This is a genomic window from Empedobacter sp. UBA5924, assembly GCF_002431085.1.
GTDB classification, from domain to species: Bacteria; Bacteroidota; Bacteroidia; order Flavobacteriales; family Weeksellaceae; genus Empedobacter; species Empedobacter falsenii_B.
Genome location: NZ_DJDM01000011.1, coordinates 1 through 51768, shown reverse-complemented (window position 1 = coordinate 51768; position 51768 = coordinate 1). Strand labels below are relative to the sequence as shown.

Below are 51768 nucleotides of genomic sequence, written 5' to 3'. Positions count from 1 at the left end.
GGCGAGTGTCAAAAAGTTGAGTGGCATGGTTAAAATGTTTTACTGTTTGCGTAGCAAATGATTTAAAACATTGAATGGCTGAAACTTATTTTGACCGTCGAAAATCAAAGACAAGTCTTTTTTCGTTAGTTTTTTTGACGAAAAAAAGTGACAAAAGATTTCTCGATACCTCGAAATGACATATTGAATGTGATTCTGAGACAAGCTCAGAATGACAAAATTCGTAAAACGTTAAGCGTAGAACGCAAAACTTAATAAAACCTATGTTTCTATTGTGGTTAGAGAAATAATGTGTTAAAAAGTGTTAAATTCCTGTATCGTTGTATATCGAAAATGACACTTTTCTGTATCGGTTGTGTATCCGCGCTGTATCCATTCTGTATCCATTGTATATCCGTTCCGTATGGTTTGTTCGGTGTTCGTGTATCGGTGTTGAGTTGTAAAATGTAGTATGTATTAAGTAAAAAGTATTAAGTAAAAAGTATTAAGTATTAAGTATTAAGTATTAAGTATTAAGTATTATGGGAGGAGAAATTCTTCACCCTAGCTAAGAACAATACTTTGATTTTGTTTAGGTAAAAGCAAAAGAGAAATAAAAATTTATTTCTCTTTTTTTGTTATTTCACTAAATGGGTAAGAATACCTCTGATAATATCGTGTTGTAAATATAGGTTTCGCTTGCCTATTTGATATACGTTAAAATACTTTTTTAAGCGATACCTTCGTAAGGTGGATTTTGAAATTTGTAATAGGGTTGTTACTTGATGTTCTTCCATTAAAATGGAATCGTTGAATTGGATAATATTATTTTTCCAATCTTGTTCCAATTTATCTATTTTTTTGATAATAGAATTGAACCATTGAACCGAAAATATAGTTTTATCGTTCATAATTTTTTGTTTTTAAATTGATTCTTGAAAATCGAGAGGATTAATGTTATACACGTCGCAAAACTCTCTTAGACTTAACATGTCGTCTTTTGATTTACCAACTTTATGTTTGGCTTTTTGTAATAAGCGAAGACTTTGCCTGTAACTTCTTCCGGTGGCATTTTGAATGTCTTTCGCATAAATGATCATTCTTTTGTTTTTTTTCATATTTCTTTTTTTTTTTGATTGTGGAATTAAATTAAATAGAACTATATAGCTTGTTGTTGTTGCTGGTATTATTTGTTTAGTTTTTTTAGAAAATGATCTATTTTTCTAAAAATTATTGTTGTTGTATGACAAAAAGGGATAAAAATGTATTTTATTGATTATAAGTGACATTTGGTTTATGGTGACTTGTTTTATAGGGAAATAGATTAGAATTTTATGAAAAGTTTATGCAGAGTTGACTTATAGTATGAGGATTATGAGATGAGTAATGTGGAGATAGGCGACAGATAAAATGACTAACAACTATAAAAAAATAAAAGATGGATTTAGTTTTAAAAAGAAAATATTTACCTGATGGAACCAATGGACAGCTTTGGTTACAGCAACAACTGATTTGCATGACAATTGAGTTACCATGGAAGAACAATTTGAAACGCAAATCATGTATTCCTGAAGGTAAATATCCACTAAAGAAGCGATTTAGTAAACGTTTTGGGTGGCATGTATGGATTGATTTGGTTCCGAATCGATCGTTGATTTTATTTCATCCAGCGAATGATGCACTAAAGGAGCTGAATGGATGTATAGCTCCAGTTACTTCTCTGCAAGGAGAAGGAAAAGGTATTGACTCTCGTAAAGCATTTGAACGACTGAAAACAATCGTTTATGAGTATTTACAGAGAGGTGAACAGGTTTTTTTACATATTAAAAAATAAACGTTATGAATATAGTAGAACGTTTGCAATTGCCAACCCCTAAGTTATTTCAACGTATTCGTACAATAGGATTAGTCGCTGCTAGTATTGGTGGTGTATTGATTGCCGCTCCTGTTGTATTGCCAGCACTATTGGTGCAATTAGGTGGATATTTGGTTGTGACGGGAGGTGTTTTAACAGCTGTAAGTCAATTAACTGTTGACCATGATGTTGTTGATGAATCCGATGCCGCCTCACGATCACACGAAGTTTAGTGTGATTTGTGGAGCTATGTGCGGTATGTATGCGAGTATACAATGGCAGGATATTATTTCGACAATTTTACTTTCGCTCGTAGGGGCATTAAGTAGTTTCTGTCTTTCGCTGTTGTTGCAAAAATTGAAGAATGAAAATTTAATGTAATTGTTAAAGGCTACCCAGTAGATGGGTAGTTTTTTTGTTGTGTAAAAGTAGATGTGGGAATTGAGATATTCGATATTAGATATTCGATATTAGATGTGAGAATTGAGACTTGTAAAATGTAAAAAGTAGAGGTTAAGTTTGAGATTTTAGATATGAGTATTGAGGGGTTGTAGAATGTAGTAGTTGTGATGTATTAAGTATTAAGTATTATGTAAAAAGTACAATGTATTATGTATTTAAATATTGAAAAAGGATTATAAAAATGTCATATGATTTGGAGGCGAGTGTCAAAAAGTTGAGATGCATGATTAAGATTATTCATTTTTTTATTCATGAGTTATAATTGTTTTTAAATGAATTCATATGCCCTTTGGGGAACTTTGATGAAAAAACATTTGAGATTAAACATTTGAGATTAAAAATTTGAAATTAAAAGGAGAAGCTTTATAAGCTTCGGTATATTACTTTTTGCTTGATCAAAAAGTAATCAAAAAATCAAGACCGCGATTTTCGACGTTCAATTCTCATCTCACGCACTAAAAAGATTAAATGATTCGCATACGCTCACTAATCTTTTTTACGCTTGTTTCAATGGATTGAAGCTCGTCTGCAAATCGTATGTCAACTCTAAAATTCGTTGATAAAAGTGATAACGAATCTGAATTAGAAAAAAGGATTAGAAAAATGTCATATGATTTGGAGGCGAGTGTCAAAAAGTTGAAGAGAATGGTTAAAATATTTTACTGTTTGCGTAGCAAATGATTTAAAATATTGAATGGCTGAAACTTATTTTGACCGTCGAAAATCAAAGACAAGAGTTTTTTGATTACTTTTTTGCTCTCAAAAAAGTGATAGAAAGTACTTTATGTTCATTTTTTATTCATGAGTTATAATTGTTTTTAAATGAATTCATATGCCCTTTGGGGAACTTTGATGAAAAAACATTTGAAATTAAAAATTTGAAATTAAAAATTTGAAATTAAAAGGAGAAGCTCCAGTGGAGCTTAGGTAAAATTTTTATAAGTTGATTAATAATTATATGTTCATTTTTTTTCTTGATAAAAAAAAGAACCAAAAAGTTATTCATATGGTTTATTATTATTTTATGGTATTCATGAATGCAAAGCATTACAAGTCTATGCTTACAAGTCGGTCAATAACGGCTATTCGCTAAATGCTTTAGAACATTCGCATATGAAATGCGAACATAAATCATTTTTAACGCTCACTACGCCGAATTGACGCTCGACTTTTCAGCAATGACGGTTTATAAATTCATTGTTATAAACGAATTTGAATATTGAGAAAGGAATTAAAAAAATCCGACGATTTAGGATCGAAATGCAATTCAACTCTAAATTATTGGAATAAAAAAAGTTGGAGTGTCTGAGTGGAGCGAGTTGCCAACTTTATGGAAATAATTTATTTAAAATACCTGAGCCATACCATGGCTCCTCCTTTTAATTTCAAATGTTTTTTGGATGAGCAAAAAATGAAAGTAATAGATTTCTCGATACTTCAAATTAACAACGAGTTGAGATTCTGAACATAATTACGTGAATAAGAGGATAATTAGTAGTTCTTTATTTATTACTTTTTATTCATGGGTTATTATTGTTTTCAAATGAATTCATATACCCTTTGGGGAAGTCTTGATCAAAAAGTAATCAAAAGTTATTCATATGGTTTATTATTATTTTATGGTATTCATGAATGCAAAGCATTACAAGTCTATGCTTACAAGTCGGTCAATAATGGCTATTCGCTAAATGCTTTAGAACATTCGGATTTCATATGCGAACATAAATCATTTTTAACGCTCACTACGCCGAATTGACGCTCGACTTTTCAGCAATGACGGGTTTGAATTCATTGTTTAAAAAGGATTTTAATATTAAAAAAGGATGAGAAACCGGCATTAAAACTCTCACATTAAGAAAATGGTTGAGAGAGTATTGATAAGATTTTTTATTTTATGAAGTTTTATGATAAACTAATGAAGCAAAAATCATAGTTTTATCATAAATTTGCTCAACAAAAACAACTATAAAATGGCTGAAAAGATATGGTTATCATCTCCTCATATGGGAGGTAACGAACTAAAATACATTCACGAAGCATTCGATGCAAACTGGGTTGCACCATTAGGACCTAACGTAAATGGTTTTGAAGCAGATTTAGAAAATTTCTTAAATGCAGATGTAAAAGTTGCAGCATTATCTGCAGGAACAGCGGCAATTCATTTAGCATTAATAGAATGTGGGGTTTCACATGGTGATGAGGTAATCTGTCAATCGATGACATTCTCAGCAACAGCAAATCCAATTGCGTACCAAGGTGCAACGCCTGTTTTTGTAGATTCGGAAAAAGATACATGGAACCTTTGCCCAATTGCATTAGAAGAAGCAATTAAAGATAGAATTTCAAAAGGAAAAACACCAAAAGCAATTTTAGCAGTGCATTTGTACGGAATGCCATATAAAGTAGACGAAGTACATGCTGTTGCTGATAAATATAACATTCCTGTGATAGAAGATGCTGCAGAAGCATTAGGTTCTACTTTCAAAGGTAAAGCTTGTGGAACGTTCGGTCGTTTTGGAGCCTTATCATTCAATGGGAATAAAATTATTACAACTTCAGGAGGTGGAGCGTTAGTTTCCCACACACAAGAAGATAAAGATAAAGCGGTATTTTTAGCAACACAAGCACGCGATAATGCACCTCATTATCAACATTCACATATTGGGTATAATTACCGTATGAGTAATATTACTGCGGGTATCGGTCGTGGACAAATGGAAGTTCTACCAAGTAGAGTGGAAGCTCGTCGTGCAATGAATAAATTCTACCAAGAGTTATTTGCGGATATTGATGGCGTAACGGTATTTACAGAACCAAGTTCTGACTATTTCTCTAACCATTGGTTGTCAGCAATTTTAATTGATCCAAAAGTAGCAGGGAAAACGCGTGAAGATTTACGTTTAGCTTTCTTAGAAGATGATATCGAATCTCGTCCGTTATGGAAACCAATGCACATGCAACCTGTTTTCGCAGATGCACCTTATTATGGAGGAAAAGTAGCTGAAGAATTATTCGAAAACGGATTGTGTTTACCTTCTGGTTCTAATTTAACAGATGCAGAACGAGAAAGAATTGCAGCAAAAGTAAAAGAAGTATTTGGGAAATAATTTTCAACAATATAATACAAATCAAATCCTCCTAAGAAAACTTAGGAGGATTTTTATTTATAAGAATTAGACGTTTTTAATAAAAGTCCTCGAATAATTTGTTATAAGTTGATTATCGGTTAAATTTGTAATCAAATTGATCAGAAATTATGATTGACCAAATCAAACAATATATTGAAGAAGTAAAAAACTTCCATTCAACAAATGCTGCTGAAATTGAAGAATTCAGAATTAAATTTTTAGGAAAAAAAGGAATTTTAACGGACTTGTTTACACAGTTCAAATCTGTTCCGAATGAACAAAAAAAGGAATTTGGTCAAGTTGTGAATGAATTAAAAACATTGGCAACAGAAAAATCAACTGTTCTTAAAAATGAAATCTCAAACGAAGGAAAAACTGATTCTTCTTTAGATTTGACGCGTCCTGGAGAGCCTTTTACATTGGGTTCTCGTCATCCAATTAACATTACAAAAAATCGCATAATCGAGATTTTTAATCGCATTGGATTCAGTGTTTCTGAAGGTCCAGAAATCGAAGATGATTGGCACAATTTTACAGCGTTAAATTTGCCTGCGCATCACCCTGCGAGAGATATGCAAGATACATTTTTCATCGAAACTAATCCAGATATTGTGTTGCGTACGCATACGTCGTCTACGCAGATTCGTCATATGGAGAAAAATCAACCGCCCATGCGTTTCTTAGCGCCAGGTCGTGTTTACCGTAACGAAGCGATTTCGTCTCGTTCGCATATGATGTTCCACCAAATTGAAGGTTTGTATATCGACGAAGGTGTTTCGTTTGCAGATTTGAAACAAACTTTAAGTTATTTTACAACTGAGTTATTTGGTAAATCTGAAATTCGTTTACGTCCTTCATATTTCCCATTTACAGAGCCTTCTGCGGAGGTTGACGTATATTGGGGATTAGAAACTGAAACCGATTATCGTATGACAAAGGGTACAGGTTGGTTAGAAATTATGGGATGTGGAATGGTAGATCCTAACGTTTTGCGCAATGTAGATATCGATCCTGAAAAATATTCGGGTTATGCATTCGGTATGGGAATAGAGCGTATTGCGTTGTTGTTGTATCAAATTGGGGATATCCGTTTGTACACAGAAAATGATAAACGTTTCTTAGAGCAATTCCGATCAGAATTATTTTAAGATGAATAGAATATAAATAAAAAAAGGAACTCAATTTGAGTTCCTTTTTTTATTTACTACCTTTATGTAAACAAATGTTATTCATGAAAATACTCAATTCAAAACAGATAAAAGAATGGGACCAATTAACGATCAAACATCAAAATATATCCTCTTGGGATTTGATGGAGCGAGCTGTATTGAAATTGACTGAAAATATAGTGAATGATATTCCATCTAAAGAATTACCAATTATTATTTTTTGCGGAAAAGGAAATAATGGAGGAGATGGATTAGGAGTTGCAAGAGAATTGAAAAAATTAGGCTATAAAACATTGATTTATATATTGAAATCAGAGAATTATAGCGAAGATAATTTAAAGAATCAACAACTTTTGAGTTCTAATGATTTACATTTTTTTAATTTGAATGAAGAGTTACAACTTCCTGAAAATTCAGTTATTATCGATGCTATTTTCGGAATTGGAATTAATCAACCTTTGCATGATGATTGGAATTCAGTCTTCAATCAAATAGCAGAGTCAAATCCGACACAAATTATCTCGATAGATTTGCCTTCTGGTTTTATTGCTGATTCTCCTATGCAAAAATATTTTCCGTGTTGTAAATCAAATAAAACATATACTTTTCAGGTTCCTAAATTAGGTTTATTATTTCCTGAAAATCAGATTTACACCGATGAATTTATTTTGTTAGATATTGGATTAGAACAAAATGTGAATAATGAATTTGAGACAAATTATTATTTTATACAGAAAAATGATGTTCAGAAATTTCTAAAGAAACCAAGTCAATTTTCGCACAAAGGTACATTTGGTCATACGTTGATAATTGGTGGAAGTTTAGGAAAAATAGGTTCAATTATTTTAAGTGCAAAAGCAGCCTTGAAGACGGGTAGTGGTTTGGTAACGACTTATACTCCTCAATGTGGATTAAATATTTTGCAAACAAATTTGATAGAATCAATGAGTTTGACTGATGATTCAGAAAAACAAATTGAACATTTTCCTGAGATAAAAGTTTATCAAGGAGTTGCTGTTGGAATGGGAATGGGACAACATCCAACTACAGAAGCAAATTTTATCAATTGGATTAAGAATCAACAACAACCTTTGGTGATTGATGCTGATGCATTAAATTGTTTAGCTAATCAGAAAGATTGTTTTACGTTGATTCCACAAGATTCAGTTTTAACACCGCATCCAAAAGAGTTGCAACGTTTAATTGGAGAATGGGAAAATGATTTTAAGAAATTAGAAAAAGTTAAAAAACTTGCTGTTTTTCATCAATTGACATTTATTATAAAAGGTTTTTATACTGCAGTTATTACATCCGATGGTAAAACTTATTTCAATTCCACGGGAAATTGGGGAATGGCAACTGCTGGATCTGGAGATACGTTGAGTGGAATTATTGCGTCGCTAATTGGACAAGGTTATCATTCATCAGAAGCTTCAATTTTAGGTGTTTATTTACATGGATTGGCGGGAGATTTGGCTGTAAATAAAATTCATCCACATAGTTTAATTGCGTCAAATATTAGTGATTTTATCAGTGAAGCTTATTTTTATTTGGATTCGAATTTTTGAAAAAATAACAAAAAAACGGAACTCAATTTGAATTCCGTTTTTTGTTGAATATCTTTTCTAACTTGGTTTTGTCAATCTGTTGATTGTTGACTTCTACAAAATAATCTTGTTGCCAATTTTGAGTTTTCTCCGCTTGTTTATTTTCAGGTTTTACCCAATTCGGATAAACTCTAAAACCTCGTTTTCCTTCTTTTTTAATTGAGCTCAAAATATTCTTTTCAATTAAAATTGATTTCGGAAAAATATAAAAACCTAGTTTAGAATCATCTTCTGCCGCAATAATGTAATAATCAAAACCATCATTTTCGTCGAAAGGTTCGGTTTGTTTAGCTGTATTTCGTTTCCATAATGTTACAAATTGACCAACTTTTTTAGGCGTAATTTTCGCTTTTCTAAATTTTATAGAAAACTCATTAACATTGAAATTATAACCTATATATTCGTCACATTCTGCATCTTTTTCAAGAGTTGAAATGGATAAATTCGAAGATTTTAGAACAAAATCTTCGAATTTTTGAATAATTTCAGTCATTTATTTCAATTGTTGATAAAAGTACAACTCATACGTTGGGAATAAATTTGGATAGAAAATTTTTCCTAAATCATTCAAAATAATATCTGGACGTATAATTCCTTGTTCAAAATAATCATTCGAACCTTTTGCATTCATTCGTTTGTTGTAAGCGTACACATTTCCTTTCTTAAACGCATCAAACCACTTATAATTTGGATAAGAAGCTTTCATTTCTGCCAACGAATTTACGTTTGTTACATTGATCCAATAATTTGCAGATTTTCCAGCTGTATAAACTTCTTCAAATGTTAAGCTCAAACTATTTTCACCTGTTTTATTCTTGAAAATATAATTTCCTTTCGCGTCGTCAATCAATTTTGCTTGCAACAAATCATTTGTCGGAACGTACCAAATATCGCCATACATTGTATTCACAATTGTAGAAACATTACCTTGTGCTTTGGTTTGAATGATATTTTTGATCGAGTCGTAATTATTTTTAACCGTTTCTACACGTTTTTCAGCTTCTGTATCTTTTCCGAATAATTTTCCGAAAACCTTCAAATATTCAACTTGTCCTAACGGGTTTTGCTCTTTGTATTCATCTAAATACAACACTTTTATCCCATTTTGTTCCAATTGTTGATGAAATTTTGCTAAAACAGGATTAGAACTTGCGATAATCAATTGTGGTTTATTTTTTAAGATAATTTCTGTGAATAGTTCGTTTGAATTTCCAACTTTTAAGATTGATTTATTTGCAATTCCTTCGGCTATTTTAGGATTGTAAATAAAATCTGCATCGCAAACTCCTTTGATTAAGTCAAGACTTCCTAATTGATCTAAAAACGTCACGGCAGATGAAGTTTCAACCATCACAGTTTTGATAGGCAAGTCTTTTTTATCAAATGAAATTGTATTTCCAGAAGATTTTATCGTGATTGTTTCGTTGTTTTCTTCGATAGAAATATTTTTTGCAAACTGAAAAGTTGTATTTTCTTGTTCAGTTTTAACAGCTTCTTTCGACTGTTTACAACTACTAATGGCAAGAAGAACGAATGAGGTTAGAATAAATTTTTTTATCATTTGGATTGAATTTAGAGCAGGCAAGTTAAGAAATAGGATGAAATCATAAAAAAATATTTTTGTAAGCAATTGATTCGTTGTAAATTAAATTAATGTTTAGAATTTTTCTTAAAAAGATTAGGTTTTTACGATGAAAGTGCTGTATATTTGCATTCGAAAATAAAGGAAAATACTTTCAATTATTTCAAACGGCCGAGTGGCGCAACTGAATAGCGCACTTGATTACGGCTCAAGAGGTTACAGGTTTGAATCCTGTCTCGGTCACAAAAATGCTCAGCGTCAATCGTTGAGCTTTTTTTATGAATGTTAAATTCTATTGTTATCAATAAAAAAGTCCATCTACAAATTGTAAATGGACTTTTTGGATTTTTATTATTTCTTTCTGAAGTAAACTTCAACTGGAACTCCTTCAAAATTAAATTCCTTTCTCAATTGATTTTCGATAAATCGTTTGTAAGGATCTCTAATATATTGCGGCAAGTTACAGAAAAATGCGAATTGAGGCGTTTTTGTAGGTAACTGCGTTACATATTTGATTTTGATGTATTTTCCTTTTACTGCAGGTGGAGGTGTAATCTCGATAATCGGTAACAAAGTTTCGTTTAATTTACTTGTTTTGATACGACGACTACGGTTCTCGTAAACTTCGATAAATGTATCAACAGCTTTCAAGACACGTTGTTTTGTAAGAGCCGAGATAAACAACACAGGAACGTCTGTAAAAGGCGCAATACGTTTTAGAATAGCATCTTTGTATTCTTTCATTGTATTGGTTTCTTTCTCCAATAAATCCCATTTGTTGATTAAGATGACAACACCTTTTCGGTTACGTTCTGCTAAATAAAGAATATTCAAATCCTGTGCTTCAATTCCACGTTCTGCATCAATTACTAAGACACAAACGTCACATTCTTCGATTGCACGAACCGAACGCATCACAGAATAAAATTCTAAATCTTCGCTAACTTTTCCTTTTTTACGCATTCCGGCAGTGTCTACCAAAACAAATTCGTGTCCAAATTTATTGTACAACGTTTCGATAGAATCACGTGTTGTTCCTGCGATATCCGTTACAATATTACGTTCTTCACCTAATAATGCATTGATTAATGTAGATTTTCCAGCATTTGGACGACCTACGATCGTAATTTTAGGTAAACCTTCGAATGGATCAATGTGTTCTTCTTCTGTAAAACAATCTACCACATCATCCAATAATTCACCTGTACCACTTCCGCTCATTGCAGCGATTGTGTACATTTTTTCGAATCCTAAGTTATAAAACTCATAAGAATCTTCTAAATTTTTGTTGGTATCGACCTTATTCACAACTAAGAATGTAGGCTTCTTAGTGCGTCTTAAAAGGTTGCCAACTTCCTTATCCATATCCGTTAAACCAACTTGATTGTCTACCATGAACAAAATTACATTTGCTTCATCAATAGCCAATTCAACTTGCTTGCGGATCTCTTCTTCAAAGGTATCATCTGAACCAACGACATACCCTCCGGTATCGATTACGGTAAACTCTTTTCCATTCCAATCAGATTTTCCATAGTGACGGTCACGTGTAACACCAGAAGTGTCATCAACGATAGCTTGTCTTTTTTGGATCATTCTGTTGAAGAACGTAGATTTACCAACGTTTGGTCTTCCTACAATTGCAACTATATTTGACATTTTGCAAAGGTATAATTTTTAGAATTATTTTTTACATTAATTTTTTGATTGAGAAAGTATTGTAAATAAAAAAGGTTAGATAAACTCTAACCTTACTCCATTTTTATTTTACAACTTTAAGAAGTTCTTTTTCAGCAACCACTTTTCTAAGTCCGGAACTTGAGAAACGGTGGTCTCTTGAATTGTAATACAATTCGATTCCTTTTTCTTCACAATATTTACGTCCTGTAAAGTTTTTGTCTTGGTATTCAATCCCTAAAATACGCACATCGATTTTGAAAGATCTCAAAACATCTTCTAAATCCTGTTCTGTTGCATAAGGCACAATTTCGTCAACAAATTTGCAACCTTTTAACTGAATGTAGCGTTCTACAACAGTTTGTGTTGGTTTGTTTTTTTCTGGTCGATCTAATGTTGGATCTGTTTGTAAACCTACAATCAAATAATCGCAATGTTGTTTTGCGTCTTCTAGCATTTTGATATGTCCCGCATGAAGCAAATCAAAAGCACTAAATGTAATTCCGATTTTCATAGTGAATTAGTTTAGTCTTTTATAGTTAGTTTTTATTAATCTTCAGATGATCGGTTGTAATCATCTTCAATTCGAATGATGTCTTCCTCACCAAAATACGTACCATGTTGAACTTCGATAAAAATTAGAGTCTCATTACCTATGTTCTGAATACGATGTTTTGCTTTTAATGGAATAATAACGACTTCACCTGCTTTGTATTCATATTCTTTATCATCAAGTGTTACCATTGCAGTACCCTGAACAATTGTCCAAACTTCTGCACGATGATTGTGGTATTGGTAAGACAAACGCCCGCCAACATTCACTTCTATTCTTTTTAATTTATATATATCGGTGTCCTCTAATACGTAGTACGAACCCCAAGGTCTATTTCCTATTTCCATGTTTTATGCAATTTACGGAATATTTAGATACAACTCTAAAATACTCGATGAATAAATTGTTATGTTCATTCAAAAAAAAAACCTCAAACACATGCTTGAGGTTTTATAAATGTGGTGGTGCCTCCAGGAATCGAACCAGGGACACAAGGATTTTCAGTCCTTTGCTCTACCAACTGAGCTAAGGCACCGTCATTTTGGATTGCAAATATAAGAAGGTTTGTTTTATATTTCCAAAATTATTTTTAAATATTTTCTATTAATTTTTTAAGGAATTGATTTTTATTCATTTATTTTTATAAAAATTACGAATTGGTAACAAATGGAATGGTCAATTACACTTTTGCACATCTGGAGTTTTATCAAAGAATGGTATTGGGTTCCGCTTACCGTCCTTTATATAATGGTGATTGTTACTATTTTGATCGAAAATCGAAACCCAACCAAAACAATAGCATGGATACTGGTGATTGTTTTTCTACCGTTTATTGGAATAATCTTATATTTTTTCTTTGGACAGAAATTTAAAAAAGATGAATTTTTTAAACGAATAGATAAGAATCATCAAAAAATCATCAATGAAAAATGGGCTGAAATGGATCAATTTGTTCACGATGATTTAGATAAAGTAAATGCAAGAATTGGTTCTTTGTCACAGGTTTATCGTTATTTAAATAATGCAAGAGTTGCTTATCCTGCAACAAATAATAAAGTAAAGTTGCTGACAAATGGAGAAGAAAAATTTCCTCTTTTTTTGGAAGCTTTACGTAAAGCTAAAAATCATATTCATCTCGAATATTACATTTTTGATGAAGATCATATTGGAAATGAAATCATTGATATTCTGATTGAAAAAGCTAAAAATGGTGTAGAAGTTCGTGTAACTACGGATGATTTTGGATCATCAAAACTGAATAAACATCAGTCAAGATTTGATGGAACAGGTGTGGAATTTCAAACATTTTTACCTGTTCGATTTTCTTCTTTAGCGAATTCTAATTACCGTAATCACCGTAAAATTTTGATTGTTGATGGTAAAAAAGCATTTTTAGGAGGAATTAACATTAGTGATAAATATATCAATCAAAATGGTGTAATAAGTCCAAATAATAAGATTTATTGGCGTGATACTTCTGTGATGATTGAAGGAGATTCTATCAATAGTTTGCAATTGCATTTTTACTTAAATTGGATGATGACGGAAGGCAAAAAGTATAATATTTCTGATTCAAATTATTTTTACAATTCTCAAAGTAAGATTTTTGAAGATGCTGCAACTGTTAGTTTCGGACTTTCTTCGCCTGGTAGTGATGTACATTCGGCAATGGAAGCGATGATTTTGGCAATTACTTTAGCGAAAAAGAAAGTGCAATTGTGTACACCATATTTTATACCAAGTGACGAATTTAAGACAGCGATGATGATTGCTGTTTCGAGCGGAGTAGAAGTGGAGTTGATTATCCCTAAAAAAGGCGATTCTATTGTAGTGCAACAAGCGTCATTATCATTCCTAAAACCTTTGATGAAGCGGGGTGTAAAAGTTTATTTATACGAAAAAGGATTTCTTCATGCCAAAACAATTACGGTCGATGATAAATTGGCTTTTATTGGAACAGTAAATTTAGATTATCGTAGTTTTATAATTAATTTCGAGATTACTTCGGTGATTGAAAATGCAACGTTATTGCAACAAATGAGTGCTCAATTTGATATAGATAAAGAGGATTCAGAATTATTAACTATTGAAAAGTGGGAAAATAGACCTTGGTATAACCGTGCGTTTGCATCGATTTGTAGATTATTAGCACCGATATTGTAAATATTTATTACATTCGATTTTAGATCAAGGTAATATGAAAAAGCTATCTTTATTAACAATTGGAAAAATTGCTATAGGTGCAGTTCTAGCTTATGGTTTTCTAAATTTTATAGATCAACCAGATGTTATGATTGAATCTTTTAAAACTGGATTTTTAGAAGGAATCTTAGGAAAATAAAACAAAAACCTCCACTTCAATTAAAGTAGAGGTTTTTGTTTTTTATTGATTTTTAAAATCTTCGATTTCTTTTCTAATTTCTTCGTATCGACTTCTCAAATCGTCCGAAATATTATTCGGGATATCTTTAATTTTCTTCAATTGTAATGAAATAAAAATCGCAAATAATCCGGTAGAAATAACTGCTAATCCTAGCCATGCAACAGCTGTTAAACCTGCTAATTGTGGAGATGATAATAAAATAAGCGAAATGATTAATCCAATAATAGCTAAGAACAGAGAAATTCCCCAATCTTTTACGCCATAATTTTTTAGGTCGAAAGCATAACTAATTCCAGAAATTGAGCGGAATAAAATTAAAAATCCAACATAATAAGCAAAAACTTCTAAACTTAGAATTGGATTTACAACTAACATAAATCCAACAATAGTTGTAATAATTCCATATGTCAATGTCCAGCCCCAACTATCAATTTCATCTTTGTTTGAGATCGAAAAAACAATTTCCGAAATTCCAGAGAATAAAAAAGATACAGCAAAAAATACTGAAAGTGCAACATACGATGCTGTTGGAAATGCGAATGTATAAATTCCAAGTCCAACGAATAATAATCCAATGATTAATAAAATCCACCAATATTTGACAGAATTTTTGATTGATTTGTAAAAAGTACGAGCCATTTTGAAAAAAAATATTTAAAATTATAGACTTAAAATTAAGAAATATTCTAATTAAACCTCTATTTTTTTGTTTTTTTATAATGATTATTGATTTCTTAAAATTCAGGATTTATTTCATGCTTACTAAAAATTAAATACTCTTAACTTTGAAGTTCGCTTAAAAATCAACGAAAATGAAGTATGGAATAGAGGCGGCTTCTATCTACGTTCCGCATATATATTTACCAATAAAAGATTTAGCAATTCAACGCAATATTGATCCTGATAAACTTGAAATTGGTTTGGGTTTAAAGAAAATGTCTGTTTTAGATGTTCATGAAGATACAGCAACTATCGCTGCGAATGCTTTGTTGAAATTAATCACAGATTTTGATATAAATCCAACTGAAATCGGACGAATTTATTTAGGAACAGAAAGCGCTTTAGATGGAGCAAAACCAACCGCAACTTATGCAGTACAATTGGTAGAATCTGTTTTGGCTAAACAATTTGGTGAACGACCTTTTAGACATACAGATGTTGTGGATATGACGTTTGCGTGCGTGGGTGGAGTAGATGCGATGCACAATTCTATCGATTATGTTCGTGTAAATCCAGCTAAAAAAGCAATTGTAATTGCAGCCGATTATGCAAAATATGGCTTAGAATCGACGGGAGAATATACGCAAGGTGCTGGTGCAGTAGCGATGTTAATCTCGAATCAACCAGATTTGATTGCGTTTGATAACAATTGGGGAATTGGAATGGAATCTGTTTTTGATTTCTTTAAACCACATCAATCAACTTCTGACACAGCAGTTTTAAATGCTTTAGGAACAACAAAATCTGAAATCGAAATCTTTTCAGATGAACCAGTTTTTGAAGGTCAATATTCTAACGAATGTTATAAAAATAGAGTTAGAGAAGCTTATTTCAACTTTAAAGATGAGGCTAAAGTAGAAGGTAAATTGTACGAAAATTGGCGATATATTGCTTTTCATCTGCCTTATGCATTTCAAGGAAAAAGAATGTTTTCGGATGTTTTTGCATTAGAAAATGGTCAAAATAATTCGAATGATAACTTGAAAATTGTTTCAAAATCGGATGAATATAAAGCCTTAATCAAAGAAAAAGTAGAACCAACTCAACGTGCTTCTTCGGAGATCGGAAATATGTACACAGCTTCTGTTTTCACAGCATTTTTATCGGCTCTACAAGTAAGTGCAGATAGCAATGAAGAGTTGAATGGAAAAACAGTTGGATTTATTGCGTATGGTTCTGGATCTAAATCAAAAGTTTTTCAAGGACAAATTGGTGAAGGTTGGAAAAATGTGATGAATAAAATGGATTTGTTCAATTATTTGAATCAAAGAGAAGCGATTTCTTTTGAACAATACCAAAATCTACACAATAAAAATCTGAAAACATCTATTAATGATTCGAAAGGTTTTGCCTTAGATCGCATTGAAACTGAAATTCCAGATTTGAAAGGTGCAAGATATTATACTTACAAAGGATAAAAACATAAAAAAATCGCTCATTTGAGCGATTTTTTTTATACTATTTTCTGCTTCCATTTCCCTCGTTTAAAGAGAATAAATGCTAAAATTGCAATAAACGTTTCCGAAACAGGAATTGCTATAAAAACGCCTTCTTCCTTCAAATTGAAATGATACGTTAACATATACGCTAATGGAATTTGGAATAACCAAAATCCAACAAAATTGATAATCGTTGGCGTCATTGTATCGCCCGCGCCGTTAAAAGCATTCATCATTACCATTCCAATTCCGTATAATAAAAAACCAGTTGCCAAAATGTACATTCCTTCTTTTGCAACAATTTTGATATGTTCTTCTGTTGTAAAAATTGAAACTAAATAATTACTTAATCCATAGAATATAACACTTACAATCAACATGTAGATGATATTAAATTTCATGGTCATAAGGACTGATTTTTCTGCTTTTTCGGGATCTTTATTTCCTAAGTTTTGACCAACTAAAGTTGCCGCAGCATTACTCAATCCCCAAGCAGGTAACATAAAAAACATCATCAGTCGTAAAGCTGTTTGATAACCAGAAGACGCAATTTCTCCACCAGATTGAGCAACAATTCGCGCAAGAATAATCCAACTACAACTTGCAATAATATATTGTACAATAGCAGGAACTGCAATTTTTACAATATTGATAATTAGTTTAGATTTTGGAACGAAATAACTCCATTTAATTTGAATTAATGAATCTTTTTTCGTTAAACAATACAATTGATAAATCACACCGCCACTTCTTCCGATAGCAGTAGCTAAAGCAGCTCCTTCTAATCCCATTTCAGGAAAAAAGAACCATCCACGAACAAGAATTGGACACAGAATAATATTGATTCCATTAGCTAGCCACAAACTTTTCATCGCAATTGCTGCATTCCCAGCTCCACGAAAAATTCCGTTAATTAAAAATAATAACACAATTGATAAACAACTTACCATCATTATTTTAGTGAAATTCTTACCGTATTCAGCAGCTTGCTCAGTTGATCCCATCCAAATCAATAAATCTTTGGAGAATATAAATCCGAAAATACTCAATAGAATTGTAATGATAATCGATAATAAAATTGCTTGCGAAGCGCTTTCCGAAGCTTTTTCGGGTTTCTTTTCACCAATTCTTCGTGCAATAATGGCAGTTGCAGCCATACTTATTCCGATTGAAATCGAATAAACAATTGTTAATAAGGATTCTGTAAGACCAACGGTTTGTATGGCGAATGCGCTTTCTTTTAAATGTCCTACAAAATATAAATCGACTAATGCAAAGACAGATTCCATCACCATTTCGAACATCATGGGAATCGCTAATAGAAATACTGATTTTTTGATTGGTAATGCGGTTAAATCTAAGTTTTCGCTTGAAAAAGATTGTTTAATCAACGAAAAAATAGACCCAATTTTGGCTGTTAAAGACTTTTCTACAGTCATTTTTTTTGGTTTTTCAAATTAAAAATACTTGATAAATTTTTAAATCAAAATGAATTTAACGTTAAGTTGCCGCGAAGTTTTAAATATTCATTTCAATTAAAATCTGAGAGGATTTTGCCCAAAAATAAATCATTTTTTTCAATACCAATTTATCTTTTTGATTTTATTATCTTTACCAAAACAGCTATACTAAGAAGAAATGAAAAAAACTGCTTTTATTTTATTTAATGTTGCCCTTATGGTAGGAGTGAATGCACAGAGTTACAAGAAAAAGTATCCAGATACAAAAAAAATTGATCATGTTGATACGTATTTTGGAGAGAATGTACAAGATCCATATCGTTGGTTGGAAGACGATTTGTCTGAGGATACGAAGAAATGGGTGATCGAACAAAATAAAGCAACTTATGCTTATTTGAATGAAATTCCATTACGTACACAATTGAAAAAATCGTTGACGGATATCTGGAATTATGAGAAAATTTCGACTCCTTTTAAAGAAGGAGATTATACGTATTACTACAAAAATGATGGTTTACAACAACACTCTGTTTTGTACCGTAAATTAGGTGAAAACGGAACAGAAGAAGTTTTTTTAGACCCGAATAAATTCTCCAAAGATGGTTCTGTTTCGTTGGCTGATGTTAGCTTTTCTAAAGATGGAAGCTTAGTTGCATATTCTATTTCAGAAGGTGGATCAGATTGGAGAAAAGTAATTGTTCTTAACGCAAAAGATAAAACACAAGTTGGAGAAACATTGATTGATGTTAAATTCTCTGGAACAGCTTGGAAAGGAAATGACGGTTTCTATTATTCTTCTTATGATAAACCAAAAGGATCTGAATTATCAGAAAAAACAGATCAACACAAATTATATTACCACAAATTAGGAACGGCTCAGAAAAAAGATCAATTGATTTTTGGAGGAGCAGAAACACCTCGTCGCTATGTTGGTGCTTATTTGACGGATGATGAGCGTTTCTTAATTATTACAGCTGCGAATACAACAACAGGAAATGAGTTGTATTATCAAGATTTGTCTCAAGCAAATAGTCCAATCAAAACGATTGTGAATAATTTTGACACAAATACTTCTGTGATTGATAATGATGGGGAAACTTTCTACATTTTTACAAATAACAAAGCTCCAAACAATAAAGTAGTTAAAGCCGCTATTTCTGATTTGAGCGAAGCTGCTTGGAAAACAGTTATTCCAGAAACTGAAAATGTATTATCTGTTTCTACAGGAGGAGGTTATTTATTTGCTAAATACTTAAAAGATGCAATTTCGGTTGTAGAGCAATACAAATATGATGGATCAAAAGTTCGTCAAATTACATTGCCTGGAGTTGGTTCTGCATCAGGATTTGGAGGGAAAAAATCAGAGAAAGAAATCTATTTCGGATTTTCAAATTATATCACACCATCTACAAGCTACAAATACAATGTAGAAACGGGATCTTCGGATGTTTACATTAAACCAAATGTAAAATTTAATTCAGATGATTACATTTCTGAACAAGTTTTTTATACGTCAAAAGATGGAACAAAAGTTCCGATGATTATTACGTATAAAAAAGGATTGAAGAAAAATGGTAAAAATCCTACAATCGTTTATGGATACGGCGGATTCAATATTAGTTTAACGCCAGGATTTAGTCCGGCAACTGCTGCTTGGATTGAAAATGGTGGAGTTTACGCTGTTCCAAACCTACGTGGAGGAGGAGAATACGGTAAAAAATGGCACGATGGAGGGCGTCAATTCAATAAATTAAATGTTTTTAATGATTTCATTGCTGCTGCAGAATACTTACAGAAAAACAATTACACTTCACCAGATTTTACTGCATTATCAGGAGGATCTAACGGAGGTTTATTAGTTGGAGCAACAGAAACAATTAATCCAAAAATAGCAAAAGTAGCATTGCCTGCGGTTGGGGTTTTAGATATGTTACGTTATCATACGTTTACTGCTGGTGCAGGTTGGGGTTATGACTACGGAACTGCTGATGATAGTAAAGAGATGTTCGAGTATTTGAAAGGTTATTCACCAGTTCACAATGTAAAAGAAGGAACATGTTATCCTGCTACATTAGTCACAACAGGAGATCATGATGATCGTGTAGTTCCTGCGCATTCGTACAAGTTTGCGGCTAATTTACAAGCGAAACAAGCGTGTGATAATCCAGTTTTAATCAGAATTGAAACGAAAGCTGGTCACGGAGCAGGTCGTTCGACAGAAGTTGTGATTAATGAAACAGCTGATAAATATGCCTTCACTTTGTGGAACATGGGAATCAAAAAATTGAAATAATTATAATTTAATTCATTCAAAACCATCTGATTATTCAGGTAGATTTTTTAATTTTATAGGGTTAAAAATTTTAAAAATAATGAACACAAAAACATACGCAGCGTTTAATGAAACTGATCCATTAGCGCCACACACAATAGAACGTCGACATTTACATGCGAAAGATATTTTTATCGATATCGAGTATTGTGGAGTTTGTCACAGCGATATTCATACAGCGAAAGGCGATTGGGGAAAACCAAATTATCCAGTTGTTCCAGGGCACGAAATTATTGGTCGAGTAAAAGAAATTGGTTCTGAAGTAACAAAGTTTAAAGTTGGAGATTTGGTTGGAGTAGGTTGTATGGTAGAATCTTGTCAACATTGTCATTCTTGCGACGAAGGTTTGGAGCAATATTGTGAAAATGGTTTTACAGGAACGTACAATTCTAAAAACTCGAAACATGGTGGAATCACTTACGGTGGTTATTCAGAAAACATCGTGGTAGAAGAAGATTTTGTGCTTCACGTACCCGAAAATATCGATGTAAAAGCTGCTGCGCCATTGTTGTGTGCGGGAATTACAACGTGGTCGCCTTTGCGTCACTGGAATGTAAAATCGGGCGATAAAGTTGGTATAATTGGTCTTGGAGGTTTGGGACATATGGGTGTTAAATTTGCAAAAGCAATGGGTGCACATGTTGTAATGATTACAACATCTGAGTCTAAAGGTGAAGATGCAAAGAAACTTGGAGCTGATGAGGTTTTGATTTCGAAAGATGCAACACAAATGAAAGCGCATGCAAATTCATTTGATTTTTTATTGAATACAATTCCTGTAAAACACGATGTTAATCCATATTTACAATTATTAAAATTAGATAAAACAATGTGTATGGTTGGAGCTATCGAGCCTTTAGATGCTGTTCACGGAGGTTTATTGATTATGAAACGTCGTAATTTAGCAGGATCTTTAATTGGAGGAATCAAGGAAACACAAGAAATGTTAGATTTTTGTGGAGAACATAATATTGTGTCTGATGTCGAAATGATCGATATTCAAAACATTAATGAAGCTTACGAGCGAATGATGAAATCTGATGTGAAGTACCGTTTTGTGATTGATATTAAATCATTGAAAGAATCTTAATCTTAGATATAGAAACAAAAAAATCCGCTTAACGAGCGGATTTTTTTATTGAGTTTTCAAGTTCTATTTCGCAACAGAATCTTTTGTTGTTCCTGCTGGATTTACAGTTTTCGAAGAATCTACCGTAACTCCTTCTACAGAATCTGCCGAAGGAATTTCTGCTTTTTCAACATTTACAGAATCTTCAATAACTGTTGTTGGTTCTCCTACACTTGTTGGTTCTTGTTTACAAGAAATTGCTGTGAAAGAAATCGCTGCGAAAGCGAATAACGCTAATTTTTTCATTTGATTTTTTTGTTTAATCTATTCTACAAATTATTTTTTCTCTGTTGTTGTAGTCGTAGTTGTTTCAACTTTTACAGGAGTTTCTTTTACAACTGCCGAATCTTTGATAACAACAGAATCTTTTCCTACAGAGTCAATTTTTACAGAATCTTCGATTGTTGTAATCGTGTCATTTTTTACTTCTGTTTCAGTTTTTGTTTCTTTCGATCCAAATAAATTACAAGATGTTAAACCAAATGCAGTTCCGATTACTCCTAATACGATTACGTTTAATGCTAATTTTTTCATAACTTTAATTTTTTAAATGTTTAATTTATTTTTTGTTTTTGTTGATTTTTTCAATCATTTTGTTGAACCAAAGTTAAGCTGATATCAAAGTTTTTCGAAGCAAAATAGTTGTAAGATGATTGTAATCCAATCATTGAATATTCAACAAATGTTTTACAACAAAAGAAATCATTTAACAACGCATTAATAAAGAAATACAACTCAACATATCAAAAAAATTATTTTATTTGTAGTTGTATTAAAGGACAATTTGTAAAATTAAAATTATTTTACAAAATACTGAAAACCAATTTTATAAATTTTATTTTTTGAGCAAATTTACAGATATAGAAATTTTCGAAATTCTGAAAAAAACGATTTCAAATCGATTTTTGGAAGAAAATTCTGCTCAATCCGAAAATATCTCCGATTGGAAGGGGCAAGAAATTACATCTTTCCAAGACGATTTATTCAATAAAACCAGATCTACCGTTAGCGAAAAGTGGTTTTATACGTATTTTAAGTCAGATTTTCAGAAGCTTCCGCGTATTGATATGCTCAATCTTTTGGCGCAATATTGTGGATATAAAAATTGGGCACACTTTCTTAATGTTCAGAAAATAGAACATTTTGGTCCAAATAAAGCTGAAGAATCGACGATTGAAGCAAAAGAAAACGAAAATTTTTCATCAGAACATATAACTCCAGAAGAATCTGAAATAGAGATTCAAGCAGAAGTTAAACCATCAACAGAAAAAGAAATAATTCCTGCAAAAGAGGAAGCTGTTAAAATAAAACCCAAGCTAAAATTGATTTCGATAATAGCAGCTGCTGTTGTTTTGTTGAGCGGAATTGGAGCAACTATTTATTATTCAATTTTTGGTCAGCGCGAGTACGAATTTTGTTTTGTAGACTCGGATAGACAAGCTGCAATTACCAATTCTGTTGAGGTTACAATTATTAGAGATGGTTTTACACCACTTTATTTATCGACCAAAACAGGTTGTATCAAATTTGAATCGCAAAAAGATACAATCAAGATGTTTGTGAGTTCACCTTACTATAAACAAGATACGTTTAGGGTTAATTTGCATCAATATAATCAGCCAGAAATGCTTTTGTTAGAGCCAGATGATTATAAGATTATGCTGTATTATTATTCGAATTCAGCAAAAGATTTGAAACAACGAATTTCTAAGCTAAATCAAATGATTGCGGATGATGCGTTGATTTATCAAGTCTATGACAATGATTTTTTTGGTGTAGAGATTCTTTCGAAACAACAATATATCAATTTAGTTACTATGCCTACGACGTCGTTAAAGAATTTTTCTTTGATCGAATCGGAAAGGAAAAATGGAAAAATTGTGAAATTAAAATTTAAAATCCAGCAAGATGAGAACGATAAGTAAAATAGTTCAGTTTAGCATGATATTGCTGATGAGTTTTTGGATGATATTTTCGTGCAAAGACGATAAATATAAAGGAGATTACAACCCAGAAGCGATAAAAGGTTACAAAAACGAGGCATCGACAGTAAGTAGTAAAATGGATTCGGTAGAAGCTGTAAATTTTATTGCAAAGCAGAAATTGCGCGAGTTTTTTGAGCTTTCGGCGTTGGCATCTAACACCAATGATACGGTTGTTGATAGCTTGTTGAGAGATCAATTGTTGTCTTATTTTCCTAAAAAAGATACGACCGAAATATTTTCGTTATTGAGAGAACTTCGTTCGAAAAAAGTTACATTTACTTCCGTTTCTAAATTTGCAATTTTACCAAAAGATTCGATTACACCAGACTCTATCAAGCGAATTGCATATACAATTAATTATTTCAATTCGGATAAAAAGTTAATCGAAACCAATAATCATGTTGGTGTATTTGTGCTAAAACAAGAGCCGATCAAATTTCAACGAGAGTTTAAATTCTATTTCAGAACGTTAAATGAAAAACAAGACTCAATTCAGAAGGATTCAATTTCGTCTGGAGTAATACAAAAATCAAGAGGAAAATCGCCGAAATAAGCGTCTTCAATATATTCAATAGGTCTAAAATAAGTTAGACCTATTTTTTTTGAATTAGGTTTACATCTTGCCAAAAACTTATCATAATATCCGCCACCGTATCCGACGCGATTTCCTTTTTTATCGGCAACGAACATTGGAATAAAAATAACATCAATCGCTTTTGAATCAATTTCCGAATACTGAGTGGGTTCTGGAATTTGAAGTGAATTTAAAATCGTTTCGAAACCTTTTTCTACTTTACAATTAATCATATCATCGCCAACAACCAATGGTAAAACCACCTCTTTTTGCTGTTGAAATAGCCAATTTATGATCGGATAAGTATTGATTTCGTTGTTTTTTTCGATAGGTAAGAAAATATGAAAAGTCTGATCTGTAGAAAAATCCAATTGTTTGATGTGTTCAAAAATTTGCTCACTGAAACTATTCACTTCTTCTTTGGTGAATGATTTTCTTAACGTTCGGTAATATTTTCTAGCTTCAGACTTTGTCATTTCTTCGTAGTTTGATACGAAGTTAAGAAATTATTAAAGTAAAAAAGTAGAGAGTAAGAAATTCAATTAATTCAGAAAAACTAATACAAAAATAAAACAAGCGATTGCCATAAATAACAATAAGTTAACAGGTTTTACTTTCATTTTACTAAACAAAGACTTTTTGTAAGTTTTGTGAATTCTCTTCGGTTTTGACATTTTTAATTTCGTTATCAATTCTATTATCTAGATGCAAATATGGTAAAAAGGTTGCTTATAAAAAATGCGGGAAACCGTAATTGTCTTTTATGTGGTTGTGTATTAATCCAATAAATTTTAAAAATAAAAAAATCCATCAAAATTTTGATGGACTTTTTATATAGCTAATGTTTTAATCTATATTTCTTTTACTGTAATTATATTTACAGGGCAAGCTTTGGCAGCACGTTCGCAATTATCTACGATAGAATGATCAGGATCTTTCAACGTGTGGAAACCTTTTTTATCAATTGCTTTTAATAAAACAGATTTACCGTCTTTTTTTGACATTCTGAATCGTTCTGGTGCTAACTCATAACAATAGTTGCATCCGATGCATTTATCGCGCTGTAACGTAATAATGACCATTGATAACTATTTTTTAATGAGAATAAGCGCCTTCTTCAACACTATTTTGTTGCGTTCCTGGCTCTTCTACTTTTACTAATTTGTATAATTTATCAGAAGGACGAATTCTAAATTCCATCGGAATTGTAATCGAATCACCTTTTTTAGCTGTATCAGATTTTACATCTTCCACCATCATTTCTGTTACCACCATTTCTTTGGCTCCAGTTGTTGGTCCTGTTACTAAAATTAAATCTCCAACTTTCAAATCATAGGCATCAATTACAAATTGGCCAATGTTTGGTTTTGGGAAGAAATGAACACCTTTTCCGATATAAACTTTTTTCTGAGTTGCCATAGAACCTGGAACAGCAGACCATTCTCCTAATTTTTGACCTAAATAATATCCAGACCAAAAACCACGGTTATATACAGTTTGCAATAATCCCATCCAGTAATCCACTTTTTCTTTCGAATATGTTTTATCCGCAATAGAATCAATCGCTTCTCTATACGCACGAATTACAGTTGCAACGTATTCTGGAGCACGTCCACGACCTTCAATTTTCAATACTTTTACGCCAGCATCAACCACTTCATCCAAAAATTCCATTGTACAAAGGTCTTTTGGCGACATCATGTATTCGTTATCTAATTCGATTTCGAAACCAGATTCTTGGTCGATTACGGTATATTTTTTACGACAGTTTTGTTTACAAGCTCCACGATTTGCAGAAGAATTGTGCGAATGTAAGCTCAAGTAACATTTACCTGAAACAGCCATACACAGTGCTCCATGACCGAAAATTTCGATTTCAACTAAATTTCCACTTGGCCCACGAACATCATCTTTAATAATTTGTTCACAAATCTTTTTCACTTGTTTCAAACTCAATTCACGCGACAATACCATTGTATCAGCAAACATTGCATAGAATTTTACTGTTTCGATATTCGTAACGTTAATTTGTGTCGAAATATGAATCTCAATCCCAATTTGTCTTGCATAGGCAATAACCGATTGATCCATCGCAATAACAGCGGTAATTTTCGCTTCTTTTGCTTTGTCCAACAAGTTTTTGATTAAAGATAAATCGTGATCGTATATAATTGTATTTAAAGTAAGGTAAGAACGCACACCTTTTTCCTCACAACGTTTTACGATTTCTGGTAAATCGTCCATTGTAAAGTTTATTGATGCTCTCGCACGCATATTCAACTGCTCAACTCCGAAATATACAGAATCAGCTCCGTTATCTAAAGCCGCTTGTAATGATTCGAAATTCCCAGCAGGAGCCATCAACTCCATTTTTCCATCTTTGGTCATACGAAAATTCTGATTTTAAGGTGCAAAGGTACAACAAAAAATACAAGTGATTAAGTTATTTATAATCAAGTTAAATTTTTGAGAATGAATTTACTTTGAAGTTTGAGCTAGTTTTTAGCATAATATTTGTTGTCAAACAATAAAATGATATACTATGAAAAAATTATTTTATCAAGTATTTTAAGTGTCGATTTATTTGCCTCTTGTGCTTCAACTAAAGAATTGAAACAAGGAGAAGAAGTGTTAACAGTTGCTCCAGAAACAAGAGAATGTACCGCAGGAGTTGTATGATGGTAAAAGAAGCAAATGCAGCTGAGTGGCAATATTTTTATAATCAGATTGAAGGATTTAAGCATGAACCAGATTATGAATATCAAATTATTGTTTCAAAATCTAAAATTGAAAACCCACCAACAAATGCATCTTCATTAAAATATAAGTTGGTAAAAGTTGTAAGTAAAAAATTAGCAACAATGAAATAAATTGAATCTATTTCAAAGAATTTCGAGTAATTTTGTAGAATGTTAATAGAAAGTCTTCAAAATCCAAGGATTAAAAACTTGCTGAAATTGCAAGAAAAATCGAGAGAACGTAAAAATCAAGGTTTATTTATTGTGGAAGGAACACAAGAAAATGAATTGGCTGTAAAAGGTGGTTACGAAGCGGTTGAAATTTATATTTGCGAAGATATTTATAACAAATCAATAGATTTTGGACAAGCAAAATTATTTACAATTACCAAACAAGTTTTTGAGAAGCTTGCGTATAGAAAATCGACAGGCGGAATTATTGGTGTCTATAAAACGAAATCTTCGACATTGACTGATTTACAATTGCCAGAAAATGCATTGGTTGTTGTTTTGGAAGCGGTAGAAAAGCCTGGAAATCTTGGTGCAGTTTTACGAACAGGAGATGGAGCAAAAGTAGATGCTGTAATTGTTTGTGATGAAACAGTCGATTTTTTCAATCCGAATGTGATTCGTTCTTCGGTTGGAACATTGTTTACTAATCAAATTGCATCAGCAAGTAAAGAGGCTGTTTTGGATTTCTTAAAGTCGAAAAATATTCAAGTTGTTTCCACATTTTTGAGAGAGGAAACGAAGAATTTATACGAGACTGATTTCACAAAATCTTCAGCGATTATTTTAGGAACAGAAGCGACAGGGCTTTCAGATTTTTGGGCTGATAATTCAGCTGTTTTAATCAAAATCCCAATGTTAGGGTTTGTAGATTCGTTAAATGTGAGTAACGCAGCAGCGATTTGTGTTTACGAAGCTGTGAGGCAAAGACAATAAGATATTATAAAAATAAAAGCCACTTCGAAAAGAAGTGGCTTTTTGTTTTATATCCGTAAATAATTAACTAATTTTTTTCATTCTCTTTGCAGCTTCGTCCAACCAAGGTTGATAATTGCAATGTTTTTGTATTGCTTGATAAATTCCGTTGCTATTCGGATCTTTTGGATCAAGTTCGTAAATTAATGAATTAATAAATCCATTTTTTATCGATTGACTTTTGATGTTTTCCAATAAAGCATCCGCAGAAAGACCTTGATATAATTTTTCTTGTAAGTTTGTTAAGACAATATTGCGGTAACTCTGATACGTTCTATAATCCTCGTCATTATCTAAATCGATTTCATCTAATTCTGTCAAAAAATTAACAGGTAATTGCTGAGAAGCAGGATTGTAATATGTGTACGAATCCTTGTACATGTATAACAAATTGATAAAATCGTAATTCAAATTCGTTTTTTCTGTTTTGATGAACGAAGAATTAACTTCTAATTTCTCTAAATCTTCGAAAACTTTTTGATGAAAATTTTTGATTTGATTTTTGAAATCTGGCGGAGCAAGTTTAAACAATTCGGTATGATCAGTTAAGAATTTATCCGTTTGAAAACTTTTGTCAACCAAATAATTGTTTCGATTTTTGCCTATTCCAGAGAATTTGAAATTATTCTCCAAATGTTTTAAATCTGTATTTAGAATCAAACTATCACCTGGAATCAAATAAATTGTAAACTCTTCGCGCTCGATGGAAAGTGTCTTATAACCTTCGTCAACTAACTGAACTGTATCCGAAAAGTTTCCATCAAAATCTAAAGCAAAAGCTTTTTCACGATTATTCAATAATAAGTAAATGCTATCTGTTTGCGCATTTGCGATTCGTCCACTAAAGTAGACAAGTTCACCTTTTTCTTTTTTAGGTGAACAACTGTAAATTGTAATTAAAATTAGTGGGAGAAATCTCCACAACGTCTTCATTTTCATTTTTCTCTCTGCCTCACAAAAGTAGAAAATTATTCTTCGTTTTGATGAATTTCGAAGTAAGAATCTATCTTAAAATTTTCTGGTTTATTTGCTGCTGCAACCGCCAATTTATCAGCTTCTTCGTTCCAATGATGTCCAGCATGACCTTTTATCCATTGAAATTTTACGCGATGAATTTTATAAACTTCTAAAAATCTTTTCCACAAATCAGCATTCTTCTTTCCTTTGAAATTCTTTTGCACCCAACCAAAAACCCAACGTTTTTCCACAGCATCTACCACATATTTAGAATCCGTCACAATAGTTATCTCCGTGTTGGTAAACTTTAGTGTTTCCAAAGCCGTAATAACCGCCAACAATTCCATTCGATTATTGGTTGTTAGTCGAAAACCTTGAGAAATTTCTTTTTTGACTTTTTTCTCGGTTTCCAACAAAATACAACCAAATCCTCCTGGGCCAGGATTTCCCAACGACGAACCGTCTGTATATGCTACAATTGCCATGTTTTATGGTTTGTAATTTAACATTGTGTCAATTGTTTGACGTGCTACAAAGTGATAATTTGGACGAGCATCTTTGTAAATATTCTTCGCTAAATCTAATTGATTAGATTCTTTTAAAGCTAAATACAAAGGCTCTAAAAATTTACGACGACCAACATTTACCAAGAATTCTTTCGCGTTTGTGTTGACTTTATCGTAATGCATTAAAAATGCTTTTTCGAACCAAGCACATTCAATTTCTGGATTTTTTGAATTTGTAAAATCATAAATCGCATCCAAATAAGCTAAATCTTCTTTCGTGTTTTTACTCGTATCAATTTGACGAATAAAATGAACCCATTCGTTTGTAGATTTCGTAGAAATCGCCACTTTTTTAGGTGCAACTTTATTTCTTCCGTTTGTAATATCTTGTTGTAACTGTGCTTCTGCTAAATCAAATAATTTTGAAGTCGGTTTTTTCAAATCTTTTGGCCAACCTGTGTTATAAATCCATTCTTGAACAAAAGAATCGTCTCCATTTGTTAAATTAGCTTTCAAATAATCAACAAATTTTTCTGTTGTCATTGTTTGGAATGCATGCGAAGAAAAATATTGATTCAAGAATTTATCAAACTTTTCACGACCATATTTATCTTCTAACATTTTCAAAAATAAATAACCTTTATCGTATGGAACATCAGAAAAAGCATCATCAGGATTTGCTCCTTTCATGTTCACTTTTAATGAAGTATATTTTTCTGGAATATTTTTCATCGACGTTTCCAAATCTTGAAAACCGATTACCGAAATCATATCCGCATAATCTTTTCCTTCTAATTCTTCCATGATTCGACGCTCAAAATAAACTGTAAATCCTTCGTTCACCCAGAAATCATCCCACGTAGAATTCGTTACTAAATTTCCAGACCAAGAATGAGCCAATTCGTGTGCAATCAAATTTGTCATCGAACGATCACCTACAATTGCAGTTGGCGTAGCAAACGTTAAACGCGGATTTTCCATTCCACCAAAAGGAAACGAAGGCGGTAAAACCAATACATCAAATTGTTCCCAAGGATATTTTCCATATAATTTTTCGGCAGCCGTTACCATTTTTCCCATGTCAGCAAATTCCCAAGCAGCAGCTTTCAATAAGCCAGGTTCTGCATAAACTCCCGTTCTGTTATCGATTGGTTGATATTGTACATCACCAACAGCTAAAGCAATCAAATAAGGTGCAATTGGTTGAGGCATTTTGAAGGTATAAACACCTTCGGCATTTTTTTCTTTCGGATTGATCGCACTCATCAAAGGCAACAAATCTTTTGGTGTTTTTACTTTTGCATCATACGTAAGGCGAACACTTGGTGTATCCTGAATCGGAATCCAAGAACGCGTTAAAATTGCTTGACCTTGTGACAATAAAAACGGATGTTTTTTATCGTGCGTTTGTTGCGGATTTAACCATTGTAAAGCATTTGCATCAGGCGAAGTTTTGTAGAAAACTTTTACAATTGTATCATTTGGCATAACATCAATGATTAAGGCTTGACCTTTAATAGAATCTTTTTCCCCTAGTTTGTATGTTGTTTTTTGTCCATTCGCTAATAAAACTGAATCAATTGTTAGTTTTTCGGTATCTAAAATCAATTGTTTTGCTTGATTATTTTCGAATGTATAAGCCGCCGAACCTTTGATTTGATGCGTATCGAAATCAGTTTCGATATCTAAACTCAAATGTTTGATGCGAGCTTTATCTAAATCAGAAAAAGTTTGATTATCCTTTGCTTCAATTTCTGTGTTAGAAGTGATTTGTTTATTGCAACTAACCGCCGTTAAAGCCGTTCCTAATGCGATATAAACTAAATTTTTCATTGTTCTAAATCTTTTAAAATCATGTTGTAAGCAGCTTCTTTCAAAGCAGCTTTATCGTTTTTTACATTCAAATCTTTCGTTTCGAAAGTCGTCAATAATCGAACTTTGATTTTCCCTGGATATCCTCGAAACCAATTGAATGGAAACATTTTATTAACACCGTGAATCGCCAAAACAGCCAAAGGTGTTTGTGTTTCAATCGCAATGTTAAACGCTCCATCTTTGAAAGGATCCAAATAAATTTTGAATTCTTTGTCGTTTGTAACGCCGCCTTCAGGAAAAATAAAAATACTCATATTTTTGTCTAACTTTTTCTTTGCTTCGGGATAAACAAGTGCTTTACTACGTGCACTTTTTCGGTCGACAGGGATACAAATTCGTTCGAATATTCGTCCAAAGATAGGGATTTTGAGTAACTCTGCCTTGCCTACAAATACGATTGGATGATGTTTTAGAATAGTCAACATCAACATAATATCCATAATCGAAGTATGATTGGCTATAAAAACATAATTTTCTTTCGGATCGAGAGGAACAAGTTTTTTGTAATCAATTCTGAATCCAGTTCCATACAAAACAAATTTACCCCAATAACGAATAAAAGGGTAGATATAAGGAAACGTTTTAGCGAAATTTGCCAAAGGTAGCACGATAAAAACGCCTATTGTTAGGACATAAATTGCAGCTAATAAAATCATCCAAATGCGCCAAATAAGGACGAAGAAACCTGTGATGTATTTCATTGATTTGGTTTAGTGGAGTAAAGATATGGAGAAAATGAAAACTAAACCTATGTTCCTATTTTTTCAAAAACTTCAAAATGGCTTCATTTAATATTTTTGGTTGTTCGAAAGGAACATAATGCGTCGAATTTGGAATAACCAATAACTCCGCTTTTGAGATATTTTGTTGAATTTCTTTTGTATGATTTTCGATTACTTCATCTTTTTCTCCAGCAATAACCAATACAGGATTTTGAATTTTATTTAATTCTAGTTTAGTAATATTTGGTTCATTTAACATCAATTTGATTAAGCGTAAATTCGTATTTTCTGAAGATCTATTTACTAAACTTTTCAAATTCTCAATCAGTTCTTCGCTTACTCCATTTGGATTAAGAACTGCTCCAATTGTTATAATTTTATTAACTAATTCAGGATGTTGAGTATTGAAAATTAAAGCTGTGTTTCCACCATCACTCCAACCAACAAGATTTACTTTCTTTAGATTAAGTTTTTGTATCACTTGAAGTAAATCGTTAGAAAATTCTTCATAAGTGTAAGGTGTATTTGTCAAATCTGTACTTCTCCCTTGTCCGCGCGTATCAAGAATAATTACTCGATAATGCTTGGCAAAAAATGGAATTTGTTAATAAAAATCTTCTATACTTCCGTTATTTCCATGTAAAAAAATCAAAGGCTCACCTTGTCCATATTCTTCATAATAAATCTTTGCATCGTTTATGTCAATATATTTTCCTGACTTATTTTTTCCATAAATCAACTTTTTAGCATTCTCTTTATGTTGATAATATGAAATTAATTCTTTTGTTTTTGTATCAATTTCTTCAGGTTTTTCTTCATTTATAGTCAATTTATCTTTCGAGTATAAAATATCTAAGTTGGCGATAAAAACGCCTGCAGAAGCTTCCCAATTTCCCTGACTTTGATATCTAAACAACAAATCTTTTGCTAAAGATTTTTTAGCAGAAATACCAAATACAAAATCTTCTTGAGCAAGTTTTTTATAATCAACTAATTGTAGTGTTACAGCAATTTGATTAACATTTTTGAAACGAAATTTATAAGGAGTTAAATCAATTTTTTGCCATGCAGTTGTAGAAGTTTTATAAATAATATTCTCATCTAAAAGCGATTCTGTTGGTAAACCATTTTTAAATGCGTAAATATTAACTTTCAAAGTGATTTCTTCGTATTTAGAACTTGGAATAATATGAAAATTAAATGCGTTTAGTTTTGTATTTGGGTAAATTTCAAAAATATTTCCTTGTTCAATTGTTGGTACATTTTCATCAAACATTTTAGAAAAAGTAAGCATTGGACGAGTTTTTTGACCAATTATTTTTTCTTTCATTTTTTCTGTTTTCAGTGTCACCTCTGACAATGAAATTGATTTTTCAGTTAATATAACAACAGAACTTTGTTGAATATCATGAACCGATTTTGAAGTTAAATTATAACCTGACGCATCAAAAACTAAATGAGTTTTAGTTAAATTTTCGGGAATTTCGATAGAAAATTGACCATTTTCATCTGTAATTGCTCCAACTTCTGAATTTTCTATTCCAATAGAACAGTATGAAATTGGCAAATTATTACTGTCTTTTACAGTTCCTTTCACTTGAATTTGGGCTTGAACGATTGTACAAATACTTAAAATTAATCCAAAAAAATAGTTGCTCATGACTTTGTTGTTTGCTATATGACGCATTGTTTTTAAAAAGGTTACATTAATCGTTTATTAATTATTTCATAAAATTTTCATCTAAAACGTTATCGTAATAATATTGGTTTTGAGATGAGCATGAAATGATTAAATTTGTTAAGGAAAGAATACTAAAAATATTATGGCTTTAAATACAATCAATCCAACAACTACGAATGCTTGGAATGCGTTAGAGAAACATTTTCAAACGATTCAACATACGTCAATCAAAGAATTATTTGCTCAAAATGCAAATCGTTTTGAAGAATTTTCGATTCAATATCCTTCATTATTAGTGGATTATTCGAAAAATAGAATTAATGCAGAAACGATTCAACTTTTGGTTGATTTAGCGAAAGAAATGGATGTTGATACAGCAATTCAGCAAATGTTTGAAGGAGATGTCATTAACGTTACTGAAAAACGTGCTGTTCTACATACAGCTTTACGCAATCGCTCTAATGAAGAAGTTTTGGTTGACGGAAAAGATGTGATGCCTCAAATTAATGAGGTGTTAGATCAGATGAAATCTTTTTCGGAGAAAGTAATTTCGGGTGAATGGAAAGGTTTTTCAGGAAAAGAAATTACAGACGTTGTCAACATTGGAATTGGAGGTTCTGACCTTGGACCTGTGATGGTGACGGAAGCATTGAAACATTATAAAACTCGTTTGAATATTCATTTTGTTTCGAATATTGATGGAACGCATTTAGCTGAAACTTTTAAAGAAATAAATCCTGAAACAACCTTATTTATTGTTGCTTCAAAAACATTTACAACGCAAGAAACGATGACAAATGCATTTTCTGCGAAAGAATGGTTTTTGAATTCTGATGCGCAAGAAGCTGATGTAGCGAAACATTTTGTGGCATTATCAACAAATGCAGAAGGTGTTGATAATTTCGGAATTGATACGGCAAATATGTTCCAGTTTTGGGATTGGGTTGGCGGTCGTTATTCATTGTGGAGTGCGATTGGTTTGAGCATTGCTTTGGCAGTAGGTTTCGATAATTTCGAAGAATTGTTAGAGGGAGCGCATGAAATGGACGTGCATTTCAAAACAGAAACTTTAGATCAAAATATACCAGTTGTTTTGGCTCTTTTAGGAATTTGGTACAATAACTTCTTTGGTGCAGATTCGGTTGCTTTGTTACCTTATGAGCAGTATTTATCGCGCTTTGCAGCATATTTTCAGCAAGGAGATATGGAGTCGAATGGTAAATATGTTAGTCGTGATGGAAAGAAAGTTGATTATGAAACTGGACCAATTATTTGGGGAGAACCAGGAACGAATGGTCAACATGCTTTTTATCAATTAATCCATCAAGGAACAAAATTAATTCCAGCCGATTTTATTGCAGGAGCTAATTCGTTGAATGTTTTAGGCGACCATCATGCAAAATTATTATCAAACTTTTTTGCTCAAACAGAAGCTTTAGCTTTTGGAAAAGATGAAGAAACGGTTGTTGCTGAATTAGAAAAAGCAGGGAAATCGAAAGAAGAAATTGATTTCTTAACTGCTTTCAAAATTTTTGAAGGAAATCGTCCTACAAACTCAATTTTATATCAAGTATTGACTCCAAAAGTTTTAGGAAATTTAATTGCGATGTACGAACACAAAATTTTTGTGCAAGGTGTTATTTGGAATATTTTCTCTTTTGATCAATGGGGAGTAGAGTTAGGAAAACAATTAGCAAATGTGATTTTACCAGAGTTAGAAAATGATGAACAAGTTACTTCTCATGATGCTTCTACAAATGGATTAATCAATGCTTATAAATATTGGAGAAAATAATTTATCAATACAATTACTAAAAAATCCGCTCAATGAGCGGATTTTTTTATGAATTTTTGTGACCAGTTTCTTTTAAAAATAAGGTTAGAATAATGGCAATAAATATTCCAATGATCCAAAACCAAATTGCTTGATGATAATGTACAGTTTTATCTGTAACATTTACAATTTCGTTTCCATATAATTTAGCAAAAACAGGATTAACTAGAGAAGTTACACCAAATGTCAAAAAGTTTTGAACTCCAGTTGCAGAGCCTTTTACATAATCTGGATTAGCTTCTTTGATAACCGAATATGGGATCATTGCGACTCCAGAGAAAAGCCCAAAAATGAAAAATGTAACTTTTATTGGAATTAAATCTGAAAGATAAATGAGTTGTAAAAACATCAGGATCATTCCGATACAACCAAAAAGAATAACAGATTTTCTTTTTCCTATTTTATCCGTTATATAACCCATTAATGGACATCCAACTACCCAGCCTAGTGACGCCATAGCAGCAGTCATAGCAGCATTGTGAGCATCAAAACCTAAGTCTAATTTGAAAAAAGGAACAGCCCAAGTCATGGCAAAAATTGTTGTCGGTATAAATAATAATCCAGAAATAATACCAGTTAACCAAGAATTTGGATTGCTGAAAATAATTTTGAAAGGTTCAATAAAAGAGGTTTGTTTACTTTTTTCGATCTCTTCTTCAGACGATTTTGGAGTTATGAACAGCATTGCTACAGCTGGAATTATACATAAAACTCCAGCAATTATCCAAAATGTTTTATATCCAAAACCATTTTCTAATAATGGCGCAACCACAAATTGTCCTGCCGCTCCTCCAAGCATTCCTATACATTGAGAGAAGCCTATTGCTGTTGCTAAAGATTTTGATGAGAATCCTTTGGTTGCTAAATAGACACAACCAGGAAAAGCAAATGCGCTACCTGCTCCTTGTAATAATCTGCCTGTTGTTCCAGCAAATTGGGAGGAAACAATAAATAAAATACATCCTATTCCGAGTATAAAACACCCTGCAAACATCGAATATCTTGCACCAAATTTGTCTAAACATATTCCAGCAATTAAAGCGAATATCGAATAAGAGTAATAATATGTTCCAATGAGAGAAACTAAATTTTCTTTAGAAATGTTGTAATTCTGAGCCAAATCTGTGATCATTAATGAAGGCGCAGAACGAGTTGCGTAATCAATGAAATAAAAGATTAAGCCTAAAACCCATGCAATGATGAAAAGTTTTTTACTTGATTGTGTGATAGATGATGGTTGATTCATTATAAATCTTTTAAATGTTTATAATTGGATTTAATCGTTTCCATTACCTCATTCATTTTTCCACCTAACATTAGTTTCGCCATAGATTTTGTCATTCCAATCATTTGATCAAGATCTACTTTTGGAGGCATTGCTAAAGCGTTTGGATTTGTAAATACATTTAATAAATACGGTCCATTATGCGCAAAAGCTCTTCCGATTGCATCAGGTAAATCATCAGGATTTTTAACCGATTCGCTTTCTATTCCCATTGCTTTTCCAATCAAAGTAAAGTCAGGATTTTCCATATCTGTTTCATTGTCAGGTAAACCAGCAACTTCCATTTCCAATTTGACCATTCCTAATGTTCTATTATTAAAAATAATTAGTTTAACAGGTAGATTATATTGTTTGATGGTTGCTAAATCTCCTAATAACATTGAGATTCCACCATCTCCACACATCGCAATAATTTGTCTATCAGGATATGCCATTTGTGCACCAATCGCTTGAGGCATTGCATTTGCCATAGAACCATGATTAAAAGATCCTAACATTTTCCTTTCCCCCGTACCCGTTATATAACGTGCTCCCCAAACACAACACATTCCTGTATCAACTGTAAAAATAGCATCTTTTGTAGCTAACTCATCTAATAAATAAGCTGCATATTCGGGTTGAATGGCATTTTCTTTTCCTTTTTCATGAACAAATGTCATTTTGCTTTCAAGAACTTTCTTGTACATTTCTAATTGACTATCCAAAAAATCTTTGTCTTGCTTAGGTTCTAATAACTCAATTAATTCGTTAATTGTTTCTTTTGCATTTCCGACTAATCCTAAATCAATTTTAGCTCTTCGTCCAAGTTTAGAGCCATCTGAATCAATTTGAATGATTTTTTTATCTGTTGGAATAAAATCTTTATAAGGAAAATCGGTACCAATCAAAATAATTAAATCAGCTTTGTGCATAGCATGATAAGCAGATGGTTGACCAAGTAATCCTGTCATTCCTATTTCATTTGGATTATTGGGTTGAATACTCATTTTTCCTTTGAACGAATATCCAACTGGAGCATGCAAATGACGAGAAAGTTTTATAACTTCTTCATTTGCTTGAGATGTGCCAATTCCACAGAATAAGGTAATATTATTAGCATCATTTATAATAGAAGCAGCTTCTCTTAATTCAGTTTTATTTGGAGTAATAATAGGTTGATTGAAATAGAAATTCGAGGTATAATTACTTTCAACGGCTTCCATTTCTGCAATATCTCCTGGAAGTCCAATAATTGCAACATCTTTTTTTGAAATAGCATGTTGTATTGCTGTTTGTACCATTCTAGGAACTTGTTCTGCTCGAGTTATAATTTGATTATAACAACTACAATCATCAAAAAGTTTAATAGTATTCGTTTCCTGAAAATAATCTGTACCAAATTCTATTGTAGGCAGAGTAGAGGCAATTACAACTAAAGGAGTTCTTGATTTATGCGCTTCATAAACTCCGTTAATCAAATGTACATGACCAGGACCAGAACTTCCAGCGCAACATCCAATCCCATTCAATTCTGATTCGGCAGTAGCAGCTATTGCTCCAGCTTCTTCATGTCTTACATGAACCCAATCAATTTTGTCACTTTGTTTAACTGCAATATTAAAAAAATTGAGACTATCACCAGTTACTGCATAAACACGTTTTATATTCGCTTTTTCTAGTAATTCTACAATTTGATGTGCTACATTCTTTCCCATAATAAAGTATTTTTTTGATTGTGACTAACAAGTTATGAAATTATAGGATAAAAATGTTTAAAATAAGTGTTAAATATTTGAATATTAAATTGTTGAAAAACAAAAAAGCCTGTTGAAAAACAGGCTTAAAATTAACACATGAGGACAAAATTTACTCTACTAAATCTTATACGTACATGAATATTTCAATATTTGTGCCAAAACTATATTTGACATAAAAAATAATTGCACAATCTATTTAACTGCTTTAATTTTTCCATTCATTGTTGCAAAATGTCCTGGGAAAGAGCATAAAAAATCATAAGTACCTTCTTCTAAGGTAAATTTGATTTGATCATTTTCTTTACCACCTAACAATTTTGTGTGCGCAATAATTTCTGATTGTAATTCTGTCGGAATATAATCTGTCGCCTTAGCAGAAGCCGCTGTATTTGCAAAAGCAGAAGCATCAGAACCTGGTTTTAACAAAATAAAATTATGTCCCATTGCTTCTTTTGACATTTCACCAGCATTCATTAAGATTAAAGTTACTTCTTCACCAGCTTTTACTGTAAATTCAGTTTTATCGTAGCGCATATCATCACTCGCTTTCAAAACAATATGATTGTTTGTAGCAGGCGTAGCTGTAGAAGTTTCAGCATCTTCTGATGGAGCTGTACTATAATCTATTTCTGGTTGAGTTGATTCATCTTTCTTAGAATCTCCGCAGCTCATCATCAAAATTGCCGCGAAACTCATCAAAGCTATTTTTTTCATTATTTCAATTTTTTGTTTGATGTAAAAATAATGAAATTCAGTAACTTAAAAAAATTTACTCAGTCTAAATAGAACTGATTTTAAACAGATAAATTTCTAAGGAATATCCAAATATTTGTGTGTTTGTAAAGAATAACGCCATTTTGGATTTTCTTTTACATATTCCACAATCAATGGAAGGTTTTTGTCGCGTTTGCTCCACTCTGTTTGTAAGAAAAGCGTACAATCTTTTCCAACTCGAGCAGCTTGTTCTTCAGCAAATTGAAAATCGTGATTATTGAACACAATACATTTCAATTCATTTGCAGCTTCGCAAACTTCGTCTAACGGCAACATTAATTTCTTAGGAGAAAGACAAACCCAATCAATTTCTCCGCTCAACGGATAGGCACCCGAAGTTTCAATATGGATTCTTGCACCTTTTTCGTGTAGTTTTTTTGTCAAATAAGTCAAATCCCACATTAAAGGTTCTCCTCCTGTAATGATGATTGTTTTGGCTTGAGAAGTTGCCAAATCCACCAATTCATCCACATTAGTTAAGGGATGCTTTTCAGCATCCCAACTATCTTTTACATCGCACCAATGGCAACCAACATCACAACCTCCTAATCGAATAAAATAAGAAGCCACACCTGTGTACATTCCTTCACCTTGAATTGTGTAAAAATGCTCCATAACAGGCAATAATTTCCCTTCTTGTATCAATTGTTGTTCTTCTGCAGTTGTTGATGCAATGTGTATCATAATTTTATTTTTTGTTGTTGTATGCCAACAATGTGTTTTTTAATAACATAGCGCGTGTCATTGGTCCAACTCCTCCTGGAACTGGCGTTATCCACGATGCTTTTTCTTTTACATTATCAAAATCTACATCACCAGCTAATCTAAATCCTCGTGGATTAGTTTCGTCATCAACGCGTGTAATTCCTACGTCAACGATAACCGCTCCAACTTTTACCATATCAGCTTTTAAGAAACCAGGAACACCTAATGCAGTGATCACAATATCAGCTTCTTTTGTAAATTGTTCTAAATTTTGAGTTTTCGAATGAGTTAATGTTACTGTACTGTTTCCAGGATTTCCGTTTTTACTCATCAAAATACTCATTGGGCGACCAACGATGCGAGAACGACCAATCACAACTGTATGTTTACCAGCTGTATCAATGTTGTAACGCTCTAACATTTCCATAATTCCGTAAGGTGTAGCAGGTAAAAATGTTTCCATTTCTAACGCCATTTTACCAAAATTCATCGGATGAAAACCATCTACATCTTTCTTAGGATCAATTGCATTGATAACCGCTTCTTGATCGATGTGTTTTGGTAATGGCAATTGCACGATAAACCCGTCCAATGTATCATCATTGTTCCATTTTTCAATTTCTGCAATCAAATCTTCTTGAGAAATTGTATCAGGCAAACGTAATTCTGATGACTCGAAACCTACAAAATGACAATCCTTGATTTTATTGTCAACATAGGTCTGAGAAGCACCATTACTTCCTACTAAAATTGCACCCAAATGTGGTACACGAACTCCTTGGTCCTTGTAATTCTGCACCAGCTCCTTGATCTCTTGTTTGATCTCTTTTGCCAGTTTAATACCGTCTAAAATTTGCATTGTTTTGTTGTGTTTGCGCAAAGATACGGACAAATTGGAAAATAAATCATTAAGTTTTGAGTTGATGATTTTCTGATTAAATAGAAAAACCACTTCGTTGTGAAGTGGTTTTAGCATTATTGATATTTTTTCTGCGCTTCTTTTAAGTAATTAAAAACTTGTGTTGTGTTCATTTTTTTTAGAATTTATATTAAAAATAAACATGCCAGTTTCGAAATTGAAATAATAATCTTTTTCTCCATTTTTCAATTGAAACCATTCCAACAAACCATTTGTAAGATTAACACCAATCCAATTGATTTGTGAAGTTTTCAGATCGAAAATAAAATTATCATTCGGATTATTTGTGGTGATATAATGTGTTTTGTCGTCCAAAACATATAAAACACCACTTCCTTGAAACGCTTTCATTTTTAAGAATTTTGATTGTAGATTTCCAAAGTTATAACGCAAAACTGCTTTAAATTCTACATTTGGAGGAACTTGTGTTAACAAAGCATTTTGTTTCTTTTCGCGTGATTTACTTGCCCAAAAAGTTATTCCAAGAAGTAGTGCAAATGGAGAAAAAAACAAAATAATGATGATAGTAATGAAAGAATGTTATCCATAGTAGGTTGATTTAGGTTGTGTTAAGATACAAAAAAAAAGCTGTTAGTTTTCTAACAGCTTTTTTGAAATTTTATAAAGTTTGATTTTATTACAAATTACTCATTTTTTCTTCTACAACTTTTCGTTCTTGTACAATCAAATGATCTTCTTCTGTCGGAAATTGAAAAATTCCAGAATTGATGCTTTCAATGCGTTTCAAGACTTCGTAAGATGCTTTTGCTTTTGTAAAATCTTCTCGATTGAGATAAATACGAATCGCTTTCATAAACGTCAAAATATTTTTCTTTTTCAATTCATCTGCCAACAAAAATTGATCGCGTTCTTCGTTTGCTTCCAATAAAGTCGACAAATTATTATCATCAATTTTGTAATACGATTGTAACATTTGATTGAAAATAATCAAAAAACCTTCATCTGCATTTCCAACTTCTAACGAAATGATTCGAGCCAATGTTTTGTTTAATTCTTGAATATATTTTGAAATAAAATCTTGTTTAATCATCTTAATCTAATTTTTTAGACAACTTTTCGAAAGTTTTTTTTGCGTTTTTATCTTCGTATAAAATCTTATGAACAGCGTTGATAATTGGCGCTTTTATTTGGTATTGCTCATTCATAATTGCCACACCTTTTGTCGCATAGTAACCTTCGGCAACCATATTCATCTCCAAAATAGCAGATTTTACGGTGTAACCTTTTCCAATCATATTTCCGAACATTCGATTTCGTGAAAAGAACGAATATCCTGTTACTAACAAATCGCCTAAATAAGCCGAATCGTTAATTTTACGCTTCATTGGACTTGCAGTTTTTAAAATATGATTCATTTCTCGAATCGCATTACTCATCAAAACTGCTTGGAAATTATCTCCATAACCCAAACCATGCGCTATACCTGCTGCAATCGCGTAAATATTTTTCAATACCGCGCCAAATTCAGTTCCGTAAATATCGTTTGAAAGTTTCGTTTTGATAAAATCACATGCTAAACAATCCGCAACAACTTGTGCTTTGTTTTCGTCTTGCGCCGCAATTGTTAAATAAGAAAGACGCTCCAAAGCAACTTCCTCAGCGTGACAAGGACCACTTACAATTCCTAATTGTTCTTCTTTTACATCGAATTTATCAAACAAATATTGTCCAACCAATTGATAATGATCTGGAATAATTCCTTTGATTGATGTTACTACAAATTTATCTGTCAACGGAACAGTTAATTTACTTAAACAATCGGCAACGTAAATAGATGGCACAACCAAAAAGATTATATCCGAATTCATGACAACTTCGTTGATATCCGTTGAAATTTTAAGCTTTTCTGACTTAAATTCGACATCAGTTAAATAATTTGGATTATGTCTATTTCGCTCCAAATATCCTTTTACGTATTCATCTTTTACCCACCAGTTGAAAGTTTCAAGGTTTTTATTCAGCATTTTTGCAATCGCAGTTGCCCAGCTTCCATTCCCTATTAATCCAACTTTACGATTAGATAACTCTATCATAATATATGTATTGAATAGACAAAGTTAATTAATTTGTAGCTTAGGTATTTTGAATTTTACGAAAAGAAACTCAATTTTGTAAAAATTTTAACGACTTTGTATAAAAAGCTTTTTAGTGAGACCATTATCTACGGTATTGGCTCTATATTGCCGAGGGTAATTATTTTAGCATTGAATTTTTTTATTATCAAGCAAGTTGATAATTCAGATTTTGCAATGTTTTCTCAATTATATTCTGCGGTTTCTTTCCTGAATGTCATTTTAACATTTGGTTTCGAGACTGCATTTTTCCGTTATGCAACCGAAGAAGGAATGTATCAAAAAGTGTTGAATACAGCTTTTTGGTTTATGGTGATGAGTTCTACTGCAATGCTCGTTTTAGTTTTTCTTTTTTTACAACCTCTGGCAGATTCTGCAAATTATAGCGATCACCCAGAATATATTTTGTGGTTTGCGTGGATTGCTTTTTTTGATGCAATTTGTGTGATCCCTTTTGCAGTTCTACGTTTTAAAAATCGACCAATATTATATACAACAATTCGCGTAATTCAGAATGTTTTTCAAGCAGTTTTGACAATTGGTTTGTTGTATTATGTTTCGAAAGATTTTATGCTAGGTTTAGGTTTTGATAATGCGATTTCCTATCCTTTTATAGCGAATTTATTAGCGAGTATTTTAGGATTTGTATTATTAATAGGCGTTGTACGTCATGTTCAATTCAAATTTGATCAATCACTTTTCAAACAAATGTTTTTGTACGGTTATCCGATTATGATTGCTGGTTTGGGGTATATTTTAAATGAAAATTTCGATAAATTAGTTCAACGACAATTAATAGATCCAGCAGCAGCGGGTTCTTATGGTGCTTGTTACAAATTAGCAACATTAATGACGCTTTTCGTTACAGCTTATCGAATGGGAATAGAACCATTTTTCTTTAAAGTTGCCAAAAAAGGAGATGCAAAACAGACATACGCGAATATTTTGTTCTTTTTCAGTATCATTTGTAATATTGTAATTCTTGGAATTTTAGCAAATATTGACTGGATTAAGAAAATATTTGTTCCAAATTCAACGTATTGGAATGCTTTAGATATTGTCCCAATTATTTTAATTGCGAATTTATTTTTCGGAATTTATTATAACCTTTCAACATGGTACAAAGTAACGGATAGAACAAGTATCGGAACTATAATTTCATTGGTTGGTGGTGCGATTACTATTATTTTGAATGTTTTTTTATTGCCAAAATATGGTTTTATGGTTTCTGCCTGGACAACTTTATTGGCGTATGGTGTAATGATGGTGATTTCGTACATTTGGGGTCAGAAAGTTTATCCGATTCCGTATAAAGTCAATAAAATTGTACTTTACATGGGAATTGCAATTGCTTTAGCATGTACAAATTATTACATTCTCGATTCTAATTTGATTATTGGTAATCTGATTCTTATCGTGTACATTGCGTTTATTGCGTTTGCGGAAAAAAATACACTTAAAAAACTAAGAAAATAAAGATGAAAGTAAAAGTTATCAACATCTCGAAACACGCTTTACCAGAATATAAAACAGCTTTATCGGCTGGAATGGATTTAACAGCTAACATTGATGCACCAATCGAATTAAAACCTTTGGAAAGAAGATTAATTCCAACAGGATTGAGCATCGAATTACCAGCAGGTTACGAAGCACAAGTTCGTCCTCGTAGTGGAATGGCGTTAAAATATGGTTTAACTTGTTTGAATTCTCCTGGAACAATTGATGCAGATTATCGTGGAGAAATCGGTGTTATTTTAGCTAATGTTTCAAACGAAGCCGTTACAATCAACGATGGGGAGCGTATTGCACAATTAGTGATCGCGAAACACGAAACGGTTGAGTGGGAAGAATCTAACGCTTTAAATGAAACTGAACGCGGAGCTGGAGGTTTCGGAAGTACAGGAAAACAATAATTTTTTTGTCATTCTGAGCTTGTCGAAGAATCTAAAAAAGAAGTAATTCAATTATAAAATATCAATCTAACAAAAAATATTTTTAGAAATAAAATGAAAATTATTATCCCAATGGCAGGACGTGGTTCACGTTTACGCCCTCATACATTAACAACACCAAAACCATTAATTCCAATTGCAGGAAAACCAATCGTGCATCGTTTGGTAGAAGATATTGCGAAGGTTTGTTCAGAAAAAATTGACGAAATTGCTTTTGTAATTGGTGATTTTGGAGCTGAGGTTGAAGCTGATTTAATTGCAATTGCAGAAAAATTAGGAGCAAAAGGAACAATTTGTCATCAATTGGAGCCGCTTGGAACAGCGCATTCTATTTGGATGGCAAAAGAAGCTTTGGATGGACCAACGGTTGTGGCGTATGCAGACACATTATTTCGTGCAGATTTCAAATTAGATATGGAATCGGATGGCGTTGTTTGGGTAAAACAGGTCGATAATCCTTCGGCTTTTGGCGTTGTGAAATTAGATGATAACAGTGTTATTACAGATTTCGTTGAAAAACCAAAAGAATTTGTTTCGGATTTGGCGATTATTGGGATTTACTTTTTCCGTGATGGACAAAAGTTATATAAAGAAATTGAATATTTATTAGAAAATGATATTCAAAAAGGTGGAGAATATCAATTGACAGATGCATTAGAAAATATGCGTGCTGCAGGTGATAAATTTACGCTTGGAAAAGTGGACGAATGGATGGATTGTGGTAATAAAGCGGTTACAGTTGACACCAATACACGTGTGTTGAATCTGGATAAAGAAGATTTCAAAACGATTCATTCTTCTGCAAAAATTGACAATTCATTAATCATTGAACCATGTTTTATTGGAGAAAATGTCGTGATTAAAAATTCGAAAATCGGACCTTTTGTTTCATTAGGAAATGGAACGGTTGTTGAAAACTCGAATATTGATAACAGTTTGATTCAAGAAAATTCAATCATCAGTAATGCAAATCTTACAGATACAATGATCGGAAACAATGCCAAATATTATGGTGTTTCGCGAAGTATCAGTTTAGGAGATTATTCAGAATTGGATTTCAAATCACACAAAGCATAAAAATTATGATTAAAAAATTAACGTATATCTTTTGTTTAGGGGTTCTTGCAACAGCTTGTAACACTCAGAAAGCAGCAAAAGTAGATAAAGATAATACAGAAGTTGTTTCGGCTTCTTCAAAAATTATTCAGCAAACCTTGTCAAAAAAATCATCATTCAAAGATTTGACGATTAAGGCAAAAGTAACAGCAGATTTAGAAGAGATTTCTGGAGATGCAAACGCTACAATTGCTGTGAAAAATGGGCAAAAGATATGGGTTAATGCAACAAAATTTGGATTTACAGGTGCTCGCGCATTGATTACGCCTGATGGTTTTTCAGCTTTTGAAAAGTTAGGTGGAACATATTATGAAGGAGATTTTTCTATTGCAAATAAATTATTGAAAGTTGATTTTGTCGATTATCAAAAATTACAAAATTTGATGTTAGGAAAAGTTTTCGTTGATCTAAATCCAACAGATTATACAGCTACTTTTACAAATAATCAATATACGATTACATATAATAAAAATCAAGCAATTGCGACTTCTCCAAAAGAAGGCGAATATATACAAACATATGTTTTTGATAACGGTTTTCGATTGAAAGAAGCACATCTGAAAGATCCAAAACGAAAAATGGAAGTTGATTTGGCTTATGACAATTGGATAAAAGCTGGAGCAGAGGAATTTCCGAAAAATGTTAAAATTATTATAAAAGAGAAAAAAACGCGTCAAATAGACTTGGAATATAATAGTTTTACGTTTCAGGAAACGAACACACCGTTCTCAATTCCAGATGGGTATAAGAAAAAAGAAATAAAATAATGAAGTTTGTTTTATCAACTGTACTTTTAACGTTGTCATTATCAGTGTTTGCGCAGGTTCCGTACAATAAAGCGAACTTACAAAAACAGAATGCTCAGCTTAAAAAAGAGATTATAAACTTAAACAAACAACTCGAGGTTAATAAGCAAAATTCGAAGTTAAATGTTGATTTTGTACAGAATTTGACGAAAAAAATTCAGGTACAAACAAAATTAGTTAACAACTTATCGAAAGAAAAACGCTTTATCGAGGATGAAATTTATTTAACTCAATTAGAGATTAATAAACTTTCGCGCGAGTTGGTTGAGCTAAAAAAAGACTACAAACAGGTTTTGGTTCGAGCATATAAGAACAAATCTGTTGAAAATAAATTACTTTTTGTTCTTTCTTCTAAAAGTTTGGGAGAAGCATATCGTCGTATCAAATATTTAGAAAAATATTCGGCTTTTCAATTAGGACAAGCAAATGAAATAATTGGTAAACAAACTGATATTCAGACGAAAAAAGCAAAAAAAGAAAAAGCGAAAGACGAAAAAGAAAAAGTACTTTCTCAGCAAACTTTATTTAGTCAAAATCTTGAAAAAGAACGATTAACAAAAGAGAAAGCGGTCGAAGAATTCCGTAAAAACGAAGGTGTTATTGTTGCTGAAATCAATGCAAAAGAAGCACAACAACGTCAAATTGATGCACAGATTAAAGCAATTATTGAAGAAGAGATTCGACAAGCAAAGATTCGTGCAGAAAAAGATTTAAAAGATTGGAACGAAGCTAAACGAGGAAATACAATTGCATCTTATAATGAGTATTTAAGAGATAACCCAAAAGGAGATTATGCGAAATCAGCTCGTACAGCTATTTTAAGAATTGAGAATGATGCCAAAGCATGGAATATTGCACGTTCAGCGCATACAAAACAAGCGTATCAATCTTATTTAAATCATCATCCAACAGGAAGTTTCGTATCTACAGCAAAAACAGAAGTTGCTAAATTTGAACAATTAGAACGCGAAGCTGAAGCAGAACGTCAACGTATCATTGCACAACGTAAAGCAGAAGAGGAAGCTCGTTTGAAAGCTCAAAAAGAAGAAGATGCTCGTAAAATTGCAGCAGCTAAAGCTGAAGCTGAGCGTAAAGCGAAGATAGAAGCTGAGCAGAAAGTTGTTGTAAAAGTGCCAGAAAAAGAACGTGTTGTAAAAGTAGATGCAGTAAAACCAGCTGAGACTTTTGCAGAACGTCCAGATTCTGAAGGTATTTCGGGAGAATTCTCATCAAACAAAGGTCGTCTACCTTGGCCTGTTGATAAAGGAACGGTTGTAAGTAGATTTGGAGCTAATTCTCACCCAGTTTTATCTAATATTACAACGCAAAATAGTGGTGTTGATATTTCAACTTATCGTGGAGCACATGCACGTGCTGTTTACGAAGGAACTGTTCAAGCTGTAATGAGTGTATCTGGAAATGGTAAGTCTGTATTGGTAAGACATGGTTCGTATTATTCAGTTTATACAAACTTATCAAGTGTAAGTGTTTCGAAAGGTGATGATGTAAAACGTGGTCAGTCTTTAGGAATTATCTATACAAGTGGAGATGGAGAAACAATCATGAATTTCCAAGTTTGGAGCGGAACAACAAAACAAAATCCTGCTTCTTGGGTAGCGGGAATGTAATAAATTAATTATATATTTGCATTAAAATCAATTCAGTATGGGATTAGGAGGTAAAGAATGGATCGTAATCGTACTTGTTGTGTTATTATTATTCGGAGGAAAGAAAATTCCTGAATTAATGAAAGGATTAGGTTCTGGATTAAACGAATTCAAGAAAGCAACAAAAGATGATAACAAATCAGAAGCTACTGAAAGTACTTCTGACAAAAAAGAAAATTAAAATATATTTTTAATTAGATAATAGAGCATTGTAGTTGCGTATACAATTACAATGCTTTTATTTTATAAACTAAAACAAAACATGAAATTCACAGATAAAGCTTGGTCTATTTTTAATCAAAGTATCAATGATTATCACAAATATGATGATGTAAATCGTCAAATCGAAAATCCATATAGCGAAGAAGATTTAATCGCTCATTTATTGTACAAAAAAAATTGGATTGATACAGTTCAATGGCATTTAGAAGATATTATTCGTGATCCACAAATTGATCCAGTAGAAGCATTAAGCTTAAAACGTTGGATTGATAAATCAAACCAAGAACGTACAGATATGGTAGAATATGTGGATAGCTGGTTTTTACAACAATATGCGAATGTAGAAGTAAAAGCAGATGCAACTTACAATACAGAATCTCCTGCGTGGGCTGTAGACCGTTTTTCTATTTTATCGCTTAAGGTTTATCACATGAAACAAGAGGTAGAACGTGAGGATGCAACACCGGAGCATAAAGCAGCTTGTCAAGTGAAATTAGATGTTTTGAATCAACAACATCAAGATTTATCAACAGCGATTGAAGAATTGTTGGCTGATTTTGAAGCAGGTAAAAAATACATGAAAGTGTATAAACAAATGAAAATGTATAATGACGAGGATTTGAATCCAGTTCTTTATGCAAACAAGAAATAATTTTCAGAAAAATTAATAAAATATAGAAAACTCATCTTTTTTGGATGAGTTTTTTTATTGCGTACAAATATGTTAATTTCATCTAATCAAAATATTAGAATTAAAAAACTGAAATTTATTACTTGCTTTACCTTATAATCAACCTAAAAATTAACACCAGAAGAATTTAAAAAGCTTCAAACTAAAATTTTAGAATAATTATAAAGTTGAAATTACCTCGTATTGAAAAATATGAGGTAATTTTATAATTACTGTAAAATTTCACACATGAAGAAAAATTATTTCAAACCCTTACTTTTAGGAATAAGTTTATTCTCGATTTCGGTTTTTGGTCAACAAGAAAAACCAAAATACGATTATCAAGAAGCTTTCAAACCATTTTTTTATCAGAATAATGCAACAGAAACTCGTTCGGCGAGTGGAAAACCAGGTCATAATTATTGGCAAAATCGTGCAGATTATAATCTGAATGTTAGTTTGAATGAAGAAAAAAAAGAAATTTCGGGAACATCTGAAATTACATATACCAACAATAGTTTTGATGATTTAGACTTTTTGTGGTTACAATTGGATCAAAATTTATTCAAAAAAGAATCTCGAGGAAGTGCTTTATTACCGATTTCTGGAAGCCGTTATGGTGATTCAACTTCTGAATTTGAAGGAGGTTATAAAATTAAATCTGTTCAAATAGACGGAAAAGAAGCGAAATACACTGTTTCGGATACACGCATGCAAATTGATTTGATTAATCATTTGAAAGCTCGTGGAGGAAAAACAAAAATAAAAATCGAATATTCATTTGTTTCACCAGATTATGGAGCCGATAGAATGGGTGTAGAACCAACTAAAAATGGAAAGATTTTTACGATGGCGCAATGGTTTCCTCGCATGGCGGTTTACGATGACATCATGGGATGGAATACATTACCATACTTAGGACCAGGAGAATTTTATCTGGAATATGGAGATGTAACAGCAAATATTACAGTTCCGTCTACGCATTATGTGGTTGGTTCAGGAGAATTATTGAATGAAAACGAAGTCTACTCGAAAGAAGAAGTGAATCGTTGGAACAAAGCAAAAGCGAGTGATAAAACCGTTATTATTCGTTCTGCTGATGAGGTAAACAAAGCGACAAAAGTTGCAAAAGGAACAAAAACGTGGAAATTTAAAATTCAGAATACACGTGATTTTGCTTGGGCTTCATCATCTTCGTTCATCTTAGATGCAGCAAAAATTAATCTTCCAAGTGGTCAAAAATCGTTGGCAATTTCGGCTTATCCAGTAGAAAGTGACGGAAATGATGCTTGGGGAAGATCGACAGAATATACAAAAGCTTCTATTGAGCATTACTCGAAACAATGGTTAGAGTATCCTTATCCAGCGGCGACAAATGTGGCAGGAAATGAGGGTGGAATGGAATATCCTGGGATTGTTTTTTGTCATATGACTTCGAAAGGTGAAGGACTTTGGGGTGTTACAGATCACGAATTTGGACATATTTGGTTCCCGATGATTGTTGGTTCTAATGAGCGTGTTCATGGTTGGATGGACGAAGGTTTTAATACGTTTATCAATGATATTTCGACGAAGAATTTCAACAATGGCGAATATTACAAAAAGCAATCTGCACAACGAATGGCGGGTTATTTATTCAGCGATAATCTTGAGCCTGTAACGACTCAACCAGATAATATGCGCGAAAGAAATATCGGTGCATTGTTGTATTATAAGCCAGGTGCAGGAATGAAAGTTTTGCGTGAAACAATTTTGGGTGAAGAAAAATTCGATAAAGCATTGCGCCAATACATCAAATATTGGGCATATAAACATCCAACGCCAGAAGATTTTTTCCGCACGATGGAAAATGTTTCAGGAGAAGAATTATCTTGGTTTTGGAGAGGTTGGTTTTTGAATAAATGGACAATTGATCAAGGAATTAACAGTGCAAAATATGTAGATGGAGATTACAAAAAAGGCTTGATTTTGAAAGTTGAAAATTTTGGACAATTACCAATGCCAACTACTGTTCAAGTGAACTTTAAAGATGGGACTTCTCAAGAAGTTAAATTACCGATTGAAGTTTGGAAACGTAATACAGAATGGACATTCAAAGTGCCTTCAACAAAAGAAGTTTCGATGATTAAATTGGATCCAAATGGAGCTTTACCAGATATTGATTTGAAGAATAATACATTCAATATGGCGGATGCAAAACCTGTTGAAAAGGTTAATCCAAAAGAATACGAAGGTACATTTACGAATAAACAAATTAATTCAGAATTTGTGTTGAAAGCTGAAAACGATAAATTGAAATTAGTTTTTGGTGGACAAACTATTCCATTAGATTATCAAGGTGATAGTAAATTTGTGAATGAACAAGGCGGTTTGGAGTTGACTTTTGCAAAAGATAAAAAGACATTTTCTGTAGAAGAAGCTGGACAAAAGTTTGAGTTTACAAAGAAGTAAATTTGTTCTAAATTTTCATACTGATTTCTATGACAAAACCA

General features: G+C 32.3%; 51 protein-coding genes and 2 tRNA genes. 26 read left to right on the top strand and 27 right to left on the bottom strand.

The features are described 5' to 3' along the window. Positions 1–1417 precede the first annotated feature (1417 nt). The 6 genes from B3792_RS02850 (at position 1418) to B3792_RS02825 (ending at position 8161) form a co-directional block, all read left to right on the top strand. Positions 1418–1813 carry a DUF5675 family protein gene (locus B3792_RS02850; protein WP_038337107.1) on the top strand — a complete coding sequence of 132 codons (396 nt, stop codon included), beginning with the start codon at positions 1418–1420 and terminating at the stop codon, positions 1811–1813. A 29-nt stretch (positions 1814–1842) separates the two neighbouring features. Then, entirely contained in the window at positions 1843–2067 is a 225-nt protein-coding gene (locus tag B3792_RS02845; protein WP_286495829.1) for a hypothetical protein, read from the top strand. Between the two features lie 1772 nt (positions 2068–3839). After that, complete coding sequence (locus B3792_RS02840; RefSeq protein ID WP_291068839.1) at positions 3840–4052, top strand: hypothetical protein; 213 nt, start codon at positions 3840–3842, stop codon at positions 4050–4052. 214 nt (positions 4053–4266) lie between these two features. Further along, a complete protein-coding gene (locus tag B3792_RS02835; RefSeq protein ID WP_291068837.1) occupies positions 4267–5403 on the top strand; it encodes a DegT/DnrJ/EryC1/StrS family aminotransferase in 1137 nt (378 codons plus the stop codon). Positions 5404–5552: 149 nt separating this feature from the next. Beyond that, complete coding sequence (pheS, locus tag B3792_RS02830) at positions 5553–6572, top strand: phenylalanine--tRNA ligase subunit alpha (protein WP_291068835.1); 1020 nt, start codon at positions 5553–5555, stop codon at positions 6570–6572. A gap of 83 nt (positions 6573–6655) precedes the next feature. Beyond that, complete coding sequence (locus B3792_RS02825; protein WP_291068833.1) at positions 6656–8161, top strand: NAD(P)H-hydrate dehydratase; 1506 nt, start codon at positions 6656–6658, stop codon at positions 8159–8161. Between the two features lie 22 nt (positions 8162–8183). On the opposite strand, the gene B3792_RS02820 is transcribed toward B3792_RS02825, so the two are convergent. Both B3792_RS02820 and B3792_RS02815 read right to left on the bottom strand, forming a co-directional pair. Continuing rightward, a complete protein-coding gene (locus B3792_RS02820) occupies positions 8184–8693 on the bottom strand; it encodes a MepB family protein (protein ID WP_291068831.1) in 510 nt (169 codons plus the stop codon). Further along, positions 8694–9761 (bottom strand): ABC transporter substrate-binding protein, encoded by a 1068-nt coding sequence (locus tag B3792_RS02815; RefSeq protein ID WP_291068829.1) that lies wholly within the window; start codon positions 9759–9761, stop codon positions 8694–8696. Positions 9762–9951: 190 nt separating this feature from the next. Between B3792_RS02815 and B3792_RS02810 the strand changes: the two genes are divergently transcribed. Beyond that, positions 9952–10025, top strand: a tRNA-Arg gene (locus B3792_RS02810). A 108-nt stretch (positions 10026–10133) separates the two neighbouring features. Here B3792_RS02810 and der read toward each other — a convergent pair. The 4 genes from der to B3792_RS02790 form a co-directional block, all read right to left on the bottom strand. Next, the gene (der, locus tag B3792_RS02805; protein ID WP_038336507.1) at positions 10134–11441 is read right to left on the bottom strand and encodes a ribosome biogenesis GTPase Der; all 1308 of its coding nucleotides are present in this window, start codon (positions 11439–11441) and stop codon (positions 10134–10136) included. A 103-nt stretch (positions 11442–11544) separates the two neighbouring features. Beyond that, the gene (locus tag B3792_RS02800) at positions 11545–11973 is read right to left on the bottom strand and encodes an adenylyltransferase/cytidyltransferase family protein (protein ID WP_038336508.1); all 429 of its coding nucleotides are present in this window, start codon (positions 11971–11973) and stop codon (positions 11545–11547) included. Positions 11974–12008: 35 nt separating this feature from the next. Then, complete coding sequence (locus B3792_RS02795) at positions 12009–12359, bottom strand: phosphomannose isomerase type II C-terminal cupin domain (RefSeq protein WP_038336510.1); 351 nt, start codon at positions 12357–12359, stop codon at positions 12009–12011. Positions 12360–12471: 112 nt separating this feature from the next. Continuing rightward, positions 12472–12547 (bottom strand) — tRNA-Phe (locus B3792_RS02790). Between the two features lie 131 nt (positions 12548–12678). Here B3792_RS02790 and cls point away from each other — a divergent pair. Together cls and B3792_RS02780 are read left to right on the top strand one after the other, a co-directional pair. Further along, positions 12679–14175 carry a cardiolipin synthase gene (gene cls, locus B3792_RS02785; RefSeq protein ID WP_291068826.1) on the top strand — a complete coding sequence of 499 codons (1497 nt, stop codon included), beginning with the start codon at positions 12679–12681 and terminating at the stop codon, positions 14173–14175. 34 nt (positions 14176–14209) lie between these two features. Then, the gene (locus B3792_RS02780; protein WP_181816261.1) at positions 14210–14353 is read left to right on the top strand and encodes a hypothetical protein; all 144 of its coding nucleotides are present in this window, start codon (positions 14210–14212) and stop codon (positions 14351–14353) included. A 42-nt stretch (positions 14354–14395) separates the two neighbouring features. Here the strand turns inward: B3792_RS02780 and B3792_RS02775 are convergent, their stop codons facing one another. Then, the gene (locus B3792_RS02775) at positions 14396–15034 is read right to left on the bottom strand and encodes an HdeD family acid-resistance protein (RefSeq protein ID WP_291068824.1); all 639 of its coding nucleotides are present in this window, start codon (positions 15032–15034) and stop codon (positions 14396–14398) included. Positions 15035–15207: 173 nt separating this feature from the next. On the opposite strand from B3792_RS02775, the gene B3792_RS02770 reads away from it, so the two are divergent. After that, positions 15208–16533: a hydroxymethylglutaryl-CoA synthase family protein gene (locus tag B3792_RS02770; RefSeq protein WP_291068822.1), complete on the top strand. Its 1326-nt coding sequence runs from the start codon at positions 15208–15210 to the stop codon at positions 16531–16533. Positions 16534–16568: 35 nt separating this feature from the next. On the opposite strand, the gene B3792_RS02765 is transcribed toward B3792_RS02770, so the two are convergent. Then, a complete protein-coding gene (locus tag B3792_RS02765; protein ID WP_291068820.1) occupies positions 16569–17993 on the bottom strand; it encodes an MATE family efflux transporter in 1425 nt (474 codons plus the stop codon). A 199-nt stretch (positions 17994–18192) separates the two neighbouring features. Between B3792_RS02765 and B3792_RS02760 the strand changes: the two genes are divergently transcribed. Together B3792_RS02760 and B3792_RS02755 are read left to right on the top strand one after the other, a co-directional pair. Beyond that, positions 18193–20307, top strand: a complete 2115-nt coding sequence (locus B3792_RS02760) for a prolyl oligopeptidase family serine peptidase (protein ID WP_291068818.1) — start codon at positions 18193–18195, stop codon at positions 20305–20307. 79 nt (positions 20308–20386) lie between these two features. Further along, positions 20387–21436 carry an NAD(P)-dependent alcohol dehydrogenase gene (locus tag B3792_RS02755; RefSeq protein ID WP_291068816.1) on the top strand — a complete coding sequence of 350 codons (1050 nt, stop codon included), beginning with the start codon at positions 20387–20389 and terminating at the stop codon, positions 21434–21436. A gap of 63 nt (positions 21437–21499) precedes the next feature. Here the strand turns inward: B3792_RS02755 and B3792_RS02750 are convergent, their stop codons facing one another. Both B3792_RS02750 and B3792_RS02745 read right to left on the bottom strand, forming a co-directional pair. Then, positions 21500–21721, bottom strand: a complete 222-nt coding sequence (locus tag B3792_RS02750) for a hypothetical protein (protein ID WP_125349179.1) — start codon at positions 21719–21721, stop codon at positions 21500–21502. A gap of 30 nt (positions 21722–21751) precedes the next feature. Next, the gene (locus B3792_RS02745) at positions 21752–22009 is read right to left on the bottom strand and encodes a hypothetical protein (protein WP_038336554.1); all 258 of its coding nucleotides are present in this window, start codon (positions 22007–22009) and stop codon (positions 21752–21754) included. Between the two features lie 308 nt (positions 22010–22317). Here B3792_RS02745 and B3792_RS02740 point away from each other — a divergent pair, with 308 nt between their 5' ends. Further along, on the top strand, positions 22318–23400 hold the full coding sequence (locus B3792_RS02740) for a hypothetical protein (protein ID WP_291068814.1): 1083 nt from the start codon (positions 22318–22320) through the stop codon (positions 23398–23400). Continuing rightward, on the top strand, positions 23384–24013 hold the full coding sequence (locus tag B3792_RS02735) for a hypothetical protein (protein ID WP_291066273.1): 630 nt from the start codon (positions 23384–23386) through the stop codon (positions 24011–24013). Before B3792_RS02740 ends, B3792_RS02735 begins: the two co-directional genes overlap by 17 nt. Here B3792_RS02735 and B3792_RS02730 read toward each other — a convergent pair. The 3 genes from B3792_RS02730 to B3792_RS02720 all read right to left on the bottom strand — a co-directional run bounded on the left by B3792_RS02730 (position 23953) and on the right by B3792_RS02720 (position 26422). Then, on the bottom strand, positions 23953–24510 hold the full coding sequence (locus B3792_RS02730; RefSeq protein WP_291066275.1) for a 5-formyltetrahydrofolate cyclo-ligase: 558 nt from the start codon (positions 24508–24510) through the stop codon (positions 23953–23955). The two genes, B3792_RS02735 and B3792_RS02730, sit on opposite strands and share 61 nt — an antisense overlap. 375 nt (positions 24511–24885) lie before the next feature. Further along, the gene (locus B3792_RS02725; RefSeq protein WP_291053483.1) at positions 24886–25116 is read right to left on the bottom strand and encodes a ferredoxin; all 231 of its coding nucleotides are present in this window, start codon (positions 25114–25116) and stop codon (positions 24886–24888) included. 13 nt (positions 25117–25129) lie between these two features. Then, entirely contained in the window at positions 25130–26422 is a 1293-nt protein-coding gene (locus tag B3792_RS02720) for a peptidase U32 family protein (RefSeq protein WP_286478397.1), read from the bottom strand. Between the two features lie 144 nt (positions 26423–26566). Between B3792_RS02720 and B3792_RS02715 the strand changes: the two genes are divergently transcribed. From B3792_RS02715 to B3792_RS02705, 3 genes are read left to right on the top strand one after another with little or no spacing between them, the layout of a single operon-like run. Continuing rightward, positions 26567–26713 (top strand): hypothetical protein, encoded by a 147-nt coding sequence (locus tag B3792_RS02715; RefSeq protein WP_291068811.1) that lies wholly within the window; start codon positions 26567–26569, stop codon positions 26711–26713. Beyond that, positions 26710–26904, top strand: coding sequence for a DUF4377 domain-containing protein (locus B3792_RS02710; RefSeq protein WP_291068809.1), 195 nt, complete (start codon positions 26710–26712; stop codon positions 26902–26904). Before B3792_RS02715 ends, B3792_RS02710 begins: the two co-directional genes overlap by 4 nt. A gap of 39 nt (positions 26905–26943) precedes the next feature. Then, entirely contained in the window at positions 26944–27717 is a 774-nt protein-coding gene (locus B3792_RS02705) for a TrmH family RNA methyltransferase (protein WP_291068807.1), read from the top strand. 63 nt (positions 27718–27780) lie between these two features. Here the strand turns inward: B3792_RS02705 and B3792_RS02700 are convergent, their stop codons facing one another. Genes B3792_RS02700 through B3792_RS02675 form a run of 6 tightly spaced genes read right to left on the bottom strand, consistent with a single transcriptional unit; the run spans position 27781 to position 33476 of the window. Continuing rightward, complete coding sequence (locus tag B3792_RS02700; protein ID WP_291068805.1) at positions 27781–28695, bottom strand: hypothetical protein; 915 nt, start codon at positions 28693–28695, stop codon at positions 27781–27783. Between the two features lie 29 nt (positions 28696–28724). Continuing rightward, positions 28725–29198 carry a ribonuclease HI gene (gene rnhA, locus B3792_RS02695; RefSeq protein ID WP_038336544.1) on the bottom strand — a complete coding sequence of 158 codons (474 nt, stop codon included), beginning with the start codon at positions 29196–29198 and terminating at the stop codon, positions 28725–28727. Positions 29199–29201: 3 nt separating this feature from the next. Then, a complete protein-coding gene (locus B3792_RS02690; protein ID WP_291068803.1) occupies positions 29202–31052 on the bottom strand; it encodes a M1 family metallopeptidase in 1851 nt (616 codons plus the stop codon). Beyond that, a complete protein-coding gene (locus B3792_RS02685) occupies positions 31049–31795 on the bottom strand; it encodes a lysophospholipid acyltransferase family protein (RefSeq protein WP_291068801.1) in 747 nt (248 codons plus the stop codon). The genes B3792_RS02690 and B3792_RS02685 overlap by 4 nt, the downstream gene beginning before the upstream one ends. A gap of 55 nt (positions 31796–31850) precedes the next feature. After that, the gene (locus tag B3792_RS02680; protein ID WP_291068841.1) at positions 31851–32417 is read right to left on the bottom strand and encodes an alpha/beta fold hydrolase; all 567 of its coding nucleotides are present in this window, start codon (positions 32415–32417) and stop codon (positions 31851–31853) included. 3 nt (positions 32418–32420) lie between these two features. After that, on the bottom strand, positions 32421–33476 hold the full coding sequence (locus B3792_RS02675) for a carboxypeptidase-like regulatory domain-containing protein (protein ID WP_291068799.1): 1056 nt from the start codon (positions 33474–33476) through the stop codon (positions 32421–32423). 163 nt (positions 33477–33639) lie between these two features. Between B3792_RS02675 and pgi the strand changes: the two genes are divergently transcribed. Beyond that, positions 33640–35292: a glucose-6-phosphate isomerase gene (gene pgi / locus B3792_RS02670; protein ID WP_291068797.1), complete on the top strand. Its 1653-nt coding sequence runs from the start codon at positions 33640–33642 to the stop codon at positions 35290–35292. Positions 35293–35338: 46 nt separating this feature from the next. Here pgi and B3792_RS02665 read toward each other — a convergent pair whose 3' ends face one another. From B3792_RS02665 to B3792_RS02630, 8 genes are all read right to left on the bottom strand, one after another. Beyond that, positions 35339–36577 (bottom strand): MFS transporter, encoded by a 1239-nt coding sequence (locus B3792_RS02665; protein WP_291046173.1) that lies wholly within the window; start codon positions 36575–36577, stop codon positions 35339–35341. Next, positions 36577–38310 (bottom strand): thiamine pyrophosphate-dependent enzyme, encoded by a 1734-nt coding sequence (locus tag B3792_RS02660; RefSeq protein WP_291068795.1) that lies wholly within the window; start codon positions 38308–38310, stop codon positions 36577–36579. The genes B3792_RS02665 and B3792_RS02660 overlap by 1 nt, the downstream gene beginning before the upstream one ends. A gap of 234 nt (positions 38311–38544) precedes the next feature. Next, positions 38545–39066, bottom strand: coding sequence for a plastocyanin/azurin family copper-binding protein (locus B3792_RS02655; RefSeq protein WP_125349193.1), 522 nt, complete (start codon positions 39064–39066; stop codon positions 38545–38547). A 96-nt stretch (positions 39067–39162) separates the two neighbouring features. After that, positions 39163–39810, bottom strand: a complete 648-nt coding sequence (locus tag B3792_RS02650; RefSeq protein WP_052217917.1) for a 7-carboxy-7-deazaguanine synthase QueE — start codon at positions 39808–39810, stop codon at positions 39163–39165. A gap of 4 nt (positions 39811–39814) precedes the next feature. Beyond that, entirely contained in the window at positions 39815–40690 is an 876-nt protein-coding gene (locus B3792_RS02645; RefSeq protein WP_125349219.1) for a bifunctional 5,10-methylenetetrahydrofolate dehydrogenase/5,10-methenyltetrahydrofolate cyclohydrolase, read from the bottom strand. Positions 40691–40840: 150 nt separating this feature from the next. Next, a complete protein-coding gene (locus tag B3792_RS02640) occupies positions 40841–41263 on the bottom strand; it encodes a hypothetical protein (protein ID WP_286495472.1) in 423 nt (140 codons plus the stop codon). A gap of 124 nt (positions 41264–41387) precedes the next feature. Further along, a complete protein-coding gene (locus B3792_RS02635; protein WP_038336563.1) occupies positions 41388–41801 on the bottom strand; it encodes a hypothetical protein in 414 nt (137 codons plus the stop codon). Position 41802: 1 nt separating this feature from the next. Beyond that, positions 41803–42804, bottom strand: coding sequence for an NAD(P)H-dependent glycerol-3-phosphate dehydrogenase (locus B3792_RS02630; RefSeq protein ID WP_038336564.1), 1002 nt, complete (start codon positions 42802–42804; stop codon positions 41803–41805). Positions 42805–42900: 96 nt separating this feature from the next. On the opposite strand from B3792_RS02630, the gene B3792_RS02625 reads away from it, so the two are divergent. The 8 genes from B3792_RS02625 to B3792_RS02590 all read left to right on the top strand — a co-directional run bounded on the left by B3792_RS02625 (position 42901) and on the right by B3792_RS02590 (position 51727). Next, the gene (locus tag B3792_RS02625; RefSeq protein WP_125349197.1) at positions 42901–44319 is read left to right on the top strand and encodes a lipopolysaccharide biosynthesis protein; all 1419 of its coding nucleotides are present in this window, start codon (positions 42901–42903) and stop codon (positions 44317–44319) included. Positions 44320–44321: 2 nt separating this feature from the next. Then, on the top strand, positions 44322–44756 hold the full coding sequence (gene dut / locus B3792_RS02620) for a dUTP diphosphatase (RefSeq protein WP_038336568.1): 435 nt from the start codon (positions 44322–44324) through the stop codon (positions 44754–44756). A gap of 93 nt (positions 44757–44849) precedes the next feature. Further along, the gene (locus tag B3792_RS02615) at positions 44850–45872 is read left to right on the top strand and encodes a sugar nucleotidyltransferase (RefSeq protein ID WP_291046185.1); all 1023 of its coding nucleotides are present in this window, start codon (positions 44850–44852) and stop codon (positions 45870–45872) included. A gap of 5 nt (positions 45873–45877) precedes the next feature. After that, complete coding sequence (locus tag B3792_RS02610; RefSeq protein ID WP_291046187.1) at positions 45878–46678, top strand: DUF4292 domain-containing protein; 801 nt, start codon at positions 45878–45880, stop codon at positions 46676–46678. Continuing rightward, positions 46678–48345 carry a murein hydrolase activator EnvC family protein gene (locus B3792_RS02605; RefSeq protein WP_286495470.1) on the top strand — a complete coding sequence of 556 codons (1668 nt, stop codon included), beginning with the start codon at positions 46678–46680 and terminating at the stop codon, positions 48343–48345. The genes B3792_RS02610 and B3792_RS02605 overlap by 1 nt, the downstream gene beginning before the upstream one ends. A 37-nt stretch (positions 48346–48382) precedes the next feature. Then, on the top strand, positions 48383–48565 hold the full coding sequence (tatA, locus tag B3792_RS02600) for a twin-arginine translocase TatA/TatE family subunit (protein ID WP_038336575.1): 183 nt from the start codon (positions 48383–48385) through the stop codon (positions 48563–48565). An 81-nt stretch (positions 48566–48646) separates the two neighbouring features. Next, positions 48647–49258 (top strand): DUF4254 domain-containing protein, encoded by a 612-nt coding sequence (locus B3792_RS02595; protein WP_114998393.1) that lies wholly within the window; start codon positions 48647–48649, stop codon positions 49256–49258. 267 nt (positions 49259–49525) lie between these two features. Further along, complete coding sequence (locus B3792_RS02590) at positions 49526–51727, top strand: M1 family metallopeptidase (protein ID WP_291068793.1); 2202 nt, start codon at positions 49526–49528, stop codon at positions 51725–51727. Positions 51728–51768 lie beyond the last annotated feature (41 nt).

Coding starts and splice junctions, on each gene's coding strand:
- B3792_RS02840 (WP_291068839.1), top strand. CDS start 3,840: ATGAATTCATATACCCTTTGGGGAAGTCTTGATCAAAAAGTAATCAAA.
- B3792_RS02635 (WP_038336563.1), bottom strand. CDS start 41,801: ATGATTAAACAAGATTTTATTTCAAAATATATTCAAGAATTAAACAAA.
- B3792_RS02755 (WP_291068816.1), top strand. CDS start 20,387: ATGAACACAAAAACATACGCAGCGTTTAATGAAACTGATCCATTAGCG.
- B3792_RS02675 (WP_291068799.1), bottom strand. CDS start 33,476: ATGAGCAACTATTTTTTTGGATTAATTTTAAGTATTTGTACAATCGTT.
- B3792_RS02710 (WP_291068809.1), top strand. CDS start 26,710: ATGATGGTAAAAGAAGCAAATGCAGCTGAGTGGCAATATTTTTATAAT.
- B3792_RS02825 (WP_291068833.1), top strand. CDS start 6,656: ATGAAAATACTCAATTCAAAACAGATAAAAGAATGGGACCAATTAACG.
- B3792_RS02700 (WP_291068805.1), bottom strand. CDS start 28,695: ATGAAAATGAAGACGTTGTGGAGATTTCTCCCACTAATTTTAATTACA.
- B3792_RS02660 (WP_291068795.1), bottom strand. CDS start 38,310: ATGGGAAAGAATGTAGCACATCAAATTGTAGAATTACTAGAAAAAGCG.
- B3792_RS02850 (WP_038337107.1), top strand. CDS start 1,418: ATGGATTTAGTTTTAAAAAGAAAATATTTACCTGATGGAACCAATGGA.
- cls (WP_291068826.1), top strand. CDS start 12,679: ATGGAATGGTCAATTACACTTTTGCACATCTGGAGTTTTATCAAAGAA.
- B3792_RS02655 (WP_125349193.1), bottom strand. CDS start 39,066: ATGAAAAAAATAGCTTTGATGAGTTTCGCGGCAATTTTGATGATGAGC.
- rnhA (WP_038336544.1), bottom strand. CDS start 29,198: ATGGCAATTGTAGCATATACAGACGGTTCGTCGTTGGGAAATCCTGGC.
- B3792_RS02725 (WP_291053483.1), bottom strand. CDS start 25,116: ATGGTCATTATTACGTTACAGCGCGATAAATGCATCGGATGCAACTAT.
- B3792_RS02630 (WP_038336564.1), bottom strand. CDS start 42,804: ATGATAGAGTTATCTAATCGTAAAGTTGGATTAATAGGGAATGGAAGC.
- B3792_RS02760 (WP_291068818.1), top strand. CDS start 18,193: ATGAAAAAAACTGCTTTTATTTTATTTAATGTTGCCCTTATGGTAGGA.
- dut (WP_038336568.1), top strand. CDS start 44,322: ATGAAAGTAAAAGTTATCAACATCTCGAAACACGCTTTACCAGAATAT.
- B3792_RS02650 (WP_052217917.1), bottom strand. CDS start 39,810: ATGATACACATTGCATCAACAACTGCAGAAGAACAACAATTGATACAA.
- B3792_RS02765 (WP_291068820.1), bottom strand. CDS start 17,993: ATGACTGTAGAAAAGTCTTTAACAGCCAAAATTGGGTCTATTTTTTCG.
- B3792_RS02645 (WP_125349219.1), bottom strand. CDS start 40,690: ATGCAAATTTTAGACGGTATTAAACTGGCAAAAGAGATCAAACAAGAG.
- pheS (WP_291068835.1), top strand. CDS start 5,553: ATGATTGACCAAATCAAACAATATATTGAAGAAGTAAAAAACTTCCAT.
- B3792_RS02685 (WP_291068801.1), bottom strand. CDS start 31,795: ATGAAATACATCACAGGTTTCTTCGTCCTTATTTGGCGCATTTGGATG.
- B3792_RS02730 (WP_291066275.1), bottom strand. CDS start 24,510: ATGACAAAGTCTGAAGCTAGAAAATATTACCGAACGTTAAGAAAATCA.
- B3792_RS02820 (WP_291068831.1), bottom strand. CDS start 8,693: ATGACTGAAATTATTCAAAAATTCGAAGATTTTGTTCTAAAATCTTCG.
- B3792_RS02615 (WP_291046185.1), top strand. CDS start 44,850: ATGAAAATTATTATCCCAATGGCAGGACGTGGTTCACGTTTACGCCCT.
- B3792_RS02735 (WP_291066273.1), top strand. CDS start 23,384: ATGAGAACGATAAGTAAAATAGTTCAGTTTAGCATGATATTGCTGATG.
- B3792_RS02775 (WP_291068824.1), bottom strand. CDS start 15,034: ATGGCTCGTACTTTTTACAAATCAATCAAAAATTCTGTCAAATATTGG.
- tatA (WP_038336575.1), top strand. CDS start 48,383: ATGGGATTAGGAGGTAAAGAATGGATCGTAATCGTACTTGTTGTGTTA.
- B3792_RS02595 (WP_114998393.1), top strand. CDS start 48,647: ATGAAATTCACAGATAAAGCTTGGTCTATTTTTAATCAAAGTATCAAT.
- B3792_RS02750 (WP_125349179.1), bottom strand. CDS start 21,721: ATGAAAAAATTAGCGTTATTCGCTTTCGCAGCGATTTCTTTCACAGCA.
- B3792_RS02610 (WP_291046187.1), top strand. CDS start 45,878: ATGATTAAAAAATTAACGTATATCTTTTGTTTAGGGGTTCTTGCAACA.
- B3792_RS02745 (WP_038336554.1), bottom strand. CDS start 22,009: ATGAAAAAATTAGCATTAAACGTAATCGTATTAGGAGTAATCGGAACT.
- pgi (WP_291068797.1), top strand. CDS start 33,640: ATGGCTTTAAATACAATCAATCCAACAACTACGAATGCTTGGAATGCG.
- B3792_RS02835 (WP_291068837.1), top strand. CDS start 4,267: ATGGCTGAAAAGATATGGTTATCATCTCCTCATATGGGAGGTAACGAA.
- B3792_RS02690 (WP_291068803.1), bottom strand. CDS start 31,052: ATGAAAAATTTAGTTTATATCGCATTAGGAACGGCTTTAACGGCGGTT.
- B3792_RS02605 (WP_286495470.1), top strand. CDS start 46,678: ATGAAGTTTGTTTTATCAACTGTACTTTTAACGTTGTCATTATCAGTG.
- B3792_RS02665 (WP_291046173.1), bottom strand. CDS start 36,577: ATGAATCAACCATCATCTATCACACAATCAAGTAAAAAACTTTTCATC.
- B3792_RS02800 (WP_038336508.1), bottom strand. CDS start 11,973: ATGAAAATCGGAATTACATTTAGTGCTTTTGATTTGCTTCATGCGGGA.
- der (WP_038336507.1), bottom strand. CDS start 11,441: ATGTCAAATATAGTTGCAATTGTAGGAAGACCAAACGTTGGTAAATCT.
- B3792_RS02770 (WP_291068822.1), top strand. CDS start 15,208: ATGAAGTATGGAATAGAGGCGGCTTCTATCTACGTTCCGCATATATAT.
- B3792_RS02815 (WP_291068829.1), bottom strand. CDS start 9,761: ATGATAAAAAAATTTATTCTAACCTCATTCGTTCTTCTTGCCATTAGT.
- B3792_RS02720 (WP_286478397.1), bottom strand. CDS start 26,422: ATGACCAAAGATGGAAAAATGGAGTTGATGGCTCCTGCTGGGAATTTC.
- B3792_RS02715 (WP_291068811.1), top strand. CDS start 26,567: ATGATATACTATGAAAAAATTATTTTATCAAGTATTTTAAGTGTCGAT.
- B3792_RS02780 (WP_181816261.1), top strand. CDS start 14,210: ATGAAAAAGCTATCTTTATTAACAATTGGAAAAATTGCTATAGGTGCA.
- B3792_RS02590 (WP_291068793.1), top strand. CDS start 49,526: ATGAAGAAAAATTATTTCAAACCCTTACTTTTAGGAATAAGTTTATTC.
- B3792_RS02705 (WP_291068807.1), top strand. CDS start 26,944: ATGTTAATAGAAAGTCTTCAAAATCCAAGGATTAAAAACTTGCTGAAA.
- B3792_RS02795 (WP_038336510.1), bottom strand. CDS start 12,359: ATGGAAATAGGAAATAGACCTTGGGGTTCGTACTACGTATTAGAGGAC.